At 74.0% G+C, this 57545-nt stretch carries 46 protein-coding genes (1 of these 46 running past the window's edge); 27 read left to right on the forward strand and 19 right to left on the reverse strand.

Annotated features, from left to right (window positions below; all coding sequences use genetic code 11):
* A partial coding sequence (locus HHX41_RS11965) for an acetyl/propionyl/methylcrotonyl-CoA carboxylase subunit alpha (RefSeq protein WP_182906012.1) occupies positions 1-1231 on the reverse strand: 1231 nt, incomplete at its 3' end.
* Positions 1232-1428: 197 nt separating this feature from the next.
* Between HHX41_RS11965 and HHX41_RS11970 the strand changes: the two genes are divergently transcribed.
* Positions 1429-2583 (forward strand): S8 family serine peptidase, encoded by a 1155-nt coding sequence (locus HHX41_RS11970; protein WP_169986068.1) that lies wholly within the window; start codon positions 1429-1431, stop codon positions 2581-2583.
* 118 nt (positions 2584-2701) lie between these two features.
* A complete protein-coding gene (locus HHX41_RS11975) occupies positions 2702-4969 on the forward strand; it encodes a serine/threonine-protein kinase (RefSeq protein ID WP_182906013.1) in 2268 nt (755 codons plus the stop codon).
* Between the two features lie 241 nt (positions 4970-5210).
* Here the strand turns inward: HHX41_RS11975 and HHX41_RS11980 are convergent, their stop codons facing one another.
* Genes HHX41_RS11980 through eccCa form a run of 3 tightly spaced genes read right to left on the reverse strand, consistent with a single transcriptional unit; the run spans position 5211 to position 10657 of the window.
* Entirely contained in the window at positions 5211-6329 is a 1119-nt protein-coding gene (locus tag HHX41_RS11980) for a WXG100 family type VII secretion target (RefSeq protein WP_220503994.1), read from the reverse strand.
* Positions 6330-6351: 22 nt separating this feature from the next.
* Positions 6352-6657, reverse strand: coding sequence for a hypothetical protein (locus HHX41_RS11985; protein ID WP_182906014.1), 306 nt, complete (start codon positions 6655-6657; stop codon positions 6352-6354).
* A gap of 19 nt (positions 6658-6676) precedes the next feature.
* The gene (gene eccCa, locus HHX41_RS11990; protein WP_182906015.1) at positions 6677-10657 is read right to left on the reverse strand and encodes a type VII secretion protein EccCa; all 3981 of its coding nucleotides are present in this window, start codon (positions 10655-10657) and stop codon (positions 6677-6679) included.
* Between the two features lie 73 nt (positions 10658-10730).
* Between eccCa and eccD the strand changes: the two genes are divergently transcribed.
* A complete protein-coding gene (eccD, locus tag HHX41_RS11995) occupies positions 10731-12194 on the forward strand; it encodes a type VII secretion integral membrane protein EccD (RefSeq protein ID WP_310741934.1) in 1464 nt (487 codons plus the stop codon).
* Between the two features lie 30 nt (positions 12195-12224).
* Here eccD and HHX41_RS12000 read toward each other — a convergent pair whose 3' ends face one another.
* The 6 genes from HHX41_RS12000 to HHX41_RS12025 all read right to left on the reverse strand — a co-directional run bounded on the left by HHX41_RS12000 (position 12225) and on the right by HHX41_RS12025 (position 15733).
* Positions 12225-13004, reverse strand: a complete 780-nt coding sequence (locus tag HHX41_RS12000; protein ID WP_182906016.1) for an SGNH/GDSL hydrolase family protein — start codon at positions 13002-13004, stop codon at positions 12225-12227.
* On the reverse strand, positions 12991-13656 hold the full coding sequence (locus HHX41_RS12005) for a PadR family transcriptional regulator (RefSeq protein ID WP_182906017.1): 666 nt from the start codon (positions 13654-13656) through the stop codon (positions 12991-12993). The genes HHX41_RS12000 and HHX41_RS12005 overlap by 14 nt, the downstream gene beginning before the upstream one ends.
* Positions 13657-13727: 71 nt before the next feature.
* On the reverse strand, positions 13728-14105 hold the full coding sequence (locus HHX41_RS12010; RefSeq protein WP_259400922.1) for a YbaB/EbfC family nucleoid-associated protein: 378 nt from the start codon (positions 14103-14105) through the stop codon (positions 13728-13730).
* 11 nt (positions 14106-14116) lie between these two features.
* Positions 14117-14494, reverse strand: a complete 378-nt coding sequence (locus tag HHX41_RS12015; RefSeq protein WP_182906019.1) for a YbaB/EbfC family nucleoid-associated protein — start codon at positions 14492-14494, stop codon at positions 14117-14119.
* Positions 14491-15360 carry a hypothetical protein gene (locus HHX41_RS12020; protein ID WP_182906020.1) on the reverse strand — a complete coding sequence of 290 codons (870 nt, stop codon included), beginning with the start codon at positions 15358-15360 and terminating at the stop codon, positions 14491-14493. The genes HHX41_RS12015 and HHX41_RS12020 overlap by 4 nt, the downstream gene beginning before the upstream one ends.
* 10 nt (positions 15361-15370) lie before the next feature.
* Positions 15371-15733: a hypothetical protein gene (locus HHX41_RS12025; RefSeq protein ID WP_169986084.1), complete on the reverse strand. Its 363-nt coding sequence runs from the start codon at positions 15731-15733 to the stop codon at positions 15371-15373.
* Between the two features lie 350 nt (positions 15734-16083).
* Between HHX41_RS12025 and HHX41_RS12030 the strand changes: the two genes are divergently transcribed.
* Positions 16084-16524 carry a YbaB/EbfC family nucleoid-associated protein gene (locus HHX41_RS12030; protein WP_169986086.1) on the forward strand — a complete coding sequence of 147 codons (441 nt, stop codon included), beginning with the start codon at positions 16084-16086 and terminating at the stop codon, positions 16522-16524.
* Positions 16525-16643: 119 nt separating this feature from the next.
* Here HHX41_RS12030 and HHX41_RS12035 read toward each other — a convergent pair whose 3' ends face one another.
* The 6 genes from HHX41_RS12035 to HHX41_RS12060 form a co-directional block, all read right to left on the reverse strand.
* Positions 16644-18059 (reverse strand): WXG100 family type VII secretion target, encoded by a 1416-nt coding sequence (locus HHX41_RS12035; protein WP_182906021.1) that lies wholly within the window; start codon positions 18057-18059, stop codon positions 16644-16646.
* 28 nt (positions 18060-18087) lie between these two features.
* On the reverse strand, positions 18088-18501 hold the full coding sequence (locus HHX41_RS12040; protein WP_182906022.1) for a hypothetical protein: 414 nt from the start codon (positions 18499-18501) through the stop codon (positions 18088-18090).
* 15 nt (positions 18502-18516) lie between these two features.
* Positions 18517-19932, reverse strand: a complete 1416-nt coding sequence (locus HHX41_RS12045) for a WXG100 family type VII secretion target (protein ID WP_182906023.1) — start codon at positions 19930-19932, stop codon at positions 18517-18519.
* 28 nt (positions 19933-19960) lie between these two features.
* Entirely contained in the window at positions 19961-20323 is a 363-nt protein-coding gene (locus HHX41_RS12050; protein WP_182906024.1) for a hypothetical protein, read from the reverse strand.
* Positions 20324-20401: 78 nt separating this feature from the next.
* Positions 20402-20704, reverse strand: a complete 303-nt coding sequence (locus HHX41_RS12055; RefSeq protein ID WP_142569316.1) for a WXG100 family type VII secretion target — start codon at positions 20702-20704, stop codon at positions 20402-20404.
* Positions 20705-20740: 36 nt separating this feature from the next.
* Entirely contained in the window at positions 20741-21091 is a 351-nt protein-coding gene (locus tag HHX41_RS12060; RefSeq protein ID WP_169986094.1) for a WXG100 family type VII secretion target, read from the reverse strand.
* 233 nt (positions 21092-21324) lie between these two features.
* Here HHX41_RS12060 and HHX41_RS12065 point away from each other — a divergent pair, with 233 nt between their 5' ends.
* From HHX41_RS12065 to HHX41_RS12105, 9 genes are all read left to right on the forward strand, one after another.
* A complete protein-coding gene (locus HHX41_RS12065) occupies positions 21325-22437 on the forward strand; it encodes a hypothetical protein (protein WP_182906025.1) in 1113 nt (370 codons plus the stop codon).
* A gap of 3 nt (positions 22438-22440) precedes the next feature.
* A complete protein-coding gene (locus tag HHX41_RS12070) occupies positions 22441-23226 on the forward strand; it encodes a hypothetical protein (RefSeq protein WP_182906026.1) in 786 nt (261 codons plus the stop codon).
* Positions 23226-24488: an SseB family protein gene (locus tag HHX41_RS12075; protein ID WP_182906027.1), complete on the forward strand. Its 1263-nt coding sequence runs from the start codon at positions 23226-23228 to the stop codon at positions 24486-24488. The genes HHX41_RS12070 and HHX41_RS12075 overlap by 1 nt, the downstream gene beginning before the upstream one ends.
* 42 nt (positions 24489-24530) lie before the next feature.
* Complete coding sequence (locus tag HHX41_RS12080) at positions 24531-24959, forward strand: hypothetical protein (protein WP_220503995.1); 429 nt, start codon at positions 24531-24533, stop codon at positions 24957-24959.
* 18 nt (positions 24960-24977) lie between these two features.
* Positions 24978-25397, forward strand: coding sequence for a YbaB/EbfC family nucleoid-associated protein (locus HHX41_RS12085; protein WP_310741935.1), 420 nt, complete (start codon positions 24978-24980; stop codon positions 25395-25397).
* Entirely contained in the window at positions 25394-25744 is a 351-nt protein-coding gene (locus HHX41_RS12090) for a hypothetical protein (RefSeq protein ID WP_169986101.1), read from the forward strand. Before HHX41_RS12085 ends, HHX41_RS12090 begins: the two co-directional genes overlap by 4 nt.
* A gap of 3 nt (positions 25745-25747) precedes the next feature.
* On the forward strand, positions 25748-35551 hold the full coding sequence (locus tag HHX41_RS12095) for a hypothetical protein (protein WP_182906028.1): 9804 nt from the start codon (positions 25748-25750) through the stop codon (positions 35549-35551).
* The gene (locus tag HHX41_RS12100; RefSeq protein WP_182906029.1) at positions 35551-36078 is read left to right on the forward strand and encodes a hypothetical protein; all 528 of its coding nucleotides are present in this window, start codon (positions 35551-35553) and stop codon (positions 36076-36078) included. The genes HHX41_RS12095 and HHX41_RS12100 overlap by 1 nt, the downstream gene beginning before the upstream one ends.
* A 173-nt stretch (positions 36079-36251) precedes the next feature.
* Entirely contained in the window at positions 36252-36794 is a 543-nt protein-coding gene (locus tag HHX41_RS12105) for a hypothetical protein (RefSeq protein WP_220503996.1), read from the forward strand.
* 1 nt (position 36795) lies between these two features.
* On the opposite strand, the gene eccB is transcribed toward HHX41_RS12105, so the two are convergent.
* Positions 36796-38208, reverse strand: coding sequence for a type VII secretion protein EccB (gene eccB, locus HHX41_RS12110; RefSeq protein WP_310741936.1), 1413 nt, complete (start codon positions 38206-38208; stop codon positions 36796-36798).
* 327 nt (positions 38209-38535) lie between these two features.
* Between eccB and HHX41_RS12115 the strand changes: the two genes are divergently transcribed.
* Positions 38536-38808 (forward strand): WXG100 family type VII secretion target, encoded by a 273-nt coding sequence (locus tag HHX41_RS12115; protein ID WP_169986113.1) that lies wholly within the window; start codon positions 38536-38538, stop codon positions 38806-38808.
* A 155-nt stretch (positions 38809-38963) separates the two neighbouring features.
* Here the strand turns inward: HHX41_RS12115 and HHX41_RS12120 are convergent, their stop codons facing one another.
* On the reverse strand, positions 38964-43736 hold the full coding sequence (locus HHX41_RS12120; protein ID WP_182906031.1) for an FtsK/SpoIIIE domain-containing protein: 4773 nt from the start codon (positions 43734-43736) through the stop codon (positions 38964-38966).
* 505 nt (positions 43737-44241) lie between these two features.
* Here HHX41_RS12120 and HHX41_RS12125 point away from each other — a divergent pair.
* From HHX41_RS12125 to HHX41_RS12185, 13 genes are all read left to right on the forward strand, one after another.
* Positions 44242-44925 (forward strand): hypothetical protein, encoded by a 684-nt coding sequence (locus tag HHX41_RS12125; RefSeq protein WP_182906032.1) that lies wholly within the window; start codon positions 44242-44244, stop codon positions 44923-44925.
* A 1-nt stretch (position 44926) separates the two neighbouring features.
* Entirely contained in the window at positions 44927-45730 is an 804-nt protein-coding gene (locus HHX41_RS12130; protein WP_310741937.1) for a hypothetical protein, read from the forward strand.
* Complete coding sequence (locus tag HHX41_RS12135) at positions 45727-47046, forward strand: ATPase, T2SS/T4P/T4SS family (RefSeq protein ID WP_310741938.1); 1320 nt, start codon at positions 45727-45729, stop codon at positions 47044-47046. The genes HHX41_RS12130 and HHX41_RS12135 overlap by 4 nt, the downstream gene beginning before the upstream one ends.
* Positions 47043-48011, forward strand: coding sequence for a type II secretion system F family protein (locus HHX41_RS12140; RefSeq protein ID WP_182906033.1), 969 nt, complete (start codon positions 47043-47045; stop codon positions 48009-48011). Before HHX41_RS12135 ends, HHX41_RS12140 begins: the two co-directional genes overlap by 4 nt.
* Entirely contained in the window at positions 48008-48988 is a 981-nt protein-coding gene (locus HHX41_RS12145; RefSeq protein WP_182906034.1) for a type II secretion system protein, read from the forward strand. Before HHX41_RS12140 ends, HHX41_RS12145 begins: the two co-directional genes overlap by 4 nt.
* Complete coding sequence (locus HHX41_RS12150) at positions 48988-49227, forward strand: hypothetical protein (RefSeq protein ID WP_182906035.1); 240 nt, start codon at positions 48988-48990, stop codon at positions 49225-49227. The genes HHX41_RS12145 and HHX41_RS12150 overlap by 1 nt, the downstream gene beginning before the upstream one ends.
* 43 nt (positions 49228-49270) lie before the next feature.
* Positions 49271-49759 (forward strand): TadE/TadG family type IV pilus assembly protein, encoded by a 489-nt coding sequence (locus HHX41_RS12155; protein WP_310741939.1) that lies wholly within the window; start codon positions 49271-49273, stop codon positions 49757-49759.
* The gene (locus tag HHX41_RS12160; RefSeq protein WP_182906037.1) at positions 49756-50337 is read left to right on the forward strand and encodes a TadE/TadG family type IV pilus assembly protein; all 582 of its coding nucleotides are present in this window, start codon (positions 49756-49758) and stop codon (positions 50335-50337) included. Before HHX41_RS12155 ends, HHX41_RS12160 begins: the two co-directional genes overlap by 4 nt.
* 191 nt (positions 50338-50528) lie before the next feature.
* Positions 50529-50930, forward strand: a complete 402-nt coding sequence (locus tag HHX41_RS12165; RefSeq protein WP_169986131.1) for a pilus assembly protein TadG-related protein — start codon at positions 50529-50531, stop codon at positions 50928-50930.
* Positions 50927-54598 carry a hypothetical protein gene (locus HHX41_RS12170; protein ID WP_182906038.1) on the forward strand — a complete coding sequence of 1224 codons (3672 nt, stop codon included), beginning with the start codon at positions 50927-50929 and terminating at the stop codon, positions 54596-54598. The genes HHX41_RS12165 and HHX41_RS12170 overlap by 4 nt, the downstream gene beginning before the upstream one ends.
* Before the next feature lie 143 nt (positions 54599-54741).
* Positions 54742-55431 (forward strand): hypothetical protein, encoded by a 690-nt coding sequence (locus HHX41_RS12175; RefSeq protein WP_182906039.1) that lies wholly within the window; start codon positions 54742-54744, stop codon positions 55429-55431.
* Positions 55428-56402 carry a hypothetical protein gene (locus tag HHX41_RS12180; protein WP_182906040.1) on the forward strand — a complete coding sequence of 325 codons (975 nt, stop codon included), beginning with the start codon at positions 55428-55430 and terminating at the stop codon, positions 56400-56402. The genes HHX41_RS12175 and HHX41_RS12180 overlap by 4 nt, the downstream gene beginning before the upstream one ends.
* A gap of 237 nt (positions 56403-56639) precedes the next feature.
* On the forward strand, positions 56640-57311 hold the full coding sequence (locus tag HHX41_RS12185) for a hypothetical protein (RefSeq protein WP_182906041.1): 672 nt from the start codon (positions 56640-56642) through the stop codon (positions 57309-57311).
* Positions 57312-57316: 5 nt separating this feature from the next.
* On the opposite strand, the gene HHX41_RS12190 is transcribed toward HHX41_RS12185, so the two are convergent.
* Positions 57317-57545 carry the 3' portion of a sensor histidine kinase gene (locus tag HHX41_RS12190; protein WP_182906042.1) on the reverse strand. 932 nt of this gene lie beyond the right edge of the window, so only the last 229 of its 1161 coding nucleotides appear in the window; the start codon falls outside the window, past its right edge; the stop codon is at positions 57317-57319.

The following is a 57545-nucleotide window of genomic DNA, read 5'->3' on the forward strand; positions in this document are numbered from 1 at the left end:
CGCCGATCTCGTACTCGGCCAGGGCCCGGCGTGAGCGCTCCAGCGCCTGGGCCCGGGTGGCGCCGGTGACGATCAGCTTGGCCACCAGCGAGTCGAACGCCTGCGGCACGCTCATCCCGGTCTCATATCCGCCGTCCAGCCGCACCCCGGGCCCCGACGGGACCCGCATCGAGGTGATCGTCCCCGGCGCGGGCAGGAAGCCCCGGCCCGCGTCCTCGGCGTTGATCCGGAACTCGATGGAGTGGCCGCGCAACACCGGGTCGTCGTAGCCCAGCGTCTGGCCGTCGGCGATGCGGAACATCTCGCGGACCAGGTCGATGCCGGCGACCTCCTCGCTGACCGGGTGCTCGACCTGCAGCCGGGTGTTGACCTCCAGGAAGGAGATCGTGCCGTCCTGGCCGACGAGGAACTCACACGTGCCGGCCCCGACGTAGCCCGCCTCGCGCAGGATCGCCTTGGAGGAGGAGTACAGCAGCTGCAGTTGCTCGTCGGTCAGGAACGGTGCGGGGGCCTCCTCGACGAGTTTTTGGTGGCGGCGCTGCAGTGAGCAGTCGCGGGTGGAGACGACCACGACGTTGCCGTGGGTGTCGGCCAGGCACTGGGTTTCCACGTGCCGGGGCCGGTCCAGGTAGCGCTCGACGAAGCATTCGCCGCGTCCGAAGGCGGTGACGGCCTCGCGGACGGCCGATTCGTACAGGTCGGGGATCTCTTCCAGGGTGCGGGCCACTTTCAGGCCGCGGCCGCCGCCGCCGAAGGCCGCTTTGATCGCGATGGGCAGGCCGTGCTGCTGCGCGAAGTCGACGACCTCCTGCACGCCGGAGACGGGGTCGGGGGTGCCGGCGACCAGGGGGGCGCCCACGCGCTGGGCGATGTGGCGGGCCGCGACCTTGTCGCCCAGGGCGGTGATGGCCGCGGGTGGCGGGCCGATCCAGATCAGCCCGGCGTCGATGACGGCCTGGGCGAAGCCGGCGTTCTCGGCGAGGAAGCCGTAGCCGGGGTGGACGGCGTCGGCGCCGGTCTGCTCGGCCACCGCGAGGAGCTTGTCGATGTGCAGGTAGGTCTCGGCCGGGCTCTGCCCGCCGAGCGCGTGGGCCTCGTCGGCCACCCGCACGTGCAGCGCGTCCAGGTCCTGGTCGGCGTAGACCGCCACACTGGCGAGGCCGGCGTCCCCGCACGCCCGGGCGATCCGTACGGCGATCTCACCGCGGTTGGCGATCAGGACCTTGTGCACCGTGTCCATCCTTCCCTAGGGCCCCTGGTTACGAGCCTTGCTGGATTTTAAGCACCCGCAGCGGCCCGACGGCGTCCGCCCCCTTGCTGAGTGGGACCGCTGTCAGAACTGTTTTCGCCGCTCCCGGTTCTCATCGCCGGTATGCCTGTTTCGAACCGGCATCGCCGGTCAAGTCCGACAGGTTAGGCTGATCACTCATGCGGGGACCCGGCCTTCTGGCGACCGTGCTGGCGCTGCTTCTCGTGGCACCGCCCGCGCCTCCCGCACAGGCGCACGCCGCGCCGGTGCGGTGCGCGCCGCGCAAGGGCAGCATGCAGGTGGCCGAGCCGTGGGGGCAGCGGAGACTCGACCCGAAGCGCGTGTGGCCGCTCACCACGGGTGAGGGGGTCACCGTCGCGATCATCGACAGCGGAGTGGACCTGACGCACCCGCAGATCCACGTGGCCAAGTCGGTGGACTACACCGGGACGGGACACCGCGACTGCGTCGGGCACGGCACGGCGGGGGCCGGGATCATCGCCGCCCAGTATCTGAAGGGCGTCCCCTTCCACGGCGTCGCGCCGGGCGTGCGGCTGATCTCGCTCAAGCAGACGAACGAGGAGAACGGCGAGGTGGACACGCTGGCGAGGGCCATCGTGAACGCGGCCGACTACGGCGCCGACGTGATCAACGTGTCGATCCAGGCCCAGGACGATCCCAAACTCCGGCAGGCTGTGGCGTACGCGCTGGACAAGGACGCGGTGATCGTGGCGGCGGCCGGCAACACGACCGCGGAGGACGGCACGCCGGAGCCCGCCTACCCCGCGGCGTACCCGGGCGTGCTCGCCGTCGGGTCGGCCACCCCGGACGGCAGGCGCGCCGACTTCTCCAACACGGCCACCCCCGTCGCGGTGCTGGGGCCGGGCCAGAACATCACCTCCACCTGGCCCGGACGGTCGTACATGGGCGGGCTCGAAGGCACCAGCTTCGCCGCGCCGTACGTCGCGGGGGTGGCGGCGCTGGTGCGTGCCCGCCATCCGGGGCTGAACCAGGAACGGGTGCGGTGGCGCATCACCGCCACGGCGGACGGCGGCGTGGGGGCGGGCACTGGTGCCGGGATGGTGAACCCGCTGCTCGCCGTCACCGCGATCCTGCCGCTCGAGGCCGTCGACGCCCCGGTCATCGCGCCGCCGGCGCCGGCCCCGCTGCCGCCGGGCGCGGTGAGCAAGGCGGCTCCGGTCGACCAGGAGGCGGTCGACCTGGCGCTCACGATCGCGGTGGCGGCGCTGTGCGCCGTGGGCCTGATCGTGGCCGTGCGGGTGTTCGTGCCGATGGGCCGGCGCAGGGGGTGGCGCCCCGGCCGCGAGAGTTGACACGCCGGCATCAGGTAATTGACGCTTCAATGTTTTGGGCTGGCGAAAACTGCTGCTTTGTGTCGGGTGCTCTTGGTTGAATGATCCTGATCAGGTCGCTTTTTCAGAAAGGACTGAGATGCACCCTTTACGGCCGGGTGATCCCGAGCAGATAGGCGAGTACGCCATCCTGGGACGGCTGGACGAGGGGCCCCGCGGCGACGTCTATGTCGGCAAGGAGTCCGGCGACGACGCCCCTGTGCGGGTGATCAAGCTGTTGGCCGCCGAGCCGGGTTCGGGGCAGGCCGTCCTCGACCGGCTCACTGTGGCCACACGTGTGTCCAGCTCATATGTGGCCCGCACGATCGCGGCGGGCCTGCTCGGCGATCGGCCCTACGTCGTCAGGGAACACGTCGAGGGGCGCAGTCTGGCCGCCGCCGTCGCTGCCGGGGGCCCGCTCTCCGGCGAGGCGCTCGAACGGGTCGCGGTGGGCCTGCTCACCGCGCTGACCGCGGTGCACCTCGCCGATCTCGCGCACGGCGCGCTCACCCCGCACAACGTCATCGTCGCCGACGACGGGGTCAAGCTGACCGACGTCGCCGTCGGGCCGCCGGTGGGCGAGCCGGCCTACCTCGCCCCCGAGCAGATCAGGGGCGGGCGGTACGACGCGTACGCGGACATGTTCGCCTGGGCCGCCACGGTCGTCTTCGCGGCGACCGGGCGGCCGCCGTTCCCGCAGGATCCGCAGGCGGTGCTGAACGCGCCGCCCGACCTCGGCGGCCTGGAGGAGCGGCTGCGCCAGGTCGTGCTGCCCGCGCTGGCCAAGGAGCCGGGGCAGCGCCCCACCGCCTACGCCGCGATGCTGCGGCTGCTCGGCGGTGACGCCGGGGCGAACCCGGCGGCGAGCCCGGCCTCGGGAGTGGTGCTGTCCCCGCAGGTGCCGCAGCCTCCCCAGCCCGCGCAGCCGCCGCTCGGGGGAGTCCCCGTTCCGCCGGCTCCGCAGCAGACGTGGGGCCCACCGTCCGTGCCTCAGCAGCCCCAGCAGGCGCCGGCCGCTTCCTGGCAGCCGCCCGCCATGCCGCAGGAGCAGCCTCCGCAGCAGACGTGGGGGCCGCCGACCGCCCAGGGCCAGGTCGAGCCGGCCAGGCGCAGGCCTTTCCCCGTCGGCCTGGCGGCGGCGGTCGGCGCCGTGGTCCTGCTCTCCGGAGTGGGCCTGTGGGGCGCGGGCCGGTACGCCGAGGTCCAGCTGTCGCCGGCGGCCGCGGAGCGCGCCGCAGGGCAGCACGGCTCCGGCGGCAGGGTGGCCGCGGACCTCACGGACGCCGGTGGCGGGCCCGCGGGCGGCGGGGCCGGAGGCGGCGGGCAGAACCCGACGGCGGCGCCGCAGGTGACGGTGCCATGGGCGCTGTCGTCCAACGATCCGGACAGCCCGGTGCAGCCGCTGGTCTTGCCGAGCGAGTGGCCGACCGACGGCCCGGTGACGCCGGAGCTCACCTCGGTCCCGACCCCGGGCCCGATCGTGCCGGTGCCGACCCAGCCGGTGGTCCCGCCGCCGCAGCAGCCGATCGACCAGACGCGGCCGACGGCCCGGGTGACGACCACCACCACGGTCATCGCGACGCCCAGCCCGGTGCCGACCGAGCCGACTCCGGAGCCCCCGCCCTCGCAGTCGCCGAGCCCGGCGGCCACCGAGACGCAGGAGCCGGTGCCGAGCCCGGAGGAGCCGAGATGGCCCGGCCGGCGGAATCCGCACGCGTCGCCGTCGCCGGCCACCGCCGAGCCGTCCCCGAGCCCGGCCGCGCCGTCGCCCACCGCGACGGTCGCGCCGACGCGGACGGTGACGCAACCGGCGACGCCGCGCCCGACCGCCACGGCCCCGCGCCCGACCGCGACCTCCCGCCCGACCGTGCAGCCCACGGTGCAGCCGACCGTGCAGCCGACGGCGCGGCCGACGGTCACGGCCAGGCCGACGGTCACGGTGAAGCCGACGGTCACGGTGAAGCCGACGGTCACGGTGAAGCCGACGGTCACGGTGAAGCCGACGACCGAGGCGCCGAGGCCGACCCGCACGGCCGCTCCGGTCAGGAACCCCTACGCCCCTGAGCAGGTCTGCGGGGCGGGCTTCTACGTGCAGCGCAGCAGCGCTCTGGCGGGTGGCGCCATCTACCAGCTCTACAACGCGAGCACGGGGGAGAACTGCGTCGTCACCATCAAGACGGCCGACGTCGGCAAGGCGACGCCCGTCTCCGCGACCCTGGAGGTCCAGGGCGGCGTGAGCAAGACCGACAGCGGTAGCTACGAGTACTACGCCGGCCCGGTGAAGCTGCAGGCCAAGGGCAAGTGCGTCAGGTACCTCGGCCGTATCGGCGGGGCCGGCGCCAGCGCCGACTGGGGCAACTGCGGCTGACGAACGCCGGGAGGCCGGACCGGCAGGTCCGGCATCGGGTAGCCGCTGATCAGGAAGGCCGGGCGGGCAGCCGCCCGGCCTTCCGCGTTCGTGCCCCGGTCTTCCCCGTGCCCCGCGTGCCGCGCTCGGCTCTCGGCCGGCCGCGCCCGGTCTTCCCCGTGCCTCTCGCCGGCCACCGCCGCGTGGCGGGCGACGGCGGGCGGTTCCCGGTGCCCGACGCGGCCCGCGCCGGGCGGGCGGCTCAGTATCCCCGGTATCCGGTGCCGGTCTTCATGCCCACCACGCCGGGCACGGCCGAGACCGAGCCGTAGCGCTCGATGGCGTACCGGACGCCCGCCACGATGTTGTCGACGGGGTTCCAGATGTCCTTGTGCCCCGGCAGGGACCAGCGGTTGAACGTCGGGTCGATGGTCTGCATCAGCCCCTTCGACGGCGTTCCCGCGGCGGCGTTCGAGTCCCAGTTGTTGATCGCGTGCGGGTTCCCGCCCGACTCGTGCCTGATGATCATCCAGATGTCGTCCCGGTTCATCTTCTCGGCCGGGTAGCCCTGGGCCCTGAGGATCGCGACGGCCTGCTCGATCCACTCCTTGACCTGGCCCGTGGGCGCCGGCCCGCCGCCGGGCGGAGGCGGGCCGCTGGGGCCGTAGCCGCCGCCGCCCGCGCCGCCGCTCAGGCTCGTCTGGCCGTACGACGCGTACGTCGGGTGCGCCTTGTCGCCGGGGGCCCCCGTAGAGCCGGTGTAGCCCGGGTCGCGGCGCCAGTCGACGGCGTGTCCCTGGCGGGGTACGAAGTCCTGTTTGCCCGGGTCCGGGATCTTGGCGAAGGTGAGCGCGCCGTCGCGGTAGTCGCCGCCCAGCTGCCCGCCCAGCGTCTTCGTGGCGTCGCCGACGGCCGTGGTCACCTGCTCCAGGTGCGGCCGGGCGTCCTCGACGCCCCGGGAGACGATGGCCCGCAGTCCCTTGTCCAGCTCCTCGTCCGTCACGTCCTTGTTGCGGGCGCGGTAGGTCGCCGCGTCGGCGACCACGCCGGCGCAGATGCCGTCGATCTTCGACTTGGCGCTCTCCAGCGCGGTGGCGACCTTCTCCAGCGCGCCCGCGCACGCGACCAGGGCGTCGTGGAGGCCGTCCGCCGCCTTGCCGTACCTGTTCATGTAGCCCACGAAGGCATCGGCGGACCGGCCCTGCCAGGCGGCATCCACCGTGCGTACGGCCCGGCCCACGCCGCCCGCGTAGTCCTGCGCGTCGCGGGCCGCGCCGCGCCACTTCCCGGCGATGTCGCGAATCCCGCCGGGATCGCCCTTCACCTTCTCCGCCATGGCGGACAGCTCGGCGCCGCCCGGCAGATCCCCGACGCCGCTCATGCCACCCCCTCGCCTGGCAGGCTCATGCCCGCATCGACCCGGATGTGGCCGTGTGGGCGGTCCGGACGTTGTCCTGCACGGTCTCCAGCGCCCGCTCCACGCCCTTCAGCTTGGTCCTCGCGTCGCCCGCCTCCGCGGTCAGCGCGGCGTAGGCGGCGTCGACCGCCTCTGCCAGCGCCGCGGCGCCGTCCACGTGCCCGAAGGCGGCCGCCCGGGTGCCGGGCGTCTCGGGAAGACCGCCGTGCAGGCTCTCGTACTGGCCCCAGGCCTTGCTCACCGCCGTACGGCAGCTCTCGAGCGCCTGGAAGTGGATGTCGAAACCGGCCACGTGCCGCTCCTTTCCGCCGTCACTCGCTGTCCGCGGGAGGCAGGAACGCGGTCTGGGCGAGCCGCGCGCCGAACCTCCTGTCGACGTGGTAGCCCCGGCCGGGCGGCAGCGGGTGCGCCCGGACGTTGCCGAACAGGTAGCCCTCGTCCTTGTTGCCCGACAGGATGACGGCGGGGCTGGCCATGTCCTTCAGCTTCTGGATGACCGGGTCGTACATGGCCCGGCCGGCGCCGCCCATCTGACGCGACAACACCAGGTGGAGCCCGATGTCCCGCGCCTGCGGCAACAGGTCCACCAGGGGCAGCAGCGGGTTGGACGAGGTGGCGACCAGGTCGTAGTCGTCCACGACGATGTAGACGTCCGAACCCTGCCACCAGCTCCTCGTCCGCAGCTGCTCGGGGGTGAGGTCGGCCGGCGGCAGCCGCTTGAGCAGGGCCCCGCGCACGTCGTTGACCAGCTCCTGGGCGGCGGTGCTCGACGCCGCGTAGCCGATGCGGTGGGCGGTCGCGGCCGAGTCGAGCAGCGACCTGCGGTAGTCGACGACGATCATCATCGCCTCGTGCGGCTGCCGCCTGGCCACCAGTCCCTCCGCGACGAGCCGCAGCAGGTTCGACTTGCCGCTCTCGGTGTCGCCCAGGACGACGAAGTGCGGGTCGGCGTCGAAGTCGAGCAGCACGGGCGAGAGCGTCGCCTCGTCGATGCCGATGGCGATCTTCGGCCCCGTCTCCTCGGGGCCGGGCAGGGAGGCGGCGGGCAGCACCGGCGGCAGCAGCCGGATCGCCGGCGCGGGCGGCCCCTGCCAGGCGTCCCTGACCGCGTGCACCAGCCCGCGGACGCCCGCGGCGAGGTCCTCGGAGCTCTGCACGCCGTCGATCCGCGGCAGCGCGGACAGGAAGTGCAGCCCCTCCTTGGTGAGGCCGCGTCCCGGCACTCCCTCGGGGACCGCCAGCGACGCCTTCCTGTTGACCTCGGACTCGTAGGCGTCGCCGAGCTTGAGCTCGACCCTGGTGCCGAACAGGTCGCGGATGCTCGCCCGGAACTCCGACCACTTGTTGGTGGCCGCGACCACGTGGATGCCGTACCCGAGGCCACGGGCGGCGATGTCGGTGATGACCGGTTCGAGCGACTCGAACTCCTGCCTGAGCGTGAGCCAGCCGTCCACGACCAGGAACACGTCGCCCCAGCCGTCGCCGTCGCGGCCGGACTCGGCCCGCATCCGCCGGTACGCCGCGACCGACTCGATGCCGTGCTCGGCGAAGTCCGCCTCGCGCCGCTCCAGGATGGTGGAGATCTCGGCGACCGTACGGCGGACGCGGTCGGCGTCGAGACGGCTCGCGACGCCGCCCACGTGCGGCAGCGCCTCCAGCGAGGCCAGGGAGCCGCCGCCGAAGTCCAGGCAGTAGAACTGCACCTCGCGTGGCGTGTGCATCAGGGCCATGCTCGTGACCAGGGTCCGCAGCACCGTGCTCTTGCCGCTCTGCGTGCCGCCCGCGACGCCGACGTGACCCGCGCCTCCCGACAGGTCGAGCCAGTAGGGGTCGCGGCGCTGCTCGAACGGCCGGTCGACGATGCCGACGACCGCGTGGAGCATCCCCCGCCCGCCCCAGCCCGCGGTGGTCAGGCCGTGCTCGGGCGTGACGGACAGCGGCGGCAGCAGGTGGGCCAGCGTCGGCGGCTCGGCCAGCGGGGGCAGCCAGATCGGGTGCGCCGGCGGGCCGTGGCCGGTGAGCCGGCCGACCACGACGTCGAGCAGGCTGTGCCGCGGTCCGCCGGGCTCCTCCGCGGGCGCCAGCTCCCTGGACGGCTCGGTCACCTCCACGGGCGCGAAGGCGGGGCCGTACTCGACCACCTCGCGTACCGGCCGCCCGGCCTCGCCGGGGGCGGACCGCCCGGGGTCGGCGTGGTGGGGGCCGGACACGTAGGCGGCCTTGAACCGGGTCATCCCCGTGGTGTCGTACTTCAGGTAGCCGTTGCCCGGCGCGGGCGGCAGCTCGTAGGCGTCGGCGACGCCGAGGACGACCCGGCTCTCCATCGCCGAGAACGTGCGCAGGCCGATCCGGTACGACAGGTGGGTGTCGAGGCCCCGCAGCCGGCCCTCCTCCAGGCGCTGGGAGGCCAGCAGGAGGTGCACGCCGAGGGAGCGGCCGAGCCGCCCGATCATCACGAACAGGTCGATGAACTCCGGCTTGGCGGTGAGCAGCTCGCTGAACTCGTCGATCACGACGAACAGGGTCGGCATCGGCTTGAGATCCGCGCCCTGCTCCCTGGCCCGCTCGTAGTCGCGCAGCGAGGCGTAGTTGCCCGCGGCGCGCAGCAGCTCCTGGCGGCGCACCATCTCGCCGTGCAGCGCGTCGTGCATGCGGTCGACGAGCGGCAGCTCGTCCTCCAGGTTGGTGATGACCGCCGACACGTGCGACAGGGAGTCCAGGCCGAGGAACGTGGCGCCGCCCTTGAAGTCCACCAGCACGAAGTTGAGGATCTCGGAGGAGTGCGTGATGGCCAGGCCGAGCACCAGGGTGCGCAGCAGCTCGCTCTTGCCGGAGCCGGTCGCCCCGATGACCAGGCCGTGCGGCCCCATGCCGCCCTGCGCGGACTCCTTGATGTCGAGCTCGACGACCCGCCCGTCCGCGCCCAGGCCGATCGGCACCCGCAGCCGGTTGCGCCCCGCGCGGGGCTGCCAGATCACCGCGGGATCGAGGTGGACGGGGTCGCCCACGCCGAGCAGGTCGGTGAGCGAGGTGTTGACGCCGAGCACGTCCTGCGCCTCGCCCTGGGCCCCGGCGGAGGCGCGCAGCGGCGCGAGCTGCCGGGCCAGCCCCTCCGCCTGGGGATAGCCGAGGCGGTCGGGGTCGCCGAGCCGGTTGCCCGACCGCCGCCCCGCGTGGTCGATCTTCACCATGTGGAAGCCGTCGGGTTGCACGTCCAGCCGGAGCGTGATCGCCTCGGGCGCCGGCCCGGTCGAACCGGACAGGTCGATCACCGTCACGCCCTGGATGGCGTCCGAGCCGAGCTGGCTGTCGTGCGGCACGTGCCCGCCGTCCACGATCACCACGTGGTACGGCAGGGCGTCCGCGGAGGCGCCGGGACGGAACCGGGCCCGTTCCCTGAGTTCCTCCCCGACCAGCGTGTCGAGGTGGGCGAGGTTCTCCGCCATGAGCCTGACCTGGCCCGCCGCGTCGGTCTGGTCGGGGTGCAGGGCGTGCGGCAGCCACTTGACCCACTCCCAGTGGGGCATCCACTCCTTGCCGGCGCAGATCATGATCCGCATGTCGTCGGGGGAGTGGAAGACGACGAGCTGCGCGATCACCGCCCGCACCAGCTCGCGCATCGCCGCGGAGTCGCCGGTGAGGTGGATGCGGGCGAAGGAGTGCAGGGCGACCGCCACGGGCAGCCCCGACACCGTGGCGTGCGCCCGGACGAACCGGCGCAGCGCGCCCGCCGACAGCGCGTCGAGGTCCTCCACCGGCTTGGTGTCCGGCGGGACGAGCTGGATGGCCAGCTTCTGCACGCCGGTGCCGAGCCGTACGGTCGCGAAGTCGTCGTCGCGCGGCCTGCGCTCCCACAGACGCGGCCCCATCGCGATCCACCACAGCGACTCGGGCGGCGGCCCGCTCCACTCCAGCGCCTCCCGCTGCTGCACGGCCGCCCTGCGGACCTTCCTGCGGATCTGCGACAGGTAGCGGAAGTAGTCGCGGCGCAGCCCGTTGAGGCGGTTCCTGCGCTCACCGGCGTTGCGCCCGAGCTGGCCCATGCTCATGCCGACCATGGAGACGGCGAACAGCCCGCTGGCCACGTACATCAGGGGGTTGCCGGTGCCGCCCGCCGTGAACATCAGCGCCATCGCGGCGCCGCCGGCGAGCATCGGCACGTACGTGAGCATGGACATCAGGCCCTGCGGCTGGACCTCGGGAATCTCCGGTGGGGATTCCAGGAGAATCTCACCGCGGGGCGGTTTGGGGCCCGGGCGGCGCTCGGGGCGCGAGACGACGACAATGCTCATCTGACTGACTTTTCTACCAGGTTTGCCGATATTTTCGGGCTGTCAGAGAGATCTTCGGGAGAGGATTCCCGCCGTGTCATCGCCGGCCCCCATTCAGGTTCAGCACGGCCAGATCCAGCAGGGTCATGCCCAGCAGGGCGCGCTGCCGCAGGCGGCCGCGCCGCTGCCACCTCTGTGCCACGTCACCGTGGTCGCTCCACGCAGGAAGGCGGACCTCGCGCTGCCGGCCGACATCCCGCTGCCCCACGTTCTCCCCGGGCTGCTGCGCGCGGTCGGCGAGGTGGGCGGCGACGCGGCCGCGGCCCCCGGCTGGGTGCTGCAGCGTCTCGGCGGCCCGCCGCTCGACCTCGGCCAGAGCCTGGGCGCGCTGGGCGTCCTGGACGGGGAGATCCTGTACCTGCGCCCGCGCGACGCGGCGCTGCCGCCCGCCGTGTACGACGACGTGGCCGACGTGGTCGCCACCGGGACCAAGGAGGGCGGCGGCAGGTGGGAGCCGCGGCACACGCGGCTGCTCGGCATGGGCGTGGCGGCCGGTCTGCTCGCGCTCGGCGCCGTCGTCCTCGCGCTCGCGGCGGCCCCGCCGAGGCTGACCGCCGGAGTGGCCGGAGCCGTCGCGGTGCTGCTGCTCGCCGCCGGGACCGTGGTGTCCAGGGCCGTCGGCCAGCCCACCGCCGGCGCCCTGATCGGCTACGCGGCCCTGCCACACGCCTTCCTCGCCGGGCTGTTCACCCCCGGCGCCTCGGGCGCCGTACTGGTGCTCGGCGCGCCGAACCTGGTGGCCGCGCTCGCGTACACCGCGCTGGTGGCCACCGTCGGCGGCGTGCTGGTCGCCGACGGCGTGGCGGGTTTCCTCGGCGTCGCGGTCGCGTCCGTCGCCGGGGCCGTGGGCGCCGCGTGCGTGATGGTGTTCGGGGGACCGGGCGCCGGGGCGGCGGCCGTGGTCGCGACGGTCCTGCTGGCGCTGAGCCCGCTGATCCCCACGCTGTCGTTCCGGATGGCCAGGGTGCCGCTGCCGCCGCTGCCCACCAGCGCGGAGGAGTTGCGCAGCGACAACCAGCGGATCGACGGCCCCCTGGTGCTGCAGCGGACCGCGCAGGCCCACCGGTACGCCACCGGCATGGTCATCGCGATCGCGCTCGCCGGTGGCGCGGCCGAGCTGCTGCTCGTCCAGCAGGGCGGCTGGGTCGCCCGCGCGACGGCGGCGACGCTGGCGCTGGCGCTCGCGATGCGGGCGCGGGTCTTCGCGGGGGTCGCCCAGCGGCTGTGGATGGTCCTCGTGGCCGTGGCCGGGGCCGTCGCGCTGGCGTTCGCGCTGGGCACGGGCGCCGACGCGGTCGCCGAGGTGGCCGTGACGGTCGGGGTGCTGTGGACGGCCCTGCTCGTGCTCGGCCTCGGCCTCTGGTTGCCCACGGGCAGGCCGTCGCCGTTCTGGGGACGGGCGGCGGACATCCTCGACGCGCTGCTGGTCGTCGCGCTGATCCCGCTCACGCTGGGCGTGCTCGACCTGTACGCCTGGGTGCGCGGCCTGTCGGGCTGACCCTCGGGGCGCGGCACGGGCGTCCTGCGGTCACGCCGTGGGACGTACGGGCAGCAGTGCGGGACGTTTGGCGGTGCGACCGTCGCCGGACGATCTGCCGAGGAGACGCCGCACCAGCCACGGGCCGAGGAACGTGCCCGCCCAGCGCAACTCGGCGCCCAGAGCCCGCCACCCGGCCGGATCCACCGGGGGATGCAGGGGCAGCGTCCAGGCGTCGTCGCTGCCGGGCACGCCGAGGGCGTGGGCCACGGCCGCGGCGATCCGCTCGTGGCCGAGCGGACTCGCGTGGAGCCGGTCGGCGCTCCATAGCCGGGGGTCGGTGGCGACGGCGTGGTACGCCGTCTCCGCGACCGCCACCCCGTGCCGCGCCGCCGCCGCCCGGATGCGGTCGTTGAGGTCGAACACCCGTGACCGGAGCGGCCGGGCGATCGGCGCGATCTTCCCGACGTCCGGGAACGTGAGGGTCGCGACGCGGGCGCCGGCGGCCGTGAGACCGGCGAACATCGCCTCCAGGTGCCCGGCCACCTCGGCGGCGTCGAAGCGGGGCCTGATCAGGTCGTTGACGCCCGCGACGACGGTGACCAGATGGGGGCGCAGGGCCAGGGCCGGCGCGAGCTGCCCGGCCCGTACCTCCCCGGCGAGCCGCCCGCGCACCGCGAGGTTGGCGTACGTGACCTCCGGGTCCACGGTCGTGAGCCGCTCGGCGAGCCGGTCGGCCCAGCCGCGCGGGTGGGCGGGGTCGCCGTCGCCGAGCCCTTCGGTCTGGCTGTCGCCGACGGCGACGTAACGCAGGGGCTCACCGCTCGGCATGGGCCACCTCCGGATTCCGTGGGGCCGGCGCGGTCCCCTCTCGTGGCATGGCCGCGATTCCTTCGCCAGGCACGGCCGCCGTCCTTCCGTCTGGCGCGGCCGGGCTCCTTTCCCGCAGGATCGCCGCGGTCCGCAGGCACCAGTCGCGGTTGCCCTCCTCGAAGGCCAGACCGCGCAGGCAGGTCAGGTACGGCCCCACGCGCCGGCCCGCGCGGAGGAACTCCTCTTCGCCCAGGCCGCCGCGCATCTTGCGCAGGATCCGCCGGAACAGATCGATCTTGGCCTCGGCCATGGCGGCCCTCTCCTCGACCTGACGGATCAGCGGCCCGGCGTCGACGTGGTCGGCCGCCTGCACCTTGACGAGCAGGTCGTCGCGGATGAACGACGGCTTCGACGCGGCCGCCGCGAATCGCTCCAGCTCGGTGAGCCCGGCGTCCGTCACGTGGAAGAGGCGCTTGGTGGGCCGGGTCTCCTGGACCACCCGCCGCCCCGCGACCAGCCCTTCCTGCTCCAGCTTGGCCAGCTCGGCGTACAGCTGCTGGGGCAGGGCGTGCCAGAAGTTCGCCACACCGACGTCGAACGCCTTGGCCAGCTGGTAGCCGCTGAGCTCCCCGTCGAGCAGCGCCGCGAGGACGGCGTGCCGTAGGGCCATGGAACCGCTCCCTTCGCTCTTATAGTCAAGGATATGACTATTCAACGAATTGAGTAGCAGCGGTATATGGCTTAGAGCCGGTCGGCGCCTTCGGGCGACGCCCGATCGCCGAACGCGCGGCGGGCCTCGTCGAGGAGACCGGCCACGTGGGGCAGACCCGCGGCGTCGAGCCCGCCGCGCAGCACCTCCTCCTTCGCGGCCTCCGCGGCCGCCTCGGCCCGCCGTACGGCCTTCAGGACGGCCTCCGCGAGCGAGCGGCTGTCGAGCCCGCGCATGCTCAGCGGGTGGATGTCGAGGGCGCGCAGCGTGCCGACGGCGTCGACGGTCGCGGTGATCCGCCCCCCGTCGGCACTCCCGGCGTACTCGCGTGTGCTCCATTCGGCCGCGAGCTCGTCCATCCACACGGCCGCCGCCGACAGCCGTTCCATGCGCGCCCGGAGCTCGCGCATCTCGGTCACGCTCACTCCTCCCGCAGCAGCGCCCGGACGTACGGGGCGAGCGGGTCGCCGTGCGGAGGCGATTGCGCGAAGTCCTCCATGGCCTTCCCCAGCCGCTCGCCCACCTTGCTCCGCGCGGCGCCGATCGCGCCCTGGATCGCGGCCGACATCGCGACGTGGTCGAGGTCGCGCATCGCCCGCGGATCGACGGTCAGCCCGAGCAGGCGGCCGGCTCCGGAGACCCTGGCCACCACGGCGCCCGTGGCATCGGTCCCCTCGACCACCTCCTCGCTCAGCCCGTGGAGCAGGTCGGCGAGCGCGCCGACGCGGCCCTGGACCTCCCGCACCAGACCGGCGACGTCGCCTTCCCTGCCCTCGTTGAACGCGGCCGTGTTCCTCACCGGGGCTCCTCGCTCGCGGGCTGCCAGTAGTCGTGGATGTGCGCGCGATCCGCCACCGCGGGGGTGAGCGTGAGGTCGCGGCGGCCCCGCGCCGGGTCGCCCTCCTCGAAGAAGGCGGCCCGTACGTCGTTGAGCTTCTGCTCCACCTTGTTGAGGTCGCCCTCGCAGGCCATGTAGATGTCGGCGAACTGCTTGACGAGGTTGCCCAGCGCACTGGCGAAGACGCCCACCTGCGATATCAGCGCGACCCGCCCGGCCGGGTGCGCGCTCATCGCCGCCAGCGTGCGGAGGATCGGCGCCGAGGCCGCGTAGAGGCCGAACACCGACAGGTCGTACTCCAGGACCTCCTTGAACTGGCTGTGCATCGCACCGCTCATCTCGCCGGTGACCCCGTGGAGCTTCTCGTACAGGACCGTGGTGTTGAAGCGGACCCGCCGCCCGAGCAGGTCGGCCGCGTGGCCCTTCCAGTTCGGGCTGACGTCCTGGAAGTAGGAGAACCAGATGTCGGACCGGCCGCTCTCCAGCCGGCTCCCCATCTCCTTCCACAGCTCCCGCCGGTCATAGAAGAGAAAGGGGTTGCCTAGGTTCATCGTGGCCGCCACGTCCAGGGCGAGGGCCGCGCCCCCCAGCCCGGACATGGCCATCGCCGTACGCGTCTGCTGCCGCAGCGGGTTCAGGCCCTTGACCAGGTTGCGGAAGAAGCCCGGATCGGTGCGGGTGGCGACGGAAGCGGCTCCGTCGGCCGGCGCCACGCGTACGGCCCGCTGGACGTTGCCGCTCGAGTCCGTGATGTAGAGCTCCCCGGGGCCCGGGGCGGGCCGGCCGGGGACGAACAACCTGCCGGGCTCGCCGGGTGAGGTCGACATGCGGCTCCTCTCAGGGACGCGTGTTCCGGACGGCCGCCGTGCCGGCCTTCTCCGCGGCCACGTAGTTGTCGGCGGCCCTGACCAGCGTCTCGCCGTCCCTGCGCAGGGCGTCGCCGAGGATGCCGGCCGCGCCCGACCAGGTGTCGGAGACGGTGTTGAACCGGTGGACGAAGGCGAGCCCGACGATGGGGACCCCGGCGAGCGGAGCGAGGTTCCAGCCCTCGAAACGGGGCGTCGCGTCCTTCATCCGCCGGACGCCCTCCGCGGAGCCGCCCACCGTGCCGGCGAACTTCCTGATGAAGCCCGCGGCCACCTCGTAGCCGGGCAGGCCGGACGAGCCGCCGTCCGGCGCCGGCACCCTCGCCGGGACCACGGAGGCGCCTCCCTGGCGCTGCCCGCGTATCGAGTCCGGCAGGCACGGACCGGCCGGGCACGGAGGCGTGTGCGGGCAGGGGCTCACCATCGCGGAGACGGAGGAGGCCGGGAGGGCGGACGGCCCGGATGGCCCGCTGGAGGAGGATGCGCCGTACGACACGTGATCTTCCCTATCACCGGGCTCCGCGCCCCCGCCATGCGCGGGGGTGACGTTTCCGCAGGTGGAAAGCGGAAATTCGGGGCTTGTTCACTGGCGTGTAACGGCGAGCCCGCAAACCCCCGTACGCCCGCCTTTGATGCGTTAGCGTGCCGATGTTCCGGAAATCGCGGCAAAAAAAGGGGGCTCGTATGGCCGGCAGCGCATTCGACGACTTCGACGTGGAGCGGTTCAGCCGGAGCGCCGACGCCAGGATCGCGGCCGTCGAACGACTCCAGGGCACCCTGTCCTCGCTCGTCGGCCGGGCCCGGGACGAGGACGGCCTGGTCGAGGTGGAGTTCACCGGCCGGGGGCTGAGCGAGCTGGAGCTTCACCCCAAGGCGATGCGGCTGAGCTCGGGCGAACTGGCCGAGCGGATCAAGGAGACGGTGCGCGCCGCGTCCGACGACCTGTACCGGCAGATGAACCGCGCCATGGCCGAGGTCCTCGGGCAGGAAGGCGACCAGACGAGGTTCCTCAACGACCCCGAGGCCGTGCTCACCCAGGTCAGAGAGGCGGAGTCCGCCTTCGACCGCACCGCGGAGGACGTGCTGGGCGAGCTCGACCGGATCAGTCGCAGGCTGAACCTCTGAGCGGCGGCCCCGCCCGTCCGGCGGAGACCACGCGAACGGGCGCGATTTCCCGGGCCCGCGCTGGAACCCGTGCCCCTCCCGCCAACCTTTGCCCCGGGCAAAACTTGGCGGTCGCGGCACTAGCCGATGCGGTCGGGGCTGATCGTGCTCGTCACCCGCCAGACGTCCGGCTCGGGGTCGTAGATTTCCCGCTCGCGCTCGTCCTGCCCGCCCGTCCCGGCGCCGCCCGCCGGCGCGTAGGGGAGGAAGGACGAGCCCGCACCGCTCTGGCCGGTCCGGTAGCCGCCCAGGAGGCCGGCGGCCTCCCCGGCGACGCCGGCCCCGTAGCCGGTGCGCGCCCCGCCGTACACGCCGATCACGCCGCCCGGCGGCAGCGTGCCGGTCGGCCCGGCCGTGGGCAGGGGCATCCGCGGGTCCGGATAGCCGGTGAGCGCGTTGGGGGTGGTGCCCGCGGGGGCCGTGGCGCCGGGCAGGGGATGGGTGGTCGCCAGGTCCGTCGAACCGCCCCCGATCACGGCCGGAGCCGTGCCCGAACCGTCGCCGGAGCCGCCCGGCTGTCCCGTGCCGGGCTGTCCCGGTGCGCCGCCGGTGCCGGGGAGGCCACCCGTACCGGGGTCGCCCGTGCCGCCGGACCCGTCCGCACCGCCGCCCCCGGAGCCCGTGCCGCCGGAGCCGTCCGCGCCGCCGGAGCCGCCGCCCGAGTGGCCGCCCCCGCCGGATCCCGAGCCGCCGGACCCGGACCCGTTGGAACCCGAGTGCGCCGAGCCCGAGCCGGTCGAGCCGTCACCGTACGAGCCGCCGTGCCACACGCCGTCGGAGGTCGTGGTGGGCGCGCCCGTCCCGCCCACGCGGATGCGCGGAGAGTCCGCGAGGTCGATGTGCAGCGGCTCGACGGCGGGCAGCTCGAAGGCCAGCCCCTCGGCGAAGGCGTTGTTCGCCTCCTGGATCTGCTCGTTGAGCTTGCGGAAGTGGGCCCTCGCCGCCTCGTCCTCGTTGAGATAGGGCGCGGGGCCGGGAGAGGGGGCCGGCGAAGGGAGGCTCCGGGGCGAGGCGGAGGAGAAAGACGAAGGGGAAGGGATGGGGGAGGGGCTCCCGCTCGTGCCGCCGCCCGCGCCCTCGTCCGAACCGCCCGGGGCGGCGGGGAAGTTCGTCTTCGCGTCGCTGACCACGTCCGCGTACCAGGACATCGCCGCCCCGCTCGCGGTCATGGCGTCGCCGAGCGCGCCCGCCGTGGCGTAGAGCGCGCGGAGGGCGGACTGCACCTGCTCGGCGGCGGGACCGCGCCAGACGGCGGACAGTTCCTTGGCGGTCCTGCTCAGGGCCGCCTGGATGCCGATCTCGGACGGCCCGTTGCCGCCGACCTTCCCGCCCACCAGGTCGGCGGCGTTGGTGAACGCCCGACCGGCGCGGCGGACCGCGTCGGGACTCGCGGCGTCCAGCTTCTGCTTGATCTGCTCCCGGGAGAGGTTCTCCGGGTCGAGCCCGTCGAGGCTCGCGTACACCTTGATCGGCTCCCAGCCGGCTTCGGCCCCCATCGCGATCTTTCCCCTTGCCCTCGGCGGCTCACGCGCTGCTGCTCGTGTGGCCCTTCTCGTAGTTCACGACGGCTTGCTCCACCGCGCTCACCATCGCCTCGATGCGGTCGATCAGCAGCTGATACTTGCCGCTGAGCACCTCGTGGGCCTGCTCGGCGTTCAACCCGAAATACTTCGCCGCCTCCCACGGGCCGGTCTCCGCGGGGCCGACGTTGGTCAGTCCCTGGACCTCGCCCGCGGTTCCCGGGCCGCTCCAGGTGGCGCTCATGGTGGCGGGGGCGCGCCCGCGCAGTGTGCCGAGCTCGTCCCGCAGCCCCTTGAGGATCTGCCGGACCCGCGTGTGGTCGATGTACACGTCGGCCGGCCCCCCGCCGAGACCCGGCCAGCTCTCCGGCATCCTCAGCTTCGGCGGCGGCGATCCGCCGTCGGGTGCGTAGCTCATTTCGCCTCCCTCGCCTTAGGCCTTGTCGATGCGCGCGGACGTGGTCTGCTGGTCGCTGACGAAGAAGTCCTCGTCTTCGAGCAGCCAGGTGGTGCGCTCGCGCTCCTGGCGCTCGCCGCCCCCGCCCGCCCCGTGCGGGGCCATCGGGACCATGCCGTTGCCCGCGGCGGCGCGTGACGCCGCTCCGTTGACGCCCACACCCCCGGCGCCGATCCCCGGGCCCGCGCCGGAACCGCCGCCCGCGCCGTACCCGCCGTACCCGGTGCCGGGGCCGGAGCCGGAGGCGCCGGTCAGGCCGTTGGGGACGGCGGTCTGCGGGGTGTGGCCGGAAAGGCTGGTGCCGCCGAGCCCGGCGTCGTCCAGCCGGGTGCCGTTCGCGCCCGCTCCGGCCGGTACGGAGCCGTTCGATCCAAGGGCGCCGACGCCGCCGTTCAACCCGCCGTTCAGGCCGCTGCCCGGCCCCGTGCCGTCCAGTCCCGTGCCGATCCCGCCGCCCGGGCCGCCCGGGCCGTACGGGTCGCCCGTGCCGTTCCAGCCGGGGAAGCCGCCGTCGCCGAGGCCGTCCGGGCCGGAGCCCGTGCCGAGGTCGCCGAGCGAGGCGGGGTTCTGCCAGCCCCGCACGTCCGTGGGGACCGATCCGCTCGGGAGGGTCGTTCCCGGGCCGGACAGCGGGTCGTAGGACGGGGGCGTCATGTCGAACTTCGGCACGTCGGTGTCGAGCGACTCGGGGAAGAGGGCGTTGGCGGCCTGCGTCGCCTGCGTGAGCTTCTTGAGGTGCTCCTCGGCCGCCTTCATGTCCTTCTCCTCCTTCGACTCCCCGAAGAGGTTGAGGAAGGGACCGTCGCCGAAGGCCGAGCCGATGGCGCCGGCCAGGCCGCCGACGATGAACCCGCCGACGCCGCCGATGACCGCGCCGGGGATGGCTCCGACGCCCGCGAAGGGAGAGCCGACGACGGCGCCGCCGGCCGCGCCGACCGCCCCCGCCTCCACGGCCGCGTCGTACCAGTCGATGTCGCTCTTCGTGGGCTCGGGGACGTTCTCGCCCCGGAACTGGTTGAGGGAACTGGCGTAGACGTCCAGCGCGGGCACCACGCCGCGCGCCGAGGGCGACCCCGCCTGCCCCGCCGGAGCGGAGGTGTCCACGATCGCGGTCATCACCGCGACCGTGGAGGCCCTGAGCCGGCGGAGCTGCTCCTTGACCTGTTTGGCGTCCTCACCCGTCGTCCAGTGCTTGTCGAGCGAGTCCAGGTGCCTGTCGAGCGTCTCGACCACGGACTTGAGCTTGTCGTGCACGCCCTTGAACTCGCCCGAGGCCGCCCTGATGAGCTCGGGGTCGGTCTTCTCGAGCGAGGTGCGCAGCGTCTCCAGCATGACGACGCCCGGATCGGACGCGTCGATCGCCGCCCTGATCGGCATTCTCCGCTCCGCCACGGCGCCTCCTCAACCACTCCGCGTACGACTAGACGTCCGCCACACCGACGTGCCGCGCGCCCGCCTGCTCTCCGGCGTCGAGATTCCTGACCGCCAGCTCCAGGCGTTCGGCGGCGATGCCGAGGGTCGAGGCGATCTCCGCGTAGATGGCGGTGACCGCGACCTCCGCACCGGTCAGGCTCGAGTGGAACCCCGTGGCGGCCTCCCAGAAGCCGCCGATCGCCTCACGCCGCATGAGCAGGCGCTTCACCGCGCCGCCCTCGTGGAAGGCGGCCGGTGTCATCGTGCCCTTGGACGCGCCCGGCGCCAGCACCTCGAGCACCTCCTCGAAGTCCTTGCGCGCGTTCCTGAGCGCGGTCCGGCTGACCTCCACGCCACCGTCGCGAGCCATGCGTCACCCTCCGTCAACGCCGTGACGGGCACCGGCGAAGGAGCGCCGGCGCCTCCGGCCGTACCGTTGGACGTCCGCTCACTTGCCGTCGAACATGGCCGCGTTGATCCGCTCCACGTCCTGCATGTTCATGTTGGTGATGTTGATGTTCTTCGCCAGCAGCGAGACGATGTCCGCCAGGCCCTTGGCCTCCTGCTGCCAGATCCGCCGGGTCTGGTCGTAGGCGTCCTTGGCGCCGCCCTGCCAGATGGCGGTCTTGGTGTTGAGCTTGTTCTCCAGGTTCTCCAGCTCGGTGACCAGCCGGTTGAAGGCGTTCTGGAACTCGGTCTCGCCTGAGTCGAGACCGCTGAAGTTGACCTTGGTGATGTCGAAGTCCACCATCGCGCTCTCCGTCCGTTCCTGGTGGTCGTCTCGGGCTCAGCGGCTGTACGAGGCGGGCGGGGCCTGGTTGATGAGCGCCTCGATCTTGTTGATCTCGGCGGTCGCCTGCGCGTTGAACTCGGCGTAGTTCTTGTTGTTCGCCCGGATGCTCTCCGCGAGGGTCTGCAGGCTGCCCAGGATGACGTCCATGCGCTCGTGCCACAGCAGGTGCACCTTGTTGAACGCGTGGTGCGACTCGCCCTGCCAGTGGGTCCTGAGGTTCTCGCCGGCGCTGTCCAGGTAACGCTGGATGCCGCGGATGTTCTCGGCCGCGTCGCCGATCCAGGTGATCGCCTCGTCCAGGTCGTGCCGGCTGACTTGAGCCTGGCTTGCGCCAGAGTGCGACATGGCCACCTCCACTGATCCTGTCAATTACCCCCGACCAGGCGGGTCGGGTGATGACCCAAAAGTCACAGTAATGGATCAGTGGACGCCTTGCCGGGACTGTCCGAGATTAAGATTCTGTCACGTCTCTTGTGTTTTTGTCAGACAGCCGGTTAGGGGATTTGTACGTTTTGCGAGCTTTGGGGTGACTCGGGCCGCATATAGGTGAAAACGCAATCAATCGGCCGGAGGATGTTGTGGCGGATACGAGCGGGGGCGGGACGAGTCCTTTCGCCGGACTCGCGACCACGATGGGATCGGGCGGCGCGGTGAACCCGCGCCTGGCGGACCCCGAGTTCAAGATGGACTACGGCGAGGTCGCGAAGTTCGGCAACGACGTGGCCGGCCGGGGCCAGGTCCTGGCGGACACGAGCGGCCGGATCAAGCAGATCCACCTCCCGCCGTTGACCTTCGGCGTGATCGGCGGCGCCCTGAACGGCGTGCACAGTCAGGTCCGGAACCAGGCGGCCGACGCCGTGGCGAAGGGCAAGGACGTGCTGGAGTCCTGGAAGGCGGCCCTCGACCAGGCGGTCGAGAACGCCAAGGAAGCCGAGAAGCAGAGCTCGGGCGGCACCGGGAAGGACCCGAACGGCCTGACCGGCGGTCCGAAGGGGGCCGGGATCGACCCCAAGGGCCTGGGGCTCGGCGGCGGCGGCCTCCCGAAGGGCGGAGCCGGCCTCGGCGACGGCTGGAAGCCGCCGAAGGACATGCTGGGCACCGACGTCGACACCGGCCCGAAGCATCCGGACCTGCCCGGCGCGGGCGCCCTGCCCGGCGCCGGTGACCCTGACGGCGGCGGTCTCGGCGGCAGCGGCCTCGGCCCGGACGGCAGCGGGCTCGGGAAGGACGGCCTCGGCCGTACGGGCCTCGACGGGCTCGGCCAAAGCGGTGTGAACCCGCTGGAGACGCCCAAGCTGAACGCCCCGGGCGACACCTCCCTTTCGGCGCACAACCCGAGCCCGCCGTCCGTGCCGACCCTGCCGACGACGCCCGGCCTCGGCACGACAGGCTACGGGCCGGGCGACTACCCCACGGGGGCGCGGTCCGGCACCGGCACCGGCGGCTACGGCGCGGGCGGCTACGGTCCTGCGGTGTACGGCCCGGGCGCCGGTCTGGGCGCCGCGGGCGCCGGGCGTGCCGGTGCCGGGGCCGGCGGGATACCCGCCATGCCGTACGCGCCGATGGGGGGCGCGGGGAGCGGCGACCACGACAAGGAACGTGAGCGGGGCGCCGCGGTGCCGGAGGACGAGAGCACCTGGTTCGGCGACGAGGACGTGGCGCCTCCCGTCCTCGGGATGCAGGAGGACTAGGCCATGGTGAGCATCGGGAACGTCGAGATCTGGGACGCGCGCAACAACTTCATCACCGGCGCCGGCCTGGCCGCCATGGCCTCGTACCTGGAGCCGAGCGCGCTGCCGCTGGCGGGGCTGCTGGCCACGATGATCGCCGACCCCGACTCCATGTCGCGGGGCGCGCGCGAGTGGCGCAACGAAGGAGGCGAGGGCGGCCAGGCGCCCGTCGACATCGGGCGACTGCGTGAGGATCTCAAAGGGCAGCTCACCGCGCTCGAGTCGAACGGGCATCTGAAGGGGCGGATGCTGACCACGGTCAAGGAGAAGTTCGCCGAGCTGGACAGCCAGCTCGACGGACTGGACCAGGGCATGAAGGGGGTCGGCGCCAGCCTCGACTCCGCGTCCCAGCTCTACACGGTGGCGAGCTTCATCTCGCTGGCGATGGGCGGGGCGGCGTTGACATTGGCGCACATCAGCGCCGCGGCCAGGGCCAACCCCCTCTCGATGGCCGCGATCCAGCCCACTGTCACCGGCATCATGGTCACCATGTCCAGGACCGCGCAGAGGGTGTTCGCGGTCCTGGCCAGGTTGAACCTGAAGGTCGCCGCCATCTTCACGGGGGTCGCCTACCTCGCCGGCGGCGCCCAGCAGAAGTTCCCCGGCATGCAGGCCGTCACGATGAAGGCGCCCGACTTCACCAAGGCCGCGGTGGCCTTCAACCCGGTCAACGGAGGTCTCACCGATCCCCTTCCGGACCCCGATGACATTCCGAAGACACCGTCCTTCATGCCACCGATCGGCATCTGATGGAGTGGGCGGCCAGCGCGTTCGAGCGGCGGCTCGGGGCGGCGCACGACGCGGGCGACCTCGCGGTCTGCCTGAGCATGCTCAGGGACACCGAGCTGGCGCTGCCCATGCCGCCGGAGGGCGACCCCGCATGGGTGAAGATCACCGCGCCCGACCGGGTGTGGCTGCCCGCCTACACCTCCTTCGAGGCCATGACGGCGGCCACGGGCCTGTCACGCGCCCGGGTCACCTCGCTGGTCGAGCTGGCCGCGGGCTGGCCCGACCCTCGCTGGGGCCTCGCCGTCAACCCCGGCCTGCCGGTGCGCTTCCTGCTCGAACCGGGGACCGTCGCCAGGCTGGCGGTCCCCACACTCGCGCAGGACCGCGTGGCGGAGCCCGAGCCGGCGCTGCCGGTCGTGCAGAAACCGCTGACGCCGGGGGAACTGCACACCTATCTCGGCGAGGGGGAGTCGCGCGTCTCCGGCTACTGCCACCACGCGCTCGACGTGGCGCACGTGGCGACGCCCGTCGTGCTCGTCGACATGCTGGGCCGCCGGGCCGACGAGGGGCTGCTCACCGGCGACGGCTCGGTGCTCCTCCTGCGCTGGCGTACGGTCGGGCTCAACCTCTACCGCACGCCGTACGGCGGGACCGACGAGGCGGGCATGGCGGCGGTGGCCGGCTGGGTCGTCGAGGAGCCGCCGTTCGCCGGCATGGGCCTCGCGCCGAACGCCGACTATCCGGTCCGCGAGTACAAGGTGGACGCCGTACGGCTGCCGCACGGCTCGGAGATCGTCGAGCTGACCACGGCGGGGACCGAGATCGTGCGCGCGGTCTACGACGGCGACCTCGGCCGCTGGGGGCCCGGAGAGCCGGCCGCCGTCTCCCCGAGCTCCTATCGGGCGCGCTGGCGGGGGGCCGATCACCCGGCCAACCCCGATCCCGGGCACGACGGGCTGCTGATCCGGCTGCTGCGCGACGAGCCGGCCGAGGGGTTCGAGGAGCGTGCCCCGGGCCGCTTCGTGCGGCCCGTGCCCGCCGAGGAGTGCGAGGCCGTCCTCCACGTGACCCGGAAGTGCGAGTGGCGCGGCGCCCCCTGTCTCGTACGCGACGAGCGCGCGGGCGAGCTGCTGCTCGAATACACCGGCGGGCGGCTGCCGGTCGCGCGGGCGCTGGGCATGGAGCGTATCGAGCGGGGCGTCCACCGGCGGTGGGTGGCCCGCGCCGAGGCCGGCGAACCGCGCGAGCACGCCGAACTGCTCGACCTGGGACTCACGCAATAACCTGAGGCCCGGGACGACCCCGGAGCGGAGGGACGGACGCAGGTGAGCGAGCCCGATCCGCACATCCACGTCGGGTCGAAGGTGCTGCAGGCCGGTGCCGACTACCGCAATCTGGTCGCGTCGTCGCTGGGCCGCGCACCCGACGCGCCCGATAGCGTCACCACCGGTTGCGGGCTCCAGGTTCCCTATGCGATGACCTCGATCCGCCCGGAGAGCGTCACCTGCCTCGCCTGCCGGGAACACGCCCACCGTGAGCATCTGCGCTACGCCGAGCAGGTGGAGCGCCTGAGCCGGATGCCCGGCGCGCCCGTCACCGGCGACCAGGCCGCCAAGGCCCGCGCGGTGGGCCCGGGACCTCGCGAAGAGGTTCTCCGGCGCGTAACCCGCCGCCGTCTGACGCACTTCACTAGCCGGATGTCCGATCACGGTGTGATAATCCCGGATATTGGACATAGATCATCATCGGTGTGAACGCGGTCGAACGGGGTGGTGAACACGACCGGGGGACAGGCGCAGGACGCCGCCGGGATGCGGGCGTACGCCGAGGAGCTGCGGGCCACGTTCCTGCGCCTGCAGGAGGAGGCGCCCGCGCTGCACGAGAGGGCGCGTGCCGTGCAGGTGACGGAGAAGTCGCGTGACGGGCTGGTGGCGGCCACGGTCGGCGCGAACGGCGAGCTGATCAGGCTGGACCTCGACCCGCGCATCTACCGGCGGCAGGACGCGCGCGGCCTGGCCGACGCCATCACAGGGACCATCCACGCCGCCGTGGCCAGGGCCCAGGAGCGGGTCGTCGAGATCTTCGCGCCGATCATCCCCGCCGACCAGATGAGGGCGCACATCGAAGGCGATCTCGACGCCGTGCTGGAGCAGATGTCGACGCGGTTGCCGAAGCCGCCGGGGGAGAGATGAGCGAGCTTTTCGAAGTGAACTATGTCGACATCCGCCCGCAGCAGCTCGCGAAGGGCCTGTCCCAGTGGCACGCCGCGTCGTCCGAGGCGGAAAGCGGCTACCTCGCCGGCCTGCGGGAGATCCGGCGGCTCAACGCCGCCGAGCCGTGGGGACACGACACGGCGGGCTCGGCCTTCCACTCCGCGTACACCGAGGGCGACGGGCCGGAGAAGGTGATGGACCGGGGTGCGGAGCTCACCGCCAAGGTGGTCGAGCTCGGCCCGACCGTACGGCGGAGCGCGGAGAACGCCCGCGGCATGGACGCCGCGCGGGCCAGGGAGGTGCACGAGATCCTGAGAAGGGTCTGACGGATGACTCACTCCGCCACATCGGGAACGAGCCCGGGCACGGCGAACAACCAGGTCAATTCGGCCGCGGGTGACGGGCTGCCCACGTTCGCCGACGGCGGCGGCTCGGTCGTCGACGTCACGCCCGCATGGGGCGAGTCGCTGCCCGACTGGGCCGACGACCTCATCGCCCTGCTCACGGCGGGCCAGACGTGGCCGGAGGCGAGCGAGAGCCTGCTGTGGGAGCTGGCCAGGGCGCACCGGGCCGCGACCGTGAGCCTGGTGCGGTCCGTCGATCCGGTGGGAACCGCGGCCGTCTCCGTGCTCAGCGGAATGCAGGGCCCGTCGATGCAGGCGTTCCTGAACCGGCTCGGCGAGCACTACTCGGAGCAGTCCGGCCTGCTCGGCGTGGCGAACAACCACTTCGCCTACGCCGCGCAGGCCGACGCCTTCGCCCGTGAGACGCAGTATTCGAAGCTGTCGGTCAACGTGGTGTTCTGGATCGCGCTGATCGCCACGTTCATCGCACTCGTCGCCGCCTTCTACTCGGCCGGTGCCTCCACCAGGTTCATCGGGCCCATCGCCGCCCGCGCCAGGGCCGAGACGCTGAAGATCCTCGAACGGCTCGCCGTCGCCGCCGGACGCCCCGCCGCCGCCCAGGCGCTCGCGCGGGGGACCGCGCTGGCCTCGGTCAGGGCCGGCCTGCTCGGCCGGATCCTCGCCAATCCCCTGGGCAGGGAGCTCGTCGAGGAGATCGGCGAGGAGGTCGCCGGCGACGGCATCGCCCAGCGCCGGCAGCAGAGTATGGGCACCCGCGACGGCTGGGACTGTAGGAAGACCGGCGCCGTCGCCGTGGGCGCGGCGGGCGGCGCGGCCATCGGCCTGCGGGCCGCGCACCCCGTGAGCAACCTCGTCAACAGGACGCCCCTGCTCAGGAGGCTGAACACCGACGCGCCGGGTGTCGGCAACGCGTTCAGGCGCTTCCCCGGCAGGGCGCTGACGACCGGCCTGACCAACGTCATCGCCTCCCCGGCCGGAAGCGTGCTGGGCAACGGGCTCGTGTACGGCCAGTGGGAGATGCCCGACGGGGAGTCGCTGCTGGGGGCCGCTCTCGGCGGGGCCGGCCGTACGAACACGATCAGCCCGTTCAACCCCGACGTCGTCCAGGCGGTCGTCAGCCCGCGTACGGCCCTGGCCTCGGCGTACGACACGAGCGTGCGCACCGACCTGATCCGTGCCTTCTCCGATCCCGCGGCCGGACAGCCTTCCGGCGGCGCTCCGGGTTCCGGCGAGACGGGTACGGCCGGTGGCGGCCAGACCGCGAGCAATGGCGGGCAAACGGGCGCGGGCGGCACGAGCACCGCGTCCGTCGCAGCGCAACCCGCCGCCGGCCCGGTCGCCGCGCCGTCCGGTGCGAGTCAGGCGTCGGCCGCCGCACCCGGTGGGGCTGGGCCGGTGTCGAGCGCCCCGGCCAACGGCTCCGGTCAGGCGTCGGCCGCCGCAACCGGCGGAGCTGGTTCGGCGAGCGCCGCGTCGGGTGGGCCAGGCCAGTCGGCCCCCACCGCGTCGTCCCCCGCGCAATCCGGCGCGAGCACCGCGCATCCCGGTGCGGCCGGTTCCGCGAGCACGTCCAACGTGGGCAACGCGGCCAACCCAGTCAGCGCGGGCACCGCGAACGCGGCGGGTGCGTCCGCCGCGAGCAGCGGTCAGGCGCCGGCCGGAGCGCAGAGCGCGTCCAGCCAGCCGGCCGCCGCCGGTTCCGCACCGGGGGCCGGCACGAGCGGCGCCGACCCCGGAGCGGCCGGTCCGAGCAACGCGGCGAACGTGGGCAACGCGGCCAACGCGGCCGGCGCCGCCGGCGCGGTCGGTGCGACTGGCGCGGGCAGCACGGCGACAGGCGCGTCCGCCGCGGGCGGTTCGGCGAACCCGGGCAACGCGGGTGGTGCCAATCCCGGTGGTGCCGGTGCCCTATCGGCCTCCGGCATGGCGAACACCGCGACGCCGGGTGCCTCGGCCGCCGCTCCCGGCGCGGCGAGCGCGTCGAGTGCGACGGCGGCATCCCCCGCCGCCGTGGCGCACGCGTCGGCTCGTACGGCGGTTTCCGACGCGCTGTTCACGATCGCGCCCGATGTGCTTCTCCTGCGCGACGGCCGGGGCGCCAGGCTGACCGGTCCTGACGGAAGGCCGATCCAGCTCTCGGGTGAGGACATGGAGGCCCTCGCCGATCGGCTCGCGGCGCGTGCCGCCGAGGGCGTGGACCCGCCCCGGCTGCGCGCGGAGGCGGCCGCCCTGCTGGGGGCCAGGATCGCGGAGGAGAGCCGGGGCCACCCGGTGGAGGGAGCCCTCGACGCGCTCGCCCGGCTGTCCGGCACGACGCCGGACAGCCGCGCCGCCGCCGTGGAGGTGGCGGGCGAGGTGCTGGCGGACAACCCACGCGGCTGGCGGCCCGACCGGCTGAGCGACGCGGGGGCCGGGCTGGTGGAGGAGGCGGCGGCGGTCCGGCCGCACGGGCCCGACCATGCTCTTCGCGTCGGCCGTTCCGCCGGCGCCGCCGCGGAGATCGTCCGCCGCGCCGAGAGCCTCGCCGGGGGGCCGGCCGCGCCGGATCCCGCCGGGACGGCCAACCCGGCGGCGCGAGGGCCGGGGCCGTCCACGTCATCGTCCGCGGCACCGTCCGCGGCACCGTCCGCGGCGCCGTCCACGGCATCGGCCGGCCCGCGATCCACCACCCGGCCCGGACCTCGTACGACCCGTGGGCGTGGCAAGGTGACGGCCCCGGATATCGCGAGAAGCCTCTTCGTGGCCGACGGCAGGCCGCCGCACCTGGCCGACCTGTCGCCGCGGGAGGCGGAGCAGGGCTTTCTGGCACTTCAGGCGTCCGACGTCGGCCCTGACGCGACGGGGCTGAGCCGGGCCGGCGAGCGGACGGTCGTCGTGGACACGGGCCGGTTGGGCGCCCAGCACTTCCGGTTCGAGATCGGCCGGGTGCGCGGCGGCCGTCTCGCCAGGACCAGGGTCCGGGCGGGCACGGCCCGCGCCCCCCACGTCGTACGGCTGTCGCCGCGCCTGGCGAACGACATCCTGCCCCGGGTCTGGCTGCACGAGATCAGCGACGTCTTCCAGCGGCTTTCCGGCCCCCGGCAGGGGGTGATCCGCTCCTTCCTGAGCCGTACGGCAGAGCCGGACGCCGCGGCCTGCGTGACGGCCCGCTACCGGGAGCACGCCCTGCTGGACCGGACGTGGCGGGCGGCCCCGGCAGCGGAACGGCCCGCCATCGCGCACGAGATCGAGCAGCTGGCGCGTGAGATCGAGCGACTCGGGCACGTCGCCCCGGCGCCCCCGTGGACGGCAGCGCAGAGCCAGGCAGCGCAGAGCCAGGCAGCGCAGAGCCAGGCAGCGCAGAGCCAGGCAGCGCAGAGCCAGAAGGCCCCGAGCACGGCAACCCAGAGCGCGCCCGATCCGGTGGCGGATCTGCTCGCGCGGGTCCGCACCCAGCGGGAGACGCTGACGGACGCGGCCGACGAACTGAGCAAGGCCGTCCAGGAGAAGGACAAGAGCCTCAGGGCGGCCTTGCTCGACGCGCACAAGGCGGACAAGGACGCCCGCAAGGCGGCACGCCAGAAGGACCACGCCGCCGGGGAACGCCGCCGCAAGGCGCTGGCGGACCGCGACGTCCACCGCAGGACGGCCGAGCGCGCACACCGGAGCAAGGAGGCCTACGAGCGGGCGGCGTCGCGGGCGGCCGAGGCGCGCAGGGCGTACGAGGAGCTCGAGAACGCGCTGAACGCCCTGCCCACGGACCGGACAGGCCCACTGCCGGCGAAGGTCGCCCAGTCGGCCCGGGACGCGGAGGCCGCCCACACCGCGTACACGGAGGCGTTCGCGGACGCCGTGCCGTCATCGAAGGCCCTGTCCGAGGTTCTGTCCGAGGCCACACCGGCGGGCCGGCTGCCCCACCTCGAACGGCTCACGCAGGTCGTCAACGACATGCTCGAACGCGCGGGAGTCGACCAGCGCTACTCGCCGGACGAGCTGTCGCACGTGTTGCGCTCGAACTTCAGGTGGCTGGTGTCGCCGGACGGCGCGCTGCTGCGGGTGGGCCGCGGCACGCGGGGCGAGCTGCGGCTGCGGCTGAAAGTCACGGACCTGGTCGAGGTCTTCGGCCATCCGGTGCGTCACTCGCAGTCGATGCTCGGCCAGTTGCCGCAGGGCGGCCGCTCGGCCTCCGCCACCGCCAACCGCGCCCTCAGCCTGGCGCCGAAGTTCGACCTGAACGCCCTGAGCGCCCCGTTGCAGGACATCCACTGGCTCGGGACGCTGATGAGGTTCGGCCTGTTCAACGGCGGCTTCACCTTCGGCCGGAGCGAGTCGTTCAACGGCAACGCGTCGGAGTTCGCGCTGGCCGGCGCGGTGCAGGACAACGCGGGCGAGGCGCTGGTGCTCGACGGGCTCGCCTCGGCGGAGGTGGAGCTGCGCACCGCGACCGGCACCGAGCGGGCGCGCGTGGACAGCGGCACATCCGGCGACGCGCGGAGCCTGCGGATCTATCTGCCGCACACGCACGCGCAGGGGGGGCCGGCCGAGGTCACCCGGCTGCCGGTGAAGCAGTGGCGGCGCACGCCGTTCCCCGAGCATTCGGTCACCGGGCTGACCGGGCTCGCGGACCTCGCCGAGCGCACCGCGGCGCGGGCCGGCCGGCCCGAGATCGGCGGCATGACGCGCGACCAGATCTTCACGATCCTGACGAAGGAACTGCCGGCCCGGCTCGGCGAGGCGATCAACGATCCCGACGGGCTGCGCCGCCCGATCACCGCGAACGGGCGGGTGATCGGCTATGTGCGGATCAGGACCGAGGTCCTGATGAAGACGGCACGGCCGGTCGGCACGCCGAGCGTCAAGCACCGCCTGGAACGGCTGCGCGTGGGATTCTCGGGCGCGTCGGGCTCGCGCTCGGCCGGCCGGTCCAGAGAGGTGAAGGGCACCGCGGGCGTCAAGCTCCCCATCGAAGACCAGGGCATGCTCGGCGACGTCGGTCTCGACGGATACAAGACCGCCACCCCGCGGTTCACCATGGGGCTCGGCCGTTCCTGGTCGCGGTCGCGGTCGATGAGCGCGGGCGGGACCGCCATCAGGCCGAGCGTGCAGCGCTGGGCGGGCCACACCCAGGCGTACGCGCTGGAGCTCCAACACACGGTCACCGTGCATCTGAACAGCGACGACGCTCCTCGCGCCGCCGTCGAAGGCCGGAGCACGGGCCTGTTCCGCATGCCCGAGTCGCAGGCCTACCGTTACGGCCTCCCCGTCGACCGGTCGGCTCTGCGGAAGGACGGCCGGCTGAGGGACGACCCGAAGCCCGGCACGCCGAAGGGCCGCCTGCCCGAGCTGCCCGGCTGGTCGCGCGAGTCCGGGGCCGGGCCCGCGCTCGTCCAGGCGAGCGACCGGCAGGACAGCGTCCGGAACTTCGACGAGGTGCGTGCGAAGGTCGTGGCGGCGCTGCGCAAGCAGGGCCTGCTGCCGGACGAGAAGGGCGGCCTGTCCCGCGACCCGCTGACCCGGGCGAGCCAGATCGCCAACATGATCGAGGTGGCCGAGCAGTTCTCCCCGGCCCGGCTGCAGACCGGATACGACCAGGCCAGGCAGGACGGGATCGTCCTCGACCTGGTGAGCCAGGGCATCGGCCGGCCCACCCGGCACCACACGATGCGCATCCGGTTGAAGCAGTCGGGCAGTGAGGAGTTCCAGGGCACCAGCGCCGCCGACATCGTGGCCGACCTCGACATCTCGTCGGAGACCTCCGGCCGGTCGGTCAGCAGGTCGGGCGGCCGGTCCGGCGACCTCGGCCCGGGCCTCGGCCTGGAGACGAAGCCGGGCGAGGACGGCTCGACCGGCGGCGGGCCGGGCTTCCACGGCAGCAAGGGGCGCACGGCCGGCACGACCCTCAACGACACGGTCAACCACGTCACGTTGATCGAGGCCACCTCTCCGGCGGCGGTCTTCGAGGTCCCGCACACGCTCACCGTGGAACTCGTCGAGGCCGACGGGCAGACCAGGACGCTGGCCGAGAGCGACGACGTGTGGATGCGGGTGCTGCTGCCCGCCGACCTGCTGCCGGAGCGGCGGACGGAGCCTTCGCCCGCCCACCCGACGTCCAGGGAGGCGTTGAGCCTCGCCACCCTGCTGCACGTGGACGGGAGCGGCGTGCTCGGCGCCCTCGGCTCGGTGCTGCCGAGGGCGATGCGGCCGGGCTCGATGTCGTACCACCACCTCGCCGAGGCGTTCAACGTACGCAGCCTCATCTCCCACCCGGAATGGCTGGCCGCCGACCCCGGCCGGCCGGCCGGCACGTACGGCACCGCGATGGCCGTGCGCCCGCGCGGCCTGCGTACGCACCGCGCGTCGGCGTGGATAACGGCCGAGCCGGGCGAGTCGACGTTCGTCACCGCGGCCGACCTGGTGATCGGTGACATCAACTTCACGATGGGCGCGCACTCCACGCGGATGGAGACGCGGGGCGGACGGTCCGCCGACGTCTCGACCGGCGCGAACGAGGATCTGCCCGGCCCGTTGGGCGGCACGCAGGGGGCCGGCGTGTCCGGGGCGGGGAGCAGGGCGTCCTCGACCACCGACACGGCGATCTGGGGCAGGGAACGGCTGGCCATCGACACCGGCAAGCACTACGTGTTCGCGATGAAGACGGACATCACGGTCTCCGGGGACGAGCCGGGAAACCGCCGGGCCGACGCCGAGCTGCCGGGCAGAACGGTCGTCTACTCCCTCCCCGAGCGCGACGCCCTCGCCCTGTACGGCAAGGGCGAGGTCAAGCTCCCGCTCGGGCAGGTGGCCGACGCGGTGACGCGGCTGCTCGACGGCACCCTCCAGCTCGACCCGCGTACGGCGGTGCCGATGGTCCGCAGATACCTGGCCGACCGGGCGCTGGCGCGAAGGGCCGGTCATCCCCGGCCCGACCTGGAGAAGAAGCACCCCCGCGCCGTGCTCTTCGAACGGCTCGTCAAGGACTTCCCCCTGGGCCGGGCGGCCGGGCTCAAGCAGATGCAGGACAGGCTGCCGGATCTCGCCACCCGTGTGGACGTCCCCGACCTGTACGAGGACTCCCTCGGCGAGAGCACCGTGAAGTCGGTCCGGCTCACGGCTCCGGACGGCACGCGGACCCGGCTGCTCGACCAGGTGCTCGGCCAGATCGGCACGGTGGCGCCCGGCGCGCTGAAGCGCGACCCGGTCCTGCTGCGCAGCCTGTTCGGCGACTTCGCCGGCAGACGCTGGTGGGGCAAGCTCGACGACATGACCGGACCGGCCGGCTTCGTCAAGACGTACTCGCTCAGGATCTCCCCGCACCTCACCGAGGACGTGACGCTCAGGATCACGGCGGAACTCCACGGCGACCAGGCGACGTACGGCGGGAGCGTCCACAACTTCGGCCAGATCCTGCAGGACTACACCTACGGCCAGCAGGACGCGGCCGAGTCGTCCGGCAGGACGTTCGGCGGCAGCGCGAACGCCGGAGCGGGACAGGACGCCGGCAGCGGCGGCCGAGCGGCGGCCACCGACCGCTCGCACACCGGCACGGCCTTCGTCGGCACCCAGCGGACCCGCATCCAGCGTCATTCGGCGTTCCGCGGCGGGCAGCTCGTCGAGCATCCGGTGACCATCAGGATCGAGGTCGAGCGGTCGCCGGGCCGCCTGCGCGGCGCCGTCGCCAGGACCACCGGCGTCCCCCGGACCAGCCAGGTCACGCTGCACGGCACCATGACCCGGGTGCTGCCGGACGGCATGGTGGCGAAGGAGGGCACGGTTCCCCCGAGGCGGCCCGCCCGGCCCGACGTACGGCGGGTCGCGCCGCCGGAGGTCTTCGCGACGGAGGGGATCAAGGCCGACGGGCTGCTGCGCGCGGTGTTCGGCCGGCTCGCCCGGGCGGACCTCCTCGGCGGGACCGCCGCCATGGAGCACTACGCCGAGCTGGCCAAGGCCTTCACCGGCAACGGGCTGGCGACCCGGCTGGAGCGGATGACCGGCCCCGACGGTCACCGGCTCATCCGGCTGCCGATGCCGGGCAGCCCCGGCCAGGTGGTGGACGTCCGGGTGCACGCGGACCTCTCCGAGCCCGACCCGGTGGCCCTGAACCTGCAGGACACCGAACTGGGACAGGTGGACCGCGAGCAGAACGTCGCGGGCACGTCCACCGACCGGGGGCAGATGCTGCCGCTCGGCCGGACGTACAGCGGGGGGCTCGCCGCGGGCGCCGGCACCGATCTCGGCGCCGGCGACCAGACCGCGCAGTCGAGCTCGGGCAGCGGCGGCGTCCGCGACGAGACCAGCGTGTTCGAGAAGGGCACCGGGGCCCTGGTGCGTTTCCGGGTCGACTTCGACCTCCGGTTCGAGGTGCGCCGGGTGGCGCCGAACGGCGCGGAGACGCTGCAGCGGACGGTGGAGATCCCCCACGGTGCCACCGGCAGGGCCCACCTGATCATGTTCCGGCACGCGTTCGAGGAGATGCTGGCCCGTCGCGACGCCGGTCCCGCCCGGCCGCTGTGGGACTTCCGGCGGCAGCGGCCGGCCGCGCCCGGCGTCTTCTTCTCCCACGACGCCGTGCGCGGGATGGCCGCGAGGCACCCGTCGTACGACCCGGCGGCGCCGACCAGGGCGATGGCCGAGGCGCTCAGAGGACGGACGGGAACGCTGCCGGTGGGCATCGTGGCCGATCTCGGCCACGCGCATCCCACGGCGCTCGTGGAGGAGGCCAGGCTGCTCGCCCGCGACCTCGGCGCCGACGTCCACCTCCACCTCAGGCGGCCCGACGGCACCGTCGAGCGCTACCGCGCCACGCCGGTGGGCGAGCTGACCGGCGACTCCTTCGCCGAGGCGCTCGGCAGGGTGCCGCCCGACCTGGTGGCGCTGGCCGGGCGGCACGACCTCGACCTGCGCGACCTGTACGACGGGCGGCCCGGCGGGTTCGCCGACCGGATCGCCGAACGGCTCGGCGCCCTCGGCGTGTCCAGGGACACACCGGCCGACCCGGGCTGGCCGGTGCCCGAGACCGCCGCGGACGGCACCTGGGGCGGCAACCCCCTCGTCACCGGCCCTCCCGGCGGCAGCGTGACGGCCGAGGCCATGGAGAGGACCGCTTTCGTGGCCGACGGCCGGGCCCCGCACCTGCCCGACCTGTCGAACGACGAGATCCCCACGGCCGTCGCCGACCTGCGCCCGTCGGACTTCGGCAGGGGCGTCCAGGCCGTGACCGTGACGCCGGACGGCACGGTCGTCACCGTCGAGACCACCCGGTTCGGCACACAGCGCTTCGCCGTGCTGCCCGAGGACCCCGGCGGCGGACGTCCGGGCCGTACGGAGGTCCACACGGGCACGGACCCGCACGTGACCCGGCTCGCGCCGAGACTGGCCCCCGACGTGGTGGCCCGGGTGCTGCTGCACGAGATCAGCGACACCCTGCAGAAGCGCGCCGCGGCGGAGCAGGGCGTGGTGCGCGCCTTCCTGAACGCCCTCGATCCCGGCTACGACGCGTGCGCCGCCGCCCGCCGCAACGAGCACGCGTACCTGTCCCGCAAGTGGCCGGCGGCGTCCTCGGACGAGGAACGGGCGCGGCTGCGGCACGAGATCGAGGCGGTCGCCCGGGACCTCGGCGCGCGGGGTCAGGCGGCGCCCCCGCCGCCGTGGGTCACCGCGCCGCCTCCCGCGCCGGTCCTCGACGTCTGGGAGCGGATGCGCAGGCTCAGCAACCCCTCGGGCGGGGAGCCGCCCGACGACGAGGACGACGACGCCCTCGAGAAGGAGACCGGACAGGGACAGGTGATCTGATGCCGTACTCGATCGCGAGGAGCAGGGACGAGGCGCACCTCTACCTCGACCTGAACCCCTGCGCCTGCGGCTCGGCCGGCACCGACTGGGACAGCGGCCTGGCGAGTGCCGAGGGGGAGCTGGTCACCTGCTACGAGGGGCGGTGCGCGGCGTGCGGCGCCGAGCGGGAGTACCTGTTCGGTCTTCCCGAGCGCGAGGTGACGCCCACCGGCTACCCGACGTTCGGCGGCGCGGAGCCGTCCGAGCTGCTGGACCCCGGCGAGTGGATGTGGGTGGCCGACCTGACGGCGGGCAACGTCCCGGAGGGCCCTCTCTCGGAGGGGGGAGAACGGCGGCAGGCGCTGTCCATCGCGCGGGCGGCGGTCGAGGAAGTGATCAAGTTCGTCCCGCCCGGGCAGGACGAGGTGCCCGAGGAGGCGTTCTGGTCGGAGCGCGGCCGGGCCGTACGCGCCGCCGAGCCGGGGCGGTTCCGCCTCGACCGGCTGCTCGTCGTCCGCGACACCTACCGCGAGCTGGCCGGGGCCTAGGTCGTGTCTGACAAATCATGGCCCTGCTGCGCGTGGCCCAGGCGGCGCCTCGCTACGTTGTCGTCGTCGCCCATAGCTCCGCTATGGGCTCCTCCTCCGCCTTGCGATGCATCCACCTGGATCCACGCTCGCGACGGGCAGCATTTGTCAGACACTCCCTTAGGCTGGCTGGAATGGAGCAGGCAGTGCCGATCCCGCACGCGCGGACGCTCGCGGAGGCCCGGCTGTATCTCGCGCTGACGGTGGACGAGGCCGGCCGGGAGGAGCCGCCGGTCGAGGGTCCCGAGGGGTGGACGCTGCGGTCCGGCGGCGTCGAGGTGCTCGTGCCGTACGCGAGCGAGGCGGAGGCCCGGGACGAGGGAGAGCGGTTCGGCGTCGGCCTGTCCGCGCTGCTCGACCCCGGCCAGTGGCGGCTCGCGGGTGCGGGGTACGCGCGCCGGGCGCTCGCCGACGACCTCGAGTACGCCGAGGAGCCGGGAGACGAGAGCCTCTTCCTGCGGGTGGTGAGCGGCTGGGAGGCGGCCAGGGACGCGCTCGCAGAGGTGCTCAAGTTCATCCCGCCGGGCGAGCGGGAGGTGCCCGCCGAGGCCTTCTGGACCGAGACGGGCCTGGCCGCCCGCGAGGCGGAGCCCGAGAGCTTCCTGCGCGACCGGCTGGCCGAGGACATCGCGTTCTACCAGCAGAACCTGGACGACTTCCGCCGCCTCGGCGGCTGACCTACCTGCCCGCCGGCACGGGCACGCGGGCGGCGGCGGGATCGAGCGCCGGGCCCTCGGGGATGAGGTGCAGCAGGTGCGCGGGCACCGGCGTGGCGTCGGAGGCGTCGTAGCCGAGCTTCGGCAGCAGGTCGGCTGAGGCGACGGCGAACCTGCGGCCCTGGTCGGTGACCAGGTAGTAGTTCGTGATCGACGCCACCTGTCCCTCGCCCGGCAGCAGCCCGGCGACCGCCGCCGATCCGGGCGGGAGCAGCACCTGGTCGAAGCTCTCCTGGCCGCCGGGCGTCCGGGGCGTGGGGATCGCGATCGAGGCGCCGACCGTCAGGGTCGCCCGGGTCGAGCCGCCGCGGGCGCCGGCGTAGACCGCGCACAGCGGCGAGGTGGAGGCGGGGGAGACCACGGCGGGCATCGTCTCGGGCAGCCCGCCGCCCGTCACGCTCTGCTTGGACGGCGCGGCGTTGGCCGTGGCCGCGTCGATCGTGACGGCCCGCGGAGGACGCCTGCCGTACGCCGCCTTGATGCCCGGGTCGGCCAGCATGAGTGTGGCCTGGGTGAGGGTGATCGGCGCGAGGCCGTCGGACAGCAGGACGTACCAGCGGGCCGGTGCCCCCGCGATGCCGGGCACGGTGAAGACCTGCCCGACCGCCGCCGTGCCCCCGCCGCCGGGCCCTCGCACCTTCTTGCCCAGGTCGCGCACCTTCGGGCCGCCGAAGTCGGGGCCCTCGGGCACGGCGTTGAGCCAGGCGGCGGGCACCTTCCTGGGCTGGGCGTTCAGGGCGCTCACCGCGCTGGAGCTCGCCCGCATCCGCCGGTCGCCCCAGACGACCCACTTCTGCCGGCCGTCGTCCACGACCATGGCGCCGCCGCCGAGGGGCCTGCCGCCGACGTCCAGGCCGCCCACCAGCGTGACGTACGGCCGTGGCGCCCCGGTGGCGTCGGGGCCGTCCACCACGCACACCGACCACGGGCCGTGCACCAGCTTGTCCTTGGCCGGCAGCGAGTCGGGCGCGCCGGGGATGCCGACGAGGGGCCCGCGCGGCAGCTCGGCCAGCGAGGCGGCGGAGACGTCGCGCACCGTCACGTCGGCGGTGTCGAGCAGCAGCCGGGCGGAGACGTAGTTCGCCACGGGAAGCAGCGCGCGCTCCTGCCGGCTGTAGACGTAGGTCGCGCCGGTGTCCTGCTCGACGAGGAGCTGGCCGGGCTCGGTGAGCTTGGTGGCGCCGCCCGGCTTGATCACCCCCCAGATGCCGAAGACGGCGAGCAGGAGCACCGACAGCAGGACTCCGCAGAACGTGGCCAGGTTGTGCCGCCGCATCGGCGACTCCGCCACGTCCGGCTCTCCCTGCAGCAGGGCCTGGCCCAAGCGCTGCTGCATCAGCCGGTATGCCTGGTAGAGGTCCTTCCGGGTCTGCACGTCACCTCTCCCTGTCAGAGGGCATGACCGCCAGCATATTGATCCCGCGGCGTCCTTGTGATCACGGCTTCGGATCACCGGGGAACCGGTGCGGCGTTCGGGCGGGCCTCGCCTGCTCCGGTGGAGGCCGTGATGTCCCGGGGGATCCGGGGCGAAGCCACCGACGGGCAGTGGACGCCTTTCCGGGCGTGCGGAAAAAAGGGAATGGAGTGGTGGAAAAGCCAGATTTCCCAGGCCGCGGATATAGCCGCTCGGCATAAGGGGTTCACAAGATTGACAAACGATTTACGGTGAGGGCGGCCCCTTTGTCGATGAAGGAGTGACTGGATGAGTAACAGCTTGCTCGGCGGCGACCCCGCGGAGATGCAGGGCATGGCCGCGCAGTTCAGCCAGCAGGCGGACCAGGTTCGCGCCACGATGGCCAACCTCGACCGTGAGGCGGCCAAGGTCGGCACCGCCTGGACCGGCCCCGGCGCGCAGCGCTTCCACGACGCCTGGCAGAGCTACCGAGCGGCGTTCCAGCGCATGGCGGAAGAGCTCAACGAGGCCTCCCGGGTCATCACCACCTACCGCGGCAACATCGAGTCCGCGACTCGCTGACAGCCGGCCGCCGGACCACCATGAATGCCATGGAGGTCCGGCGGTTTCCGTATTCGGAGCGGTGTTTCCGTCGAGCGGCCCGAATAGTGACGGTGCGCAAAAACGCCTCTCCCGGCCCCGGGCGGGAGCGCCGGGTCCGCCGGGCCCGCCGGGTCTCAGTCCGGCGCCGCGGCCTGGATGGGGGTCGCGGTGCCCGAGACGACGAGCAGGCCGCGCCCGGGAGGCCCGCCGACGGCGCCGCGCGGCAGCCGTACCGCGAACAGGTCCCCGTCGGCCGGGCTCTGCACGTTGAGCAGCAGGCCGGTCCTGCCCTTGCGCGCCTCCGCCGCGAACCCCCGGTAGGCCGTCGCCAGGTCGCCGGTGGCCCCGGCGATGAGCAGGCCGTGCTCGCCGTCCCGCCCGGTGCGCAGGATCTCGTCCAGGGCCAGGCCGAGCGCGGAGTCGGGCGAGATGAGCTCCGCGTCGTCCACGGCCACCACGTAGCGCTCGTGCCCGGCGACCAGCGCGAGCGGGTCGAGCGCGCCGGGCAGGCCGCCGAAGTCGTCCGCGCCGCCCCCGGTCACGCTTCTGGCGTTGCCGTCCAGCACGGCGAGCACCCCCGGCGCCCCGGCGAGGTCGCGCAGCGGGCTGCGGCGCGGGGTCACGACGAGCACGGGCGTGCCCCGGTCGAGCAGTGAGCGCGCCGCCGTGACCAGCGCGGACGACCTTCCCGATCGCGGCGGCCCGGCGATCACCGCGGCCGGGCCCTGGCCCTGCAGGTCCACGCCCATCGGGGCGAGGGCGTCGCCGCCCGCGCCGAGCAGCGCCCACAGGGCCGAGGGCGGCCGATGCGCGGGCGCCAGGTCGAGCGCCTGCCCCGCCGTGATCCGCATCGGCAGCGCGTCCACCCGCAGCGGCGGCTCCGACGGCCAGGCCCACTTCCCCGGCAGGTCAGAGCCGCCGAACCGGGCCGCCGCCGTACGGGAGAGCTCCTGCAGGACGGCCACCTGCGCGGGGCCTGAGGGGTCGTCGCACAGCAGCGCGAGCTGGCTCTCCGCCAGGCCGTGCTCGCCGACGGCGAGGGCCCTGCCGGGGGGCATGGAGCTCGGCAGGTCGCGCAGGGGCAGCCCGGCGAGCCCGTAGTCGGCGGGGTCGGCGAGTCGCAGCACGAGCCGGTCCTCGAAGACCGTGGAGATCTGCCCGAGCAGGCCCGACCGGTCGGCGGTGACCACGGCCCGCAGGCCCACGGCCGGTCCCTCCCGCAGCAGTTGCAGCAGGGCGTCGACCAGCCGCCCGTAGTCGTAGTTCTCGAACGCGGCGACGTACCCCTCCCAGCGGTCCACGAGCAGCACCATCCAGGGCAGGGCCCCCACGCCCGTACGGTCGCGGGCGGCCCGCGAGCGGGCGGCGGCACGCGCCTCGGCCAGCGAGGCGTACCCGGCCTCGGCCAGCAGGTGCTGACGGCGCCCGACCTCCGCGCGCAGGCGGGTCAGCAGGCGCTCCACCCGGTCGAGCTGGTCGCGGGTGACCACCGCGCCGCAGTGCGGCAGCGCGACGAGCGGCAGCAGCGCGCCCGACCCGCAGTCGACGGCGTGGACGTGCACGTCCTCGGGGGAGGCGCCGGCCGCGATCGAGCCCGCGATCGTCCGCAGCGCGCTGGAGCGGCCGCTGCGCGCCCCGCCCGCGATCAGCAGGTGGCCGCCGTGCCGCATGTCCAGCGCGAGCGGGCGGCGGCCCTGCTCCCAGGGCAGGTCGGTCACGCCGAACGGAAGCGGCGGCACCTCCTCGAACCCCGGCCGGTACGGCGCGGCGCCCGCGAGCAGGCCCCCCGGGGAGTCCGCGGTCCCGGTGCCGAGGACGACCTGGCCGGGCAGCGGCGGCAGCCACGGGCTCGGCTGACGGGGCATGTCGCTCCCGGCCTCCCGCAGCGCGTCCACGAGCAGGGCCAGATCGGTGCCGTCCGCGGCCTGGGCGGGCGGGGCGGGCAGCGGGTGTCCGAGCTCCTGCCAGGGCAGATCGAGCACCCGCACGGTCTCCCCGGCGTCGGCCGCCCCCGCACTCCGCGGTTGGGGTGTGCGGCCGCCGATCCTGGCGGTCTGCACCGCCACGGGCGCTGCGGAGCCCGCCCGCACGTAGCAGCGGCCCGGCGTCGTGCGTGAGATGTGCGCGGCGTCCGGCACGTCGATGACGTCGCTGGACTCGGTGGCGTCGGTGACCCGCAGCGCGATCCTGAGCGAGGTGTTGGCCTGGATGTCGGCGGTCACCACGCCGCCGGGCCGCTGGGTGGCGAGGATCAGGTGGATGCCGAGCGAGCGGCCCCTGCGCGCGATGTCGACCAGCCCCTCGACGAAGTCGGGCAGCTCCGCGACCAGGGCGGCGAACTCGTCGATGATCAGCACGAGCCGGGGCAGCGGCGGCAGTTCCCTGGTCCCGGCCGCCTCCGGCACCGGCGCGGCGAAGATGCCGCCGCCGCGCGCCCGCAGGACGCCGCCCGCGCCGAGCACCCAGGTGGCGCCGCGGGCCCGCTGGTAGTCCTCGATGTCCTTGGCCCCCGCGTCCAGCAGCAGGCGTTCCCTGCGCCGGATCTCGGCGGCCAGCGACGACAGGGCTCGCTGGGTCAGGTGGCCGTCGAGGTCGCTCACCATGCCGACCGTGTGCGGGAGCCGTACGCACTCCTTGAAGGCCGCCCCGCCCTTGTAGTCGATGAGCACGAACGTCATCTCGTCCGGCCGGTTGGCTACGGCGAGGGAGCAGATCAGCGTCTGCAGCAGCTCCGACTTGCCCGCGCCGGTCGTGCCCGCGACCAGGGCGTGCGGCCCGTCTCTGCTCAGGTCCACCTCGAACGGCCCGTCGGGTCCCACGCCGATCAGGGCCCGGGTCGTACGGCCCTGCCGCTCGGCGAGCGCGGCGGGGTCGAGCGGCGCCTCCAGCAGGTCGAGCAGGCGGACCGCGTCGGGCAGGGCGGCCGAGGGGTCGTCGCGGCTCACGTCGCGCAGCGGGGCCAGCGCGCGGGCCAGGCGTTCGGCCCAGGACGGCGAGACCTGGTCGGCGCGGATGCCGGTGATCGGGTCGAGCCCGCCGCCGTGGAGGCGTACACCGCCGTCGCGGTCGCAGGACACGACCGTCGCGCACTCCTCGGGCAGCAGCCGCTCGTCGTCGTCGATCGCGAGCGTGTAGACCCCGGCACGCGGGCCCTGCCGCAGCACCTGCGGCATGCCGGGCAGGCCGCGCAGCACCTGGGCGCCGTCGAGCACGACGAGCACGTCGAAGGGCCGCTCGTCGTAGGTCGCGAAGGCCGGCTCGGCGGGCCGGTTGCCGCTCGCGCGCCCCAGGTCGTCCCAGCCGGCCGGGCCGCCGGACAGGCGGGCGCCGCGCGGCACCCCCGGGTAGGGCCCCGAGCCGTTCTCGGCGTCGAGCCGTTCCGTCACCAGGGCGGCGAGCTCGGCGACCCTGCGGGCGGCGGCCTCGGGGTCGGCGCCGACGAGCGCGGCGCAGTCGGACGACAGGGCGCCCCCGCGGGCGGCGTCCGGGGCGCAGTGCGGCAGCCAGCGCACCCAGCCCCACTGCCCGGCGCCGTCGGCGTTGGCGGACAGCACCACGACGGCCAGGTCGCGCGGGCTGTGCAGGGCGGCGGCCTGGCCGACGAGCCAGCGGGCGCAGCCGAGCGCCACGTCCCTCGGGCCGGTGAGCCCGGCCACGCCGAGACGCCGCATGACCAGCGCGACCGGGACGTCGTGGCAGGGGGGCGGCTCCCGGCGGGGGACGTCCTGGGGCGTGCCGCTCTCGGGCTCGAACTCCAGGTCAGCGGGCAGGTCGGCCAGTCCCACGCGCAGCCGCAGCGCGTCGCGGTCGTGCACCCGGCGCTCCCAGAGCCGGCGGCGCGGGCCGGTCGCGGTGAGCAGCACCTCGGCCGGGTCGGGCGCGCCGCCGCGCCTGGCCTCCTCGTCCTGCCGCACCGCGCGGGCCACCTCCTCCTCGAAGGCGGCCAGCCGCTCGCGGTACGCCTTGAGCGCCCGGCGGTGCTTCTTCCTGCCGTGCCTGCGGTCGCTCACCCACTGGCCGATCATGATGAGCGGCGTCATGAACGCGATCAGCAGGTAGTACCACGTGCCGGTGGCGGCGGCCATGACCACACCGAGGACGGCGGGCAGCAGCGCGGCCAGCAGCTGCAGCCGCATGCCCTCGCCCCGCTTCGGCTCGGCGGGGACCGTGAACCGCCGCTGCCGCTCCGGCCGCTGCAGGCGCGGTGGGCGGTTGTAGGCGAGCCCGCCGTCCGGCAGCGCGTCGAGGTGGGCGTCAGGCGGCAGGACCGGGCCCAGAGCGAACACGGAGCCGCCGCAGGCCAGCATGCCCGAGGCCGGCCACGGCACCGCCTTCGTGAGGGGCTCGCCCTCCAGCCGGGCCACCGGGTCGCCGCCGGAGGTCGCGGGTGTCGCGGGCTCCACGGTGGCCGTGCCGGGGGCCAGCCGCACCACCAGCGCGACCGGCGGCATCCGCGGGTCGGGTACGGAGATCGCACAGGCGGGGTCGGCGCCGATCGTGTGCGCGCCGAACCCGATCCGGTGGACGGCTCCCGCGCCGGGCCCGCCCACCACGCGCAGCTCGGCCTGCCCGCCGGGCTCCTCGGTCACCGTCGCCACGGCGGCGTGGCCGTCCACGGAGACCAGGTCGCCATCCCTGAGCAGGCCGAACACGGGCGCGTCCGGGTCGATCGGCCGGCCGTCGACCCACAGCTTCACCTCGCCCGGGGGCCGCGCCTGCCGGTCCCGGTCCAGGTCGTACGGCGCGCGGGCGTGCGGGAGCCGTACGACGTTGGCCGGCCGGGCGGTGGCGCCGTCGAGCAGACCGGCGAGCGCCGCGGCGAGGGCGGCGGCAGTGGTGCTCTCGTCGCCCTCGACCAGCACGTCGCGACGGCCGTCCTCGCCGACCACGGTGAGCGTTATCCGCATGCGCGAACTCCCAGAAGGCGGTTGTACGGCGGCCTCGCGGAAAGCGTTTCATCCCGGCGCGTTCCCGTGAAGATCTCCGGGTGCGGCCCTGCGGAGACACCGTAGCCGGGCCACCCGCGCTCATCTGGGCATTTTCCGGAATACGTAAAGGTGCCTGTCATGGCACACTTCGACGTCACCGCCGGGAGAGTCCTTCCGCGTACGGATCCGCTTGCGTGCCGTCCGCAATAGCACGAACAGTGTGAATGCTGTGACAACTGGGAAAGAAGTGCATACGTACTATCACGAAATATCGTGAGAGTAAAGCCTTGTGTCGATATGGCGATAGATCGACTCCCGTTGACAGGCGTATTCCTAACGGATAAGCATGGGTCGCGCATCAGGGCACTTATGGCGGCGCAAGCTGGCCATAATGGAGTGAATTCGCAACAAACGGCAAGACCGTAAATAAATTCGAGCGGCCCGAAAACAGAAGGGCGCCCTCATCCCTGGGAGTCCCCCACCCATGAGGATCAGCGAGAAGACGTCGCAGGACGGCCGGGCACCCGCACGGCCCGGCCTGTCCGGGCCGGCCGTGCGCAAGCTGCCCGTCCCGCCGAGGGAGCGCAAGCCCGCGCTCGCCGCGCTCGCCGTCCTCCTCATCCTGGGCGGCGCGCTGGCCACCACGCTGCTCGTCATGCGCAGCGGCGACCGCGTCTCGGCCGTGCGGATCACCCAGCAGGTGGGGGCCGGGCAGCTCATCCCGCTGTCCGCGATGCAGGAGGTGCAGATCGCCGACACCGGCGTCGACTACGTCCCCTGGCGGTTCAAGGACCAGGTGGCCACGACGTACGCCCGGGTGACGCTGCTGCCGGGCACACTGCTCACCGAGCCGATGACCGCCAAGACGACCGACCAGGTCGGACCGGGCAAGGCCAAGGTGGGCCTGTCGCTCAAGGCCGGGCAGATGCCGGCCGACCTGAGGAGCGGCGACGTCGTCCAGGTGATCTACGTGCCGGCGGCCGGCCGCGGGTCGGCCGCCGCCCAGCAGAAGGTGCTTGCGACCGCCGCCCGCGTCCACGGCGTGGGTTCCGGGCGCTCGGGCGGCGGGCTGGTCACGGTCGTCGTTGACACGTCGATCGCGCCCGCCGTCGCCCAGTACGCCTCCAGCGGGGAGATCGCCCTCATCACGCTCCCGGGGGTCAAGTGACGTGGCGCTGATCGTGCTCGCCGCCGACAAGGGGGCGCCCGGCGTGACCACCGCGGCGACCGCCCTCGGCGCCGTGTGGCCACGCCCGGTGCTGCTGGCCGAGTGCGACCCCTCCGGCGGCGACCTCGCCTACCGGCTGCCCGGCGACGACGGGAGCGTGCTCAACCCCGGGCGCGGCCTGCTCAGCCTCGGCGCGGTCGCGCGGCGCGGGCTCCACGCGGAGCTGATCTACGAGCACACACAGCGGCTCGTCGGCGGCCTCGACGTGCTGGCCGGCCTGACCAACGGCGAGCAGGCGGCCGGCCTCACCTGGCTGTGGGGCCCGCTCGGCCGGGCGTTCGCCGCCCTGCCGCAGGCCGACGTGCTCGCCGACTGCGGCCGGCTGGGGCTGCATCCCCAGATCGGCGACCTGGTGGCCGAGGCCGACCAGGTGGTGCTGTTCACCCGGGCCAGCCTCGACCACGTCGCCCACCTGCGCGAACGGCTGTCGCTCATCGGGCGCAAGGTCGGGGTCGTGGTGATCGCCGACCCCCGGTCGTACCGGTCGTCGCTGGAGGAGATCAGGCGCATCGTCTCCGGCTGGGACGTCGCCTTCGTCGGCGGCCTCGCGTACGACCCGAAGGGCGCCGAACTGCTGCGCGGGCAGTGGGGCGGGCGGCTCGACCGCAGCCTTCTGATCCGTACGGCCAGGGAACTGGCCACGCGCCTGGCCGCGCAGCCGGCCGCGGGCGGCGACACGGCGGCGGCGCCGCCCGTCATCAGGACGGCGAACACGGCGAACAGGGAGCCGGAGGTGCGGTCGTGAACTCCCAGCGGCGGCCGATCGACCACGGTCTGGTGAAGCGGTTCCGGCAGGAGGTCGGCGACCGGCTGGCGCACCAGCGGCGGCTCGACCAGGCGAGCGGCGTGCCGCCGATGTCGGGGGAGGACGAGCGGCAGTTCGCCCGGGCCCTGATCGCGCAGGTGCTGGAGGAGCACGCGCGGAGCGAGATCGGCGTCGGCCGCACCCCGCCCACGGCCGAGGAGGAGGAGGCGCTGGCGGCGGGCATCCACGCCGCGCTGTTCGGCGTCGGCCGCCTGCAGCCGCTGCTCGACGACCCCGAGGTCGAGAACATCGACATCAACGGCTGCGACCGGGTCTTCGTCGGTTACGCCGACGGCCAGGAGCTCATGCACGACCCCGTCGCGGAGACCGACGAGGAGCTCGTCGAGCTGATCCAGATCCTCGCGGCGTACTCGGGCCTGTCGTCGCGGCCCTTCGACACCGCCAACCCGCAGCTCGACCTGCGCCTGCCGGACGGCTCCCGCCTGTCGGCCGTCATGGACGTCACCGTGCGGCCGGCGCTGTCGATCCGCCGCGCCCGCCTCGGCAAGGTGTTCCTCAGCGACCTCGTCGGGAACGGCACGCTCACCCCCGAGCTGGGCCGGTTCCTCACGGCCGCGGTGGCCGCGCGGAAGAACATCATGATCGCGGGATCGACGAACGCGGGGAAGACCACGCTGCTGCGGGCCCTGGCCAACGAGATCCCGACACACGAGCGGCTGATCACGGTGGAGCGCGCGCTGGAGCTGGGGCTCGACCAGTTCCCCGAGCTGCACCCCAACGTCGTCGCCTTCGAGCACCGCCTGCCCAACTCCGAGGGACAGGGCGAGATCACGATGGCCGAGCTGGTCCGGCGGTCGCTGCGCATGAACCCCTCGCGGGTGATCGTCGGCGAGGTGCTGGGCGACGAGATCGTCACGATGCTCAACGCGATGACCCAGGGCAACGACGGGTCGCTGTCGACGATCCACGCCAACTCCAGCATGGAGGTGTTCAACCGCATCGCGACGTACGCGCTGCAGGCCGAGGAACGGCTGCCGATCGAGGCCACCCACATGCTCATCGCCGGGGCCATCGACTTCGTGGTGTTCATCGAGAAGCGCAACGACTACCACCGGGGAGGCACCCTGCGCCGCTACGTGTCCAGCGTCCGGGAGGTCACGGGCTGCGACGGGCGCGTGCTGTCCTCGGAGGTGTTCGCCATGGCGGGCGACCACCTGATGCCGCACGCCCCGATCTCCTGCGCGGACGAACTGGCCGCCCACGGGTACGACCCGGCGCGGGGAGCGTGGCGATGAGCGGCCTGCTGCCTCCCGGCGTCCTCGACCCCCTGGTGCTGCTGGCCGGCGCCGCGGCGGGCGGCGGGCTCTTCCTGCTCGCCCTGGCGCTGTACGGCCTGCGCCCCCGGCCGGCCGGTCCCGACGGCAGGGCCGAGCGGATGCGCCTGCTGCGCGCCCTGTCCACGCGCTCGGCGATCGCGGCGGTCACCGGTGTCGTGGTGCTGGTGGTGACCGGCTGGCCGGTCATCGCGGCGGGAGCCGTACTGCTGGTCCTCGCCTGGCGGGGCTTCACCGGCGGCGCGGCGGAGGAGCGGGCCGCCATGCGGCGCCTGGAGGGCCTGGCGGCGTGGACGGAGTCGCTGCGCGACACGATCGCCGGCGCGGCCGGGCTCGAACAGGCCATCCCCTCGTCGATCCGGGCCGCGGCCCCCACGCTGCGACCACACCTGCGGGCCCTGGTCGACCGGCTGCACACGCGGATGCCGCTCGCCGACGCGCTGCGGATGTTCGCCGACGAGCTGGACGACCCCTCGGCCGACCTCGTGGTGGCGGCGCTGATCCTCAACTCGCGGCTGCGCGGGCCCGGTCTGCGCGACGTGCTTTCGGCCCTGGCGGTCTCCGCGCGCGAGGAGCTGGACATGCGCCGGCGCGTGGAGGCCGAGCGCAGGTCCACCCGCAAGAGCGTGCAGATCGTGGTCGGCACCGCCCTCGCCTTCGCCGCCGCGCTGGTCGTCTTCAACCGCTCGTACGTCGAGGAGTACAACTCCGTGCTCGGCCAGGCCGTGCTGGTCGTGGTGGCGGGCCTGTTCGGCGCCGGATTCGCCTGGATGCGGCGGCTCGCCCGGTTCGACAAGCCGGCCCGGATCCTGGCCCCCTACCACCGCCCCCCACCCCCCGCCAAAGACAAGGACGTGATCGTGCATCCGCCGTCCACCGGGCGCGATGCCATCCGTGATCTCGCGGACGGACGGAGGGCGCCGTGATCGAAACAGTGCTCTGCGGAGCCGTGCTCGGCCTCGGGCTCTTCCTGCTGCTGCGGGCGCTGTTCCCGCCCCGGCCCGGCCTGACCGCCCGGCTCGCCGCGCTCGACCAGGCCCGTGACGGCGAGGGCGTGCCGCGGGCGCCGCTGATCGCGCCCGAGGAGGACGTCAGCGAGTTCCGCCGCGTGCTCGGCCTGCGGCTGGCCCGGTTCTACGCGGCGCGGGGGTGGGAGGCGCGGTCCGTCAAGGCCGACCTGGCGCTTCTCGGCAAGTCCTTCGAGGGGTTCCTCGCGACCAAGCTGCTGCTCGGTGTCTCCGGCCTGCTGGCGTTCCCGATCCTCGTCGGCTGGCTCACGCTGATGGGGTGGGGCGTCTCGGTGCAGGTGCCGCTCTGGTCGGCCCTCGTCGTCTGCGTGATCTTCTTCCTGCTGCCCGACGCGCAGATCCGGCGGGACGCCGCCGTACGGCGCCGGGACTTCCGGCACGCCGTGGGCGCCTTCCTCGACCTCGTGTCGATGAACCTCGCGGGCGGGCGGGGCGTGCCCGAGGCGCTGATGATGGCGGTCGCCGTCGGCAGTCCCGTCACCACGCCCGGGGCACTGAACGGCGCCGCGTCCGTCAACGGGGCCGGGCCCGCCCCCGGCTCCAACTGGGCGATGGAGCGCATCCGCGAGGCTCTGGCCAACGCCCGGATCGTCGGCATCACCCCCTGGCAGGCCCTCGGCCAGCTCGGCGACGAGATCAACGTGGACGAGCTGCGGGACCTGTCGGCCGCGCTCGGGCTCGTCGCCGACGACGGCGCCAAGGTCCGCGCCTCGCTCACCGCCCGCGCCGCCACCCTGCGCCGCCGCGAACTCGCGGAGGTCGAGGGCAAGGCGGGCGAACGGTCCCAGTCGATGCTCGTCGCCCAGCTCCTGCTGTGCGCGGGTTTCGTGATCTTCCTCAGTTTTCCCGCAGCCATGAAGATGTTGGGGGCCTGATGCTCTGGTTCCACTATTTGATCGCCGTGCTCCACGTACGGCTGGACCGCGCCAGGAACGCTCCGTCCAGGGGAGCCTCCGCGGTCGAATGGGTGATCATCACCGCCATCATCGCCGGAGTCGCGCTCGGCCTGGCCACGCTGATCAAGCAGTTGGTCGAACAGAAGCAGTCCGACCTCCAGAACAGCTTCGGCGGTGGTGGCGGCGGCGGTGGTGCCGGCGGCGGTGGCGGCGAGTGACCGGCATGGGCGTGGCGACCCGGGTATGGCGACCATGCCGGGAGTGACGAACGCGCGCGCCGCGACCCCCGCGCGGTGTGCGGAGGGCGTGCTGGCCGTCGAGGGCGGGCGGGCTTCGGGACGCCAGAGGAGCGAGCGGGGCGCCACGGTGATCGAGCTCGCCATGCTCATGCCGGTCGTGCTCGCCGTCGTGCTGCTGATCGTCCAGGTCACGCTCTGGTTCCACGGCCGCCAGGTCGCCGACGCCGCCGCGCGGGAGGGCGCGCGCATCGCCCGTGCGGGCGGCTCCGACGGCTGGCAGGAGGCGGCCGAGGGCAAGGCACGGCAGATCGTGCAGGCCATCGGGCCGCAGTTGCTGAAGAACGCCCAGGCCAAGGCCTGGGAGCAGGGCGACCAGCGCGGGGTGGAGATCACCGGCAGCGCCGTCCAGGTGGTGCCGCTGCTGCCCGAGATGACCTTCACGATCACCTCGCGCTTCGGGGGGCCCATCGAGTGCTTCCGTCCCGACGACGGCTCGGACGGCTGCGAATGACCCGGACCTCGCCCGAATCCGCCCCGCCCGGCGAGCCCGGCGTGCTCGGGCCGCCCGGTGTGCCCGGCGGGTTCGGTGTGCCCGGCGGGTTCGGTGTGCCCGGCGGGTTCGGTGTGCCAGGCGGGCTCGGCATATCCGGACCGTCCGGCGGCAGGGGCCCCGTTGGCCGGGGGCGCGCCGGCTGGGGAACGCACGCGGGGGAACGCGGGTCGATGACGGCCGAGACGGTCATGCTGGCCCCGCTCTTCCTGCTCTTCCTGCTGTTCCTCGTCGGCGCGGGCCGGATCGTGGAGGCCCAGGGCGAGGTCAACGGTGCCGCGCGGGACGCCGCCCGGGCGGCCTCCGTGCAGCGCACCGAGGCGGAGGCCGAGTCGGCCGCGAAGGAGGCCGCCGAGGCCGCGCTCTCCGGCGACTGCTCGCCGCAGGTCAGCATGTCCGGCAGTGAGTGGAAGATGGACGGCTTCGTGCGGGCGACCGTGACCTGCGAGCTCAACCTCGACTTCCTCGGCTTCGGCGCCACCAAGCAGATGTCGGGCGCCTCGGTAGTGCCGCTCGAACGGTATCGGAGGGTGCAGTGACCCCGCCGCGTCCGTGCCCCGGCTCTCCGGCTTCCGTCTCCCCGCGGTGTGGTCGGCGTCCGCGCGACCGCGGGACCGCTCCGCGTCGGGCCCGAGGCGCGGCGCCGTCGCCGCACACCCCCGTGGGGCCTGTGGCAGGCAGGCGTACGACGCGCGCCGCCGCAGGCGGGGGGCCGGGAGAGCGGGGCTCCATGTCGGTGTTCGTGGTCCTGTTCTCGGGGGTGGTGTTCCTGCTGGCCGGGCTGCTGGTCGACGGCGGGGCCGCCATGAACGCCCGGCTGAAGGCCGCGGACATCGCCGAGCAGGCCGCCCGCGCCGCCGCCGACCAGATCGACGTCGAGACCCTGCGGGCCACCGGTCAGGTGCGGCTGCTCGCCGACGAGAGCGCGGTGTGCGGCCCGGCCGAGGAGATCACGGCCAACCAGCAGGCCGACGGCGTACGCATGACCGAGTGCACCGTGGGCGGCGGCCAGGCGGACGTCACCGTGGCGGTGTCGGTCCACTGGAACGCCTTCTTCCTTGCCGCGCTGGGTTTCGCCGGCTCGGACATGGAGGCGGAGGCCACGGCCGCCCCTGATCCGGGAGAGGCATGACAGGGACGCGGCCGCCGGGCGGGCGGCGGGAGGAGTTCCTCCGCGAGACCCAGCGGGGGCCCGAACGCGAGACCCAGCGGGGGCCCGAACGCGAGGTACAGCGGGGGCCCGAGCGCGAGGTTCAGCGGAGTCAGGGGCGCGACGTGCGGCGAGGGTTCGAGCGCGAAACGCAACGGCCTTCTGGACGCGAGGCGCGGCGGGGGTTCGAGCGCGAAGCGCAGCGGGGTTCCGGCACCGAGGCCCCGGCGGGTGGCACGCCCGGGCGGGGCCCCCGCCCGCGCCCGGAGGGCCTGCCGTCCGTGCTGGGGCCGCAGCGGGCGCCCGAGCACTGGCACGACGACCGGCCCGTACGGCTGCGCACCCGGCGTACGGCCGGGGACGTCCTCGCCGGCCTCGGGGCCCTGGTCGCGCTGGTGGGTCTGGTGGGCGGCGTGCCGTACGCGCTGCTCCGGCTGGCCGGTCCGCCCATCAGCGGCGATCTGCTGAACGCGGACCTGTTCACCAGTCAGGTCGGCCCCGATACGATCATCGCGATCCTGATCCTCCTGGTGTGGCTGGCCTGGCTGCAGCTGTTCCTGTGCGTGGTCGTCGAGGTCTACGCGGGGCTGCGGCGGGTCGGCATGCCGGCCCGGGTGCCGCTGTCGGGGGGCACCCAGGCGCTCGCGAACCGCCTGGTCTCCGCCGTGCTGCTGCTGTTCACCGCGGCCGCCGTGGCGGTGCCCATCGCCCGCGCGGGCGCCCCGGCCCCGATCCGGCCGCAGGTCGCGGCGTTGTCGGCGCCGGTGCCGCAGGCCGAGGCGGAGCGTCCGGCCCTGCACGCGAGGGAGGTCAAGAAGGTCTACGTGGTGCAGCCTCCGCACGGACGCCACCACGAGAGCCTGTGGGAGATCGCGGAGAAGTGCCTGGGCGACGGGCGCCGCTATCCGGAGATCTACCGGCTCAACCAGCACAAGGAGCAGCCCGACGGCAGCCGGCTGCACATGGCCGACCTCATCCGTCCCGGCTGGGTGCTCGACATGCCGGACGACGCCAGGAACGTCCACGTCGTGCCGGTCGACGACGACCGGCCGGAGATCCTGAAGGAGCACCGCCACGCGCCGGCCGAGCTCGACGGCGACACCCGGTACGCCGGGGGAGGGGCGACCGGCGGCGGCCACGCCGACCAGGGCGCGGCCGAGGACCGGCGCACGACGCCGGACTCGCGTCCCACCGCCGGTTCGCACACCGGGAGCACGGCGGACGCCACGGCGGACGGCCAGGCGGGCGGTGACGCGGACACCACACGGCCCGACCAGGGGCAGGGCGACCCCACCGCCCGGCCGGGGGACGCGGGCCACGAGCGGGGCAGGGCGACGCCCGAGCCGAGCAAACCGGGGATCGTGCTGCCGCCGCCCGCGATGCCGCAGGACACCCCGTCGGAGCGCGCCGGCCGGGCCGGCGACGCGACGGACACGCCCGCCACCGCTCGGTCGGCGCCGACGCCGCGTCCGGTCGGCACGACCACCGCCCAGCCCGCCGGGGTGGCCGAGACGGCGCGGGAGGCACCTCCCACGGCGCAGCCGCCGGCGCACGGGCGGCCCACGGCGGAGGTCACGACCTCGGGTGGGCATGCCGCCGGGCAGCCGTCCGCTGAGCCCTCCACCGCCCAGGCCAGGGCGGGCCACGCCGCCGGGCAGCCGTCCACACAGCCGTCCACGCGGCCCTCCGCGGCGCCGTCCGTGCCGTCGTCGGACACGGGCGGTCACCTGACCGCCGACGAGGAGCCCGGAGAGCGGCAGGGCGGGCCGGTCCTCGCCGACTACCTGGCGGCGTCGTCGCTGGCGGCGGCGGGGCTGCTGGCCCTGCTCGGCCGCAGGCGGCGGGAGCAGCTGTGGCGCCGGGCCTTCGGACGGCGCATCGCCCGGCCACGAGGGGACGCCGCCGAGGCCGAGGTCGCGATCCGTCTGGGTGCCGACGCCCCCGGCAGCCGGATGCTCGACATCGGCCTGCGCCTGCTCGGCCGCCTGCTGGCCGACGCCGGCCGGCGCCCTCCGACGATCTACGCCGTCCACCTGTCCAACCGCGGCCTCGACCTGTGGATCCACCCGGCGGAGCAGGACGCGCCCGAGCCGTGGGAGTCCTGCGACGACGGGCAGGTCTGGCGTCTTCCGGCCCACGAGGGACGCCGCATCGACGAGCACACGCTGGCCGGGGTGCCCGCGCCCTATCCCGGGCTGGTCTCGCTCGGCACCGGGCAGGGCGGCCGGGTGCTGGTCGACCTGGAGGCCGCGCACGGGGTCATCGCGATCACCGGGGCGCACACCGTCGCCGCTCTGTCGGCGCTCGCGGTCGAACTGGCGACCAACCGGTGGTCCGACCAGATGCGCATCACGCTCGTCGGCTTCGGCGAGGAGCTGACCCTGCTCGCGCCCGAGCGGATCAGGACGGCGGGCAGCCTGGCCGCGGTGCTGCCGGAGTTCGAGGAGCGTGCCCGGTACGACGGCGACGTGCTGACCGGCCGCGTCCACAGCCGGGTGGCCGACCCCGCCCACACCCCGCATTACCTCCTGTCGGCCATCCGCCCCGACGAGGACGAGGCGCGTCGCCTGGCGCTGCTCGGCAAGGGCAGGCGTACGGCCTGCGGCTTCGTGATCGCGGGCGAGGTGCCGCACGCCACCTGGACGTGGGAGGTCACCGACGACGGCCGGGCCCGGGTGGACGCGCTGAGCCTGGACATCGAGGCCCACCTGCTGCCGCGGCGGCACTACGACGCCGTGGTCGGCCTGTTCGACACGACCCGGCAGCAGGAGGGCGAGCCGCTCACCCCGCTCACCGAGCGGTTGAGCGAGGAGCCGCCCTCCATCGAGGTCCGCGTCCTCGGCCCGATCGAGATCAGTCCGGTGAACCCGCTCGAAGAGGGCCGGGCGGCCCTCGCCCACGAACTCGTCGTCTACCTGGCCACCCACCCGGACGGGGTCCACCCGGCCGTACTGGCCGGCGTGCTGTGGCCGCGCGGCGTGCAGCTCGCGGTGCGCGACGCCACGATCGCGCGGGTCGCCGAGTGGCTCGGGCGCGACTCCGAGGGCCGCCCTCACCTCTTCCTCGACCGGTCCGGGCGGTTGCGGCTCGGGCCGGAGATCCGTACGGACTGGCGGCTCTTCCAGGACCTCGTACGGCAGGCCGGCGAGTGGGCCGAGACCGCCGCACCCGGCGGCGCCGGATCCGGCACGGCCACGCTCGGCGCCGGTGACGTGGAGGCCGGCCTGCTGGAGCGTGCGCTGAAGCTGGTGCGCGGCCCGCTGCTGAACGGCAGGCCGCCGGACCGGTACGCCTGGCTGGCGGCCGACCCCCTGGAGTACGACGTGACGGCCTGGGTGGCGGACGCCGCCCACGCGCTGTGCGAGATCAGGCTGGCCCGCCACGACCCGCACGGCGCGGTGGCGGCGGCCCGGGCCGGGCTGCTGCTCGCGGCCGACGACGAGGGGCTGTGGCGCGACCTGCTCCGGGCGGCGCACGCCACGGGGGAGCCCGTCCGGCTGCGGGCGGTCGTCGACGGCCTGCTGCGCCGCGCAACCTCGCACCCGTACGGCGGCGGGATGGCGCCGGAGACGGAGGCGCTCATCGACGAGCTGTTGCCCGACTGGCGCCGCACCGTCTCCCCGGACCTCAGAACCTCACGTCTCGCCTGATCGGAGCCCCAATGCCCGGGACGTCACCCTCCGAATCATGCCGATCGGCGCATAGCGCTGGCTCGTCGGCGACGGCCCTTTCTAGGGTGGCAGCGACGGGGGCGGCAGCGGCGGGGGATCGCGTACTGCGGAGGACCCCGTTGATGCGTCCAGGACTCGCCACGGCGGCGGCCGCGCTGCTCGCCCCGGCCCGCGCGCTGCTTCTGCCGGCCTGCGTGCTGCTTCTGTCGGCGTGCGCCCCGCCGGACGCGGACCGCGGCTTCACCCCCGGTGGCGGCGCCGAGCCGGCCGCGGCGACGGCGCCCGGGACGCCCGCCCGCCCGCCGGGGACCGAGGCGATCACGGCGGCGTCCGGGCTGACCGTCGAGATCGAGTGGCCGGACGAGCCCGACCCGGTGCGATCGGCCGTGATCAAGGCGTTCGCCCGTGACTTCACGGCCCAGTGGCGGGCCGTCGGCACCTCCGGCGGCGACCGCTCGTACGTGAAGGGCATCGATGCCGAGTCGTCCGCCTACCAGGACGCCGTCACCTGGGTGCGCGGATTCCTCGACGACAGGCAGTCCGCCCGGGGCGTCGCCAAGCTCTACGCCCTGCGGGTGCCCGCGCTGATGGGACGCGGAGCGGAGGCCTACGGCTGCGTCGACCTGACCGGCGTGCGGCTGACCGACCAGGAGGGCACCGCGCTGGCCCGTCAGCCCGCCTGGCTGAAACGCCCGCGCGCGGTCTACCTGCAGACCGCCGGCCTGGGGCGCGGCGACGACGGCGTCTGGCGGATCCGGCTCTACCGCCACGCGGACTACCCGGACGAGCTCGCGAAGGAGTGCCAGCGATGAGCAGCAGAACGACGATCGCGGTGACGTCCCTGCTGGCCTGCGGCATGCTCACGGTGTGCGTGCCCCCGGCCGCCGCCGACGACCCGGACGGGAAGCCGCACGGCGAGGCGTTCCAGTACGGCAACACCGCCGGGGTCAGGCTGACCAACTCCAAGATCGGCCTGTCCGGCAACGGGCTCGGCGGCAAGAGCGACGGCTACCGGATGCCCCGCCCCTGCTGGTACGAGCCGAACTCGTCGGCCGACGACATGCGCAACCTCCAGGCCCAGCAGAAGAAGCAGGCGGTGGAGGCGGGGCTGGACTACGACGTGAACCTGGACAAGTTCGGCGACAAGATCGGAGAGAAGGGCAAGTGGTGGGGCGTCGCCTACGACGCCGGCAACCCGGACGGGCCGGCGTGCGCCGCCGGGCTGGAGCCGCTCGTCTGGGTGCCCGAGGGGACCACCCCCGCCGGGGGCATCACGCTGGAACAGCTCATGCAGATCGCCCGGGCCGCGCTGACCGTGCCGGAGCCGAAGATCAAACTGAGTCCGGACGTCAAGAGCTACGTCAACCTGGGGACCTGGGTGTGGCTGGACGGAGCCGAGGCGGCGCCCCGGTCCGTCACCGCCACGCTGCCGGGGGTCATGTCCGCCACCGTCACGGCGACGCCGGACCACCTCGTGATCAAATCCGGTACCGGCGCCGACCGCGCCGAGGTGTACGACAAGGGATGCGGCGCCACCGGCAAGCCGTACGTGAAGGGCGCCGACAAGGAGGGCGAGGGCAAACCCGAGTGCGGCGTCGTCTACCTGCACTCCTCCGTCGACCAGCCGGGCAAGGTCTACACGCTGACCGTGACGAGCGTCTGGAACGTCGTCGGCAACGGGAACCAGGGCGGCCAGGCCGTCCCGTTCGCCTACGACCCGATCCAGGTCTCGGCCACCAGGGACGTGCCCGTCGGCGAGGTCCAGAGCATCGTCAAGAACTGACTCCCCGGGACTCCCCGGAGGACTCCCCGGGACTCCCCGGAGGACTCCCCGGGACTCCCCGCCACGGTGGCGTCCGCGTCGCGGGCGTACGCGCCGCGGCTGGGTGTGGGGAGCCGGGTGTAGGGAGATCGGCGGAACGCCGGTCGTCCCCGCGGGGGACGACCCGCCGGGACGTCCCTGCCTACTCTCCGTGCCGGTCCCGCCCGACAGGGGGCGGGCCGGACACGAGGAGTTGCCATGTCGGTGCTTTCGGACGCACGCGCCTTCCGCCGGACGGCGGCCGGGCTCTGCCTGGTCGCCGCCCCGCTCGTCTACGTCGCCGGGGTGGTCGCGGACCCGGCGCTGCGGCAGGGCGGGGACACCGTCGGCGTCTACGGCCGCCATCCCGAGCAGGTGTCGGTCAGCGCCTCGCTCCTGCACTGGAGCTGGGTCCTGCTGGTGCCGGGGATCATCGGCATGATCCACCTGATCCGGCACAAGGGCGTGCTCTTCGGGCACGTCGCGGGCGGCCTGGCGCTGCTCGGCGTCGTCAACTTCTCCGCGCTGATGCTCGGCGACTTCTTCTACGCCCGGTTGGAGCGGGCCCTGCCGCCCGAGCAGGGAGCCCGGATCGGGGACGAGGCGTTCGCCGATCCGGGGGCGACGTTCGGGTTCCAGGTGCCCGGTTTCGCCGGGCTGCTCGGGCTGTTCCTGCTGGGGCTCGCGCTGGCCTACTCCCGGCGTACGCCGTGGTGGGCGCCGTTCGCGATGCTCGCCGGCATCCTGACGGCGCCGATCTACCCGGTGGGCACGATCGTCGGCGGGCTGCTCTACCTGGCCGGCGCCGGGGTGATCGGGCTCAGGATGCTGCGCATGACGGACGACGAGTGGGCGGGCGACGCCCCGGCGAGGACCGTAGTGGGGGCATGAGGCGCTCAGCCGGGGAGCGGGAAGACGGCCAGCACGCGGTACCCCCCCTGCGGCGTGGGCCCGGCGGACAGCTCGCCGCCGTGCAGCGCGGTCCGCTCCCGCATGCCGATGAGCCCGTGCCCTCCCGTGCCCGCCGAGTGAACGCCCACCCCGTCGTTGACGACGGTCACGCGCAACTCGCCGGGCGCGTACCGGAGGACGACGTCGACCCTCGTGGCGTGCGCGTGCTTCAGC

The organism is Microbispora sp. H13382 (assembly GCF_014161445.1).
In the GTDB taxonomy this organism is placed as follows: Bacteria; Actinomycetota; Actinomycetes; order Streptosporangiales; family Streptosporangiaceae; genus Microbispora.

What these genes read in the sequence shown, in the direction of transcription:
- HHX41_RS11970 (WP_169986068.1), top strand. Translation starts at nt 1,429, where the DNA reads ATGCGGGGACCCGGCCTTCTGGCGACCGTGCTGGCGCTGCTTCTCGTG.
- HHX41_RS11975 (WP_182906013.1), top strand. Translation starts at nt 2,702, where the DNA reads ATGCACCCTTTACGGCCGGGTGATCCCGAGCAGATAGGCGAGTACGCC.
- HHX41_RS11980 (WP_220503994.1), bottom strand. Translation starts at nt 6,329, where the DNA reads ATGAGCGGCGTCGGGGATCTGCCGGGCGGCGCCGAGCTGTCCGCCATG.
- eccCa (WP_182906015.1), bottom strand. Translation starts at nt 10,657, where the DNA reads ATGAGCATTGTCGTCGTCTCGCGCCCCGAGCGCCGCCCGGGCCCCAAA.
- HHX41_RS12000 (WP_182906016.1), bottom strand. Translation starts at nt 13,004, where the DNA reads ATGCCGAGCGGTGAGCCCCTGCGTTACGTCGCCGTCGGCGACAGCCAG.
- HHX41_RS12005 (WP_182906017.1), bottom strand. Translation starts at nt 13,656, where the DNA reads ATGGCCCTACGGCACGCCGTCCTCGCGGCGCTGCTCGACGGGGAGCTC.
- HHX41_RS12010 (WP_259400922.1), bottom strand. Translation starts at nt 14,105, where the DNA reads ATGCGCGAGCTCCGGGCGCGCATGGAACGGCTGTCGGCGGCGGCCGTG.
- HHX41_RS12020 (WP_182906020.1), bottom strand. Translation starts at nt 15,360, where the DNA reads ATGTCGACCTCACCCGGCGAGCCCGGCAGGTTGTTCGTCCCCGGCCGG.
- HHX41_RS12030 (WP_169986086.1), top strand. Translation starts at nt 16,084, where the DNA reads ATGGCCGGCAGCGCATTCGACGACTTCGACGTGGAGCGGTTCAGCCGG.
- HHX41_RS12035 (WP_182906021.1), bottom strand. Translation starts at nt 18,059, where the DNA reads ATGGGGGCCGAAGCCGGCTGGGAGCCGATCAAGGTGTACGCGAGCCTC.
- HHX41_RS12040 (WP_182906022.1), bottom strand. Translation starts at nt 18,501, where the DNA reads ATGAGCTACGCACCCGACGGCGGATCGCCGCCGCCGAAGCTGAGGATG.
- HHX41_RS12050 (WP_182906024.1), bottom strand. Translation starts at nt 20,323, where the DNA reads ATGGCTCGCGACGGTGGCGTGGAGGTCAGCCGGACCGCGCTCAGGAAC.
- HHX41_RS12055 (WP_142569316.1), bottom strand. Translation starts at nt 20,704, where the DNA reads ATGGTGGACTTCGACATCACCAAGGTCAACTTCAGCGGTCTCGACTCA.
- HHX41_RS12060 (WP_169986094.1), bottom strand. Translation starts at nt 21,091, where the DNA reads ATGTCGCACTCTGGCGCAAGCCAGGCTCAAGTCAGCCGGCACGACCTG.
- HHX41_RS12070 (WP_182906026.1), top strand. Translation starts at nt 22,441, where the DNA reads ATGGTGAGCATCGGGAACGTCGAGATCTGGGACGCGCGCAACAACTTC.
- HHX41_RS12075 (WP_182906027.1), top strand. Translation starts at nt 23,226, where the DNA reads ATGGAGTGGGCGGCCAGCGCGTTCGAGCGGCGGCTCGGGGCGGCGCAC.
- HHX41_RS12090 (WP_169986101.1), top strand. Translation starts at nt 25,394, where the DNA reads ATGAGCGAGCTTTTCGAAGTGAACTATGTCGACATCCGCCCGCAGCAG.
- HHX41_RS12095 (WP_182906028.1), top strand. Translation starts at nt 25,748, where the DNA reads ATGACTCACTCCGCCACATCGGGAACGAGCCCGGGCACGGCGAACAAC.
- HHX41_RS12100 (WP_182906029.1), top strand. Translation starts at nt 35,551, where the DNA reads ATGCCGTACTCGATCGCGAGGAGCAGGGACGAGGCGCACCTCTACCTC.
- HHX41_RS12105 (WP_220503996.1), top strand. Translation starts at nt 36,252, where the DNA reads ATGGAGCAGGCAGTGCCGATCCCGCACGCGCGGACGCTCGCGGAGGCC.
- HHX41_RS12115 (WP_169986113.1), top strand. Translation starts at nt 38,536, where the DNA reads ATGAGTAACAGCTTGCTCGGCGGCGACCCCGCGGAGATGCAGGGCATG.
- HHX41_RS12120 (WP_182906031.1), bottom strand. Translation starts at nt 43,736, where the DNA reads ATGCGGATAACGCTCACCGTGGTCGGCGAGGACGGCCGTCGCGACGTG.
- HHX41_RS12125 (WP_182906032.1), top strand. Translation starts at nt 44,242, where the DNA reads ATGAGGATCAGCGAGAAGACGTCGCAGGACGGCCGGGCACCCGCACGG.
- HHX41_RS12140 (WP_182906033.1), top strand. Translation starts at nt 47,043, where the DNA reads ATGAGCGGCCTGCTGCCTCCCGGCGTCCTCGACCCCCTGGTGCTGCTG.
- HHX41_RS12150 (WP_182906035.1), top strand. Translation starts at nt 48,988, where the DNA reads ATGCTCTGGTTCCACTATTTGATCGCCGTGCTCCACGTACGGCTGGAC.
- HHX41_RS12160 (WP_182906037.1), top strand. Translation starts at nt 49,756, where the DNA reads ATGACCCGGACCTCGCCCGAATCCGCCCCGCCCGGCGAGCCCGGCGTG.
- HHX41_RS12165 (WP_169986131.1), top strand. Translation starts at nt 50,529, where the DNA reads ATGTCGGTGTTCGTGGTCCTGTTCTCGGGGGTGGTGTTCCTGCTGGCC.
- HHX41_RS12170 (WP_182906038.1), top strand. Translation starts at nt 50,927, where the DNA reads ATGACAGGGACGCGGCCGCCGGGCGGGCGGCGGGAGGAGTTCCTCCGC.
- HHX41_RS12175 (WP_182906039.1), top strand. Translation starts at nt 54,742, where the DNA reads ATGCGTCCAGGACTCGCCACGGCGGCGGCCGCGCTGCTCGCCCCGGCC.
- HHX41_RS12180 (WP_182906040.1), top strand. Translation starts at nt 55,428, where the DNA reads ATGAGCAGCAGAACGACGATCGCGGTGACGTCCCTGCTGGCCTGCGGC.
- HHX41_RS12185 (WP_182906041.1), top strand. Translation starts at nt 56,640, where the DNA reads ATGTCGGTGCTTTCGGACGCACGCGCCTTCCGCCGGACGGCGGCCGGG.